Origin of the sequence: Sulfurospirillum halorespirans DSM 13726, from assembly GCF_001723605.1 — a bacterium.
Lineage (GTDB): Bacteria > Campylobacterota > Campylobacteria > Campylobacterales > Sulfurospirillaceae > Sulfurospirillum > Sulfurospirillum halorespirans.
In genome coordinates, this window is record NZ_CP017111.1 from 115,343 (window position 1) to 171,570 (window position 56,228).

At 40.7% G+C, this 56,228-nt stretch carries 62 protein-coding genes and 1 tRNA gene (2 of these 63 running past the window's edge); 38 read left to right on the top strand and 25 right to left on the bottom strand.

The window, feature by feature from the left end:
• The 6 genes in view from SHALO_RS00545 to SHALO_RS00570 are tightly spaced (at most 48 nt apart) and all read left to right on the top strand, a layout consistent with a single transcriptional unit that may run on beyond the window.
• Positions 1-1,132, top strand: partial view of a ribonuclease J gene (locus tag SHALO_RS00545; RefSeq protein ID WP_174543310.1) — the 3' portion only. It extends 869 nt beyond the left edge of the window; 1,132 of the gene's 2,001 nt are visible here — the last part of the coding sequence; its start codon lies off the left edge, out of view; the stop codon is at positions 1,130-1,132.
• An 8-nt stretch (positions 1,133-1,140) separates the two neighbouring features.
• Complete coding sequence (locus tag SHALO_RS00550) at positions 1,141-2,106, top strand: KpsF/GutQ family sugar-phosphate isomerase (RefSeq protein WP_069476909.1); 966 nt, start codon at positions 1,141-1,143, stop codon at positions 2,104-2,106.
• 10 nt (positions 2,107-2,116) lie between these two features.
• On the top strand, positions 2,117-2,917 hold the full coding sequence (locus SHALO_RS00555; protein ID WP_420801893.1) for a pseudouridine synthase: 801 nt from the start codon (positions 2,117-2,119) through the stop codon (positions 2,915-2,917).
• Positions 2,907-4,103, top strand: a complete 1,197-nt coding sequence (locus SHALO_RS00560) for a replication-associated recombination protein A (RefSeq protein WP_069476911.1) — start codon at positions 2,907-2,909, stop codon at positions 4,101-4,103. Before SHALO_RS00555 ends, SHALO_RS00560 begins: the two co-directional genes overlap by 11 nt.
• A 48-nt stretch (positions 4,104-4,151) precedes the next feature.
• Entirely contained in the window at positions 4,152-5,885 is a 1,734-nt protein-coding gene (locus tag SHALO_RS00565; RefSeq protein ID WP_069476912.1) for a flagellar hook-length control protein FliK, read from the top strand.
• Positions 5,882-6,160, top strand: a complete 279-nt coding sequence (locus SHALO_RS00570; protein ID WP_069476913.1) for an EscU/YscU/HrcU family type III secretion system export apparatus switch protein — start codon at positions 5,882-5,884, stop codon at positions 6,158-6,160. The genes SHALO_RS00565 and SHALO_RS00570 overlap by 4 nt, the downstream gene beginning before the upstream one ends.
• A 15-nt stretch (positions 6,161-6,175) precedes the next feature.
• Here the strand turns inward: SHALO_RS00570 and SHALO_RS00575 are convergent, their stop codons facing one another.
• Both SHALO_RS00575 and purM read right to left on the bottom strand, forming a co-directional pair.
• Positions 6,176-6,961 (bottom strand): YdcF family protein, encoded by a 786-nt coding sequence (locus SHALO_RS00575; RefSeq protein WP_069476914.1) that lies wholly within the window; start codon positions 6,959-6,961, stop codon positions 6,176-6,178.
• Entirely contained in the window at positions 6,961-7,956 is a 996-nt protein-coding gene (gene purM / locus SHALO_RS00580) for a phosphoribosylformylglycinamidine cyclo-ligase (RefSeq protein ID WP_069476915.1), read from the bottom strand. The genes SHALO_RS00575 and purM overlap by 1 nt, the downstream gene beginning before the upstream one ends.
• 94 nt (positions 7,957-8,050) lie before the next feature.
• On the opposite strand from purM, the gene coaE reads away from it, so the two are divergent.
• The 3 genes from coaE to SHALO_RS00595 are packed head-to-tail and all read left to right on the top strand — an operon-like array spanning position 8,051 to position 10,104.
• Complete coding sequence (gene coaE, locus SHALO_RS00585) at positions 8,051-8,656, top strand: dephospho-CoA kinase (protein WP_025343332.1); 606 nt, start codon at positions 8,051-8,053, stop codon at positions 8,654-8,656.
• A complete protein-coding gene (gene dapF, locus SHALO_RS00590) occupies positions 8,637-9,380 on the top strand; it encodes a diaminopimelate epimerase (protein ID WP_069476916.1) in 744 nt (247 codons plus the stop codon). Before coaE ends, dapF begins: the two co-directional genes overlap by 20 nt.
• Positions 9,381-9,384: 4 nt before the next feature.
• Positions 9,385-10,104, top strand: a complete 720-nt coding sequence (locus SHALO_RS00595) for a glucosaminidase domain-containing protein (RefSeq protein WP_069476917.1) — start codon at positions 9,385-9,387, stop codon at positions 10,102-10,104.
• A gap of 3 nt (positions 10,105-10,107) precedes the next feature.
• Here the strand turns inward: SHALO_RS00595 and prfA are convergent, their stop codons facing one another.
• From prfA to SHALO_RS00615, 4 genes are all read right to left on the bottom strand, one after another.
• Entirely contained in the window at positions 10,108-11,175 is a 1,068-nt protein-coding gene (prfA, locus tag SHALO_RS00600) for a peptide chain release factor 1 (RefSeq protein ID WP_025343335.1), read from the bottom strand.
• Positions 11,176-11,211: 36 nt separating this feature from the next.
• Entirely contained in the window at positions 11,212-11,487 is a 276-nt protein-coding gene (rpsT, locus tag SHALO_RS00605) for a 30S ribosomal protein S20 (RefSeq protein ID WP_025343336.1), read from the bottom strand.
• Between the two features lie 101 nt (positions 11,488-11,588).
• The gene (locus SHALO_RS00610; protein ID WP_069476918.1) at positions 11,589-13,313 is read right to left on the bottom strand and encodes a potassium channel family protein; all 1,725 of its coding nucleotides are present in this window, start codon (positions 13,311-13,313) and stop codon (positions 11,589-11,591) included.
• A gap of 9 nt (positions 13,314-13,322) precedes the next feature.
• Positions 13,323-13,700 (bottom strand): DUF6394 family protein, encoded by a 378-nt coding sequence (locus SHALO_RS00615; protein WP_025343338.1) that lies wholly within the window; start codon positions 13,698-13,700, stop codon positions 13,323-13,325.
• A 120-nt stretch (positions 13,701-13,820) separates the two neighbouring features.
• Here SHALO_RS00615 and glmM point away from each other — a divergent pair, with 120 nt between their 5' ends.
• The 7 genes from glmM (at position 13,821) to rplT (ending at position 18,931) form a co-directional block, all read left to right on the top strand.
• On the top strand, positions 13,821-15,161 hold the full coding sequence (gene glmM, locus SHALO_RS00620) for a phosphoglucosamine mutase (RefSeq protein ID WP_069476919.1): 1,341 nt from the start codon (positions 13,821-13,823) through the stop codon (positions 15,159-15,161).
• Complete coding sequence (gene lspA / locus SHALO_RS00625; RefSeq protein ID WP_069476920.1) at positions 15,154-15,603, top strand: signal peptidase II; 450 nt, start codon at positions 15,154-15,156, stop codon at positions 15,601-15,603. Before glmM ends, lspA begins: the two co-directional genes overlap by 8 nt.
• Before the next feature lie 79 nt (positions 15,604-15,682).
• Positions 15,683-15,758, top strand: a tRNA-Val gene (locus SHALO_RS00630).
• A 52-nt stretch (positions 15,759-15,810) separates the two neighbouring features.
• Positions 15,811-17,628, top strand: a complete 1,818-nt coding sequence (thrS, locus tag SHALO_RS00635) for a threonine--tRNA ligase (RefSeq protein WP_069476921.1) — start codon at positions 15,811-15,813, stop codon at positions 17,626-17,628.
• Complete coding sequence (gene infC / locus SHALO_RS00640) at positions 17,625-18,140, top strand: translation initiation factor IF-3 (protein ID WP_069476922.1); 516 nt, start codon at positions 17,625-17,627, stop codon at positions 18,138-18,140. Before thrS ends, infC begins: the two co-directional genes overlap by 4 nt.
• A gap of 127 nt (positions 18,141-18,267) precedes the next feature.
• Positions 18,268-18,462, top strand: coding sequence for a 50S ribosomal protein L35 (gene rpmI / locus SHALO_RS00645; RefSeq protein ID WP_025343343.1), 195 nt, complete (start codon positions 18,268-18,270; stop codon positions 18,460-18,462).
• Positions 18,463-18,577: 115 nt separating this feature from the next.
• On the top strand, positions 18,578-18,931 hold the full coding sequence (rplT, locus tag SHALO_RS00650) for a 50S ribosomal protein L20 (RefSeq protein WP_069476923.1): 354 nt from the start codon (positions 18,578-18,580) through the stop codon (positions 18,929-18,931).
• A 185-nt stretch (positions 18,932-19,116) separates the two neighbouring features.
• On the opposite strand, the gene ccoG is transcribed toward rplT, so the two are convergent.
• The gene (gene ccoG / locus SHALO_RS00655) at positions 19,117-20,484 is read right to left on the bottom strand and encodes a cytochrome c oxidase accessory protein CcoG (protein ID WP_069476924.1); all 1,368 of its coding nucleotides are present in this window, start codon (positions 20,482-20,484) and stop codon (positions 19,117-19,119) included.
• Entirely contained in the window at positions 20,474-21,172 is a 699-nt protein-coding gene (locus SHALO_RS00660) for a recombinase family protein (protein ID WP_069476925.1), read from the bottom strand. Before SHALO_RS00660 ends, ccoG begins: the two co-directional genes overlap by 11 nt.
• 202 nt (positions 21,173-21,374) lie before the next feature.
• Between SHALO_RS00660 and rpsU the strand changes: the two genes are divergently transcribed.
• From rpsU to SHALO_RS00700, 8 genes are all read left to right on the top strand, one after another.
• Positions 21,375-21,587 (top strand): 30S ribosomal protein S21, encoded by a 213-nt coding sequence (gene rpsU, locus SHALO_RS00665; protein WP_025343347.1) that lies wholly within the window; start codon positions 21,375-21,377, stop codon positions 21,585-21,587.
• 132 nt (positions 21,588-21,719) lie between these two features.
• A complete protein-coding gene (locus SHALO_RS00670; protein WP_069476926.1) occupies positions 21,720-22,439 on the top strand; it encodes a helix-turn-helix domain-containing protein in 720 nt (239 codons plus the stop codon).
• Between the two features lie 4 nt (positions 22,440-22,443).
• Complete coding sequence (locus SHALO_RS00675; RefSeq protein WP_069476927.1) at positions 22,444-23,070, top strand: UPF0323 family lipoprotein; 627 nt, start codon at positions 22,444-22,446, stop codon at positions 23,068-23,070.
• A gap of 2 nt (positions 23,071-23,072) precedes the next feature.
• Positions 23,073-24,251, top strand: coding sequence for a glutathionylspermidine synthase family protein (locus tag SHALO_RS00680; RefSeq protein WP_069476928.1), 1,179 nt, complete (start codon positions 23,073-23,075; stop codon positions 24,249-24,251).
• Between the two features lie 28 nt (positions 24,252-24,279).
• Positions 24,280-24,777, top strand: a complete 498-nt coding sequence (locus tag SHALO_RS00685; protein ID WP_025343351.1) for a YajQ family cyclic di-GMP-binding protein — start codon at positions 24,280-24,282, stop codon at positions 24,775-24,777.
• Between the two features lie 68 nt (positions 24,778-24,845).
• Positions 24,846-25,082, top strand: coding sequence for a hypothetical protein (locus SHALO_RS00690; protein WP_238585263.1), 237 nt, complete (start codon positions 24,846-24,848; stop codon positions 25,080-25,082).
• A gap of 38 nt (positions 25,083-25,120) precedes the next feature.
• Complete coding sequence (locus tag SHALO_RS00695) at positions 25,121-25,486, top strand: diacylglycerol kinase (protein ID WP_069476930.1); 366 nt, start codon at positions 25,121-25,123, stop codon at positions 25,484-25,486.
• 108 nt (positions 25,487-25,594) lie between these two features.
• Positions 25,595-27,763 (top strand): malate synthase G, encoded by a 2,169-nt coding sequence (locus SHALO_RS00700; RefSeq protein WP_069476931.1) that lies wholly within the window; start codon positions 25,595-25,597, stop codon positions 27,761-27,763.
• Between the two features lie 116 nt (positions 27,764-27,879).
• Here SHALO_RS00700 and SHALO_RS00705 read toward each other — a convergent pair whose 3' ends face one another.
• From SHALO_RS00705 to SHALO_RS00755, 11 genes are all read right to left on the bottom strand, one after another.
• Entirely contained in the window at positions 27,880-29,070 is a 1,191-nt protein-coding gene (locus tag SHALO_RS00705) for a hypothetical protein (protein WP_069476932.1), read from the bottom strand.
• A gap of 9 nt (positions 29,071-29,079) precedes the next feature.
• Positions 29,080-30,417: a cytochrome ubiquinol oxidase subunit I gene (locus tag SHALO_RS00710; RefSeq protein WP_069476933.1), complete on the bottom strand. Its 1,338-nt coding sequence runs from the start codon at positions 30,415-30,417 to the stop codon at positions 29,080-29,082.
• Between the two features lie 497 nt (positions 30,418-30,914).
• Positions 30,915-31,211 carry a c-type cytochrome gene (locus SHALO_RS00715; protein ID WP_069476934.1) on the bottom strand — a complete coding sequence of 99 codons (297 nt, stop codon included), beginning with the start codon at positions 31,209-31,211 and terminating at the stop codon, positions 30,915-30,917.
• A 72-nt stretch (positions 31,212-31,283) separates the two neighbouring features.
• Positions 31,284-31,619 carry a hypothetical protein gene (locus tag SHALO_RS00720; RefSeq protein WP_069476935.1) on the bottom strand — a complete coding sequence of 112 codons (336 nt, stop codon included), beginning with the start codon at positions 31,617-31,619 and terminating at the stop codon, positions 31,284-31,286.
• Positions 31,613-32,800, bottom strand: coding sequence for a sensor histidine kinase (locus SHALO_RS00725; protein WP_069476936.1), 1,188 nt, complete (start codon positions 32,798-32,800; stop codon positions 31,613-31,615). The genes SHALO_RS00720 and SHALO_RS00725 overlap by 7 nt, the downstream gene beginning before the upstream one ends.
• Positions 32,757-33,431: a response regulator transcription factor gene (locus tag SHALO_RS00730; protein ID WP_069476937.1), complete on the bottom strand. Its 675-nt coding sequence runs from the start codon at positions 33,429-33,431 to the stop codon at positions 32,757-32,759. The genes SHALO_RS00725 and SHALO_RS00730 overlap by 44 nt, the downstream gene beginning before the upstream one ends.
• Positions 33,418-33,645: a DUF1104 domain-containing protein gene (locus tag SHALO_RS00735; protein WP_069476938.1), complete on the bottom strand. Its 228-nt coding sequence runs from the start codon at positions 33,643-33,645 to the stop codon at positions 33,418-33,420. The genes SHALO_RS00730 and SHALO_RS00735 overlap by 14 nt, the downstream gene beginning before the upstream one ends.
• A 2-nt stretch (positions 33,646-33,647) precedes the next feature.
• The gene (locus tag SHALO_RS00740) at positions 33,648-34,244 is read right to left on the bottom strand and encodes an ABC-type transport auxiliary lipoprotein family protein (RefSeq protein ID WP_069476939.1); all 597 of its coding nucleotides are present in this window, start codon (positions 34,242-34,244) and stop codon (positions 33,648-33,650) included.
• 10 nt (positions 34,245-34,254) lie between these two features.
• A complete protein-coding gene (locus tag SHALO_RS00745; protein WP_069476940.1) occupies positions 34,255-35,208 on the bottom strand; it encodes an MlaD family protein in 954 nt (317 codons plus the stop codon).
• A 7-nt stretch (positions 35,209-35,215) separates the two neighbouring features.
• Complete coding sequence (locus SHALO_RS00750; RefSeq protein ID WP_025343364.1) at positions 35,216-35,950, bottom strand: ABC transporter ATP-binding protein; 735 nt, start codon at positions 35,948-35,950, stop codon at positions 35,216-35,218.
• Positions 35,947-37,077 (bottom strand): ABC transporter permease, encoded by a 1,131-nt coding sequence (locus SHALO_RS00755; RefSeq protein ID WP_069476941.1) that lies wholly within the window; start codon positions 37,075-37,077, stop codon positions 35,947-35,949. Before SHALO_RS00755 ends, SHALO_RS00750 begins: the two co-directional genes overlap by 4 nt.
• A gap of 184 nt (positions 37,078-37,261) precedes the next feature.
• Between SHALO_RS00755 and msrA the strand changes: the two genes are divergently transcribed.
• A complete protein-coding gene (msrA, locus tag SHALO_RS00760) occupies positions 37,262-37,789 on the top strand; it encodes a peptide-methionine (S)-S-oxide reductase MsrA (protein WP_084011001.1) in 528 nt (175 codons plus the stop codon).
• A 21-nt stretch (positions 37,790-37,810) separates the two neighbouring features.
• Here the strand turns inward: msrA and SHALO_RS00765 are convergent, their stop codons facing one another.
• Both SHALO_RS00765 and SHALO_RS00770 read right to left on the bottom strand, forming a co-directional pair.
• Entirely contained in the window at positions 37,811-38,416 is a 606-nt protein-coding gene (locus tag SHALO_RS00765; protein ID WP_069476942.1) for a MarC family protein, read from the bottom strand.
• Positions 38,417-38,429: 13 nt separating this feature from the next.
• Positions 38,430-40,121, bottom strand: a complete 1,692-nt coding sequence (locus SHALO_RS00770) for a methyl-accepting chemotaxis protein (protein WP_069476943.1) — start codon at positions 40,119-40,121, stop codon at positions 38,430-38,432.
• A gap of 143 nt (positions 40,122-40,264) precedes the next feature.
• Between SHALO_RS00770 and SHALO_RS00775 the strand changes: the two genes are divergently transcribed.
• From SHALO_RS00775 to SHALO_RS00785, 3 genes are all read left to right on the top strand, one after another.
• The gene (locus SHALO_RS00775) at positions 40,265-41,455 is read left to right on the top strand and encodes an MFS transporter (RefSeq protein ID WP_069476944.1); all 1,191 of its coding nucleotides are present in this window, start codon (positions 40,265-40,267) and stop codon (positions 41,453-41,455) included.
• Between the two features lie 22 nt (positions 41,456-41,477).
• Positions 41,478-43,070 carry an HD domain-containing phosphohydrolase gene (locus SHALO_RS00780; RefSeq protein WP_069476945.1) on the top strand — a complete coding sequence of 531 codons (1,593 nt, stop codon included), beginning with the start codon at positions 41,478-41,480 and terminating at the stop codon, positions 43,068-43,070.
• 76 nt (positions 43,071-43,146) lie between these two features.
• Positions 43,147-43,455, top strand: coding sequence for a hypothetical protein (locus SHALO_RS00785; protein WP_238585264.1), 309 nt, complete (start codon positions 43,147-43,149; stop codon positions 43,453-43,455).
• Positions 43,456-43,493: 38 nt separating this feature from the next.
• Here the strand turns inward: SHALO_RS00785 and SHALO_RS00790 are convergent, their stop codons facing one another.
• Positions 43,494-44,132: a class I SAM-dependent methyltransferase gene (locus SHALO_RS00790; RefSeq protein ID WP_069476947.1), complete on the bottom strand. Its 639-nt coding sequence runs from the start codon at positions 44,130-44,132 to the stop codon at positions 43,494-43,496.
• Between the two features lie 123 nt (positions 44,133-44,255).
• Between SHALO_RS00790 and SHALO_RS00795 the strand changes: the two genes are divergently transcribed.
• The 6 genes from SHALO_RS00795 (at position 44,256) to SHALO_RS00820 (ending at position 49,865) form a co-directional block, all read left to right on the top strand.
• Positions 44,256-45,419 (top strand): ABC transporter substrate-binding protein, encoded by a 1,164-nt coding sequence (locus tag SHALO_RS00795; RefSeq protein ID WP_069476948.1) that lies wholly within the window; start codon positions 44,256-44,258, stop codon positions 45,417-45,419.
• A complete protein-coding gene (locus SHALO_RS00800; protein WP_069476949.1) occupies positions 45,409-47,022 on the top strand; it encodes a sensor histidine kinase in 1,614 nt (537 codons plus the stop codon). The genes SHALO_RS00795 and SHALO_RS00800 overlap by 11 nt, the downstream gene beginning before the upstream one ends.
• A 1-nt stretch (position 47,023) precedes the next feature.
• A complete protein-coding gene (locus tag SHALO_RS00805; RefSeq protein ID WP_069476950.1) occupies positions 47,024-47,683 on the top strand; it encodes a response regulator in 660 nt (219 codons plus the stop codon).
• Complete coding sequence (locus SHALO_RS00810; protein ID WP_069476951.1) at positions 47,684-48,202, top strand: peptidylprolyl isomerase; 519 nt, start codon at positions 47,684-47,686, stop codon at positions 48,200-48,202.
• 46 nt (positions 48,203-48,248) lie between these two features.
• On the top strand, positions 48,249-48,587 hold the full coding sequence (locus SHALO_RS00815) for a P-II family nitrogen regulator (RefSeq protein WP_069476952.1): 339 nt from the start codon (positions 48,249-48,251) through the stop codon (positions 48,585-48,587).
• Between the two features lie 96 nt (positions 48,588-48,683).
• On the top strand, positions 48,684-49,865 hold the full coding sequence (locus tag SHALO_RS00820) for an ammonium transporter family protein (RefSeq protein ID WP_069476953.1): 1,182 nt from the start codon (positions 48,684-48,686) through the stop codon (positions 49,863-49,865).
• Positions 49,866-49,904: 39 nt separating this feature from the next.
• Here the strand turns inward: SHALO_RS00820 and SHALO_RS00825 are convergent, their stop codons facing one another.
• Positions 49,905-50,924 carry an aldo/keto reductase gene (locus tag SHALO_RS00825; RefSeq protein WP_069476954.1) on the bottom strand — a complete coding sequence of 340 codons (1,020 nt, stop codon included), beginning with the start codon at positions 50,922-50,924 and terminating at the stop codon, positions 49,905-49,907.
• A gap of 80 nt (positions 50,925-51,004) precedes the next feature.
• Here SHALO_RS00825 and pyrC point away from each other — a divergent pair, with 80 nt between their 5' ends.
• The 4 genes from pyrC to SHALO_RS00845 are packed head-to-tail and all read left to right on the top strand — an operon-like array spanning position 51,005 to position 54,696.
• The gene (pyrC, locus tag SHALO_RS00830; RefSeq protein WP_069476955.1) at positions 51,005-52,012 is read left to right on the top strand and encodes a dihydroorotase; all 1,008 of its coding nucleotides are present in this window, start codon (positions 51,005-51,007) and stop codon (positions 52,010-52,012) included.
• Positions 52,002-52,667, top strand: a complete 666-nt coding sequence (locus SHALO_RS00835) for a response regulator transcription factor (protein ID WP_069476956.1) — start codon at positions 52,002-52,004, stop codon at positions 52,665-52,667. The genes pyrC and SHALO_RS00835 overlap by 11 nt, the downstream gene beginning before the upstream one ends.
• Positions 52,645-53,505, top strand: coding sequence for a sensor histidine kinase (locus SHALO_RS00840; protein ID WP_238585265.1), 861 nt, complete (start codon positions 52,645-52,647; stop codon positions 53,503-53,505). The genes SHALO_RS00835 and SHALO_RS00840 overlap by 23 nt, the downstream gene beginning before the upstream one ends.
• A gap of 39 nt (positions 53,506-53,544) precedes the next feature.
• On the top strand, positions 53,545-54,696 hold the full coding sequence (locus SHALO_RS00845; RefSeq protein ID WP_069476958.1) for a PilZ domain-containing protein: 1,152 nt from the start codon (positions 53,545-53,547) through the stop codon (positions 54,694-54,696).
• Positions 54,697-54,716: 20 nt separating this feature from the next.
• Here the strand turns inward: SHALO_RS00845 and SHALO_RS00850 are convergent, their stop codons facing one another.
• Together SHALO_RS00850 and SHALO_RS00855 are read right to left on the bottom strand one after the other, a co-directional pair.
• Positions 54,717-55,682 (bottom strand): amino acid ABC transporter permease, encoded by a 966-nt coding sequence (locus SHALO_RS00850; protein WP_069476959.1) that lies wholly within the window; start codon positions 55,680-55,682, stop codon positions 54,717-54,719.
• A gap of 3 nt (positions 55,683-55,685) precedes the next feature.
• On the bottom strand, positions 55,686-56,228 hold the 3' portion of the coding sequence (locus SHALO_RS00855) for a transporter substrate-binding domain-containing protein (protein ID WP_025343385.1). It continues 258 nt past the right edge of the window; 543 of the gene's 801 nt are visible here — the last part of the coding sequence; its start codon lies off the right edge, out of view — the gene reads right to left on this strand; the stop codon is at positions 55,686-55,688.

Genomic DNA, 56,228 nt, shown 5'->3' on the forward strand with positions numbered 1-56,228 from the left:
CCGCTTTGCCTCTTACGGTGAAAAAGGGGTTCTTTGTTTGATGAGTGATAGTACCAACTCTTATAAAGAAGGCATTACGCGTAGCGAAAGTACCGTTGGAAAAACATTTGATTCTATTTTTTCCAAGGCAAAGGGTCGTGTTATTATGTCTACTTTTTCGTCAAATATTCATAGGGTTTATCAAGCGATTGATTACGGTTTAAAATACGGCAGAAAAGTCTCAGTTATTGGTCGTTCAATGGAGCGAAATCTCTTTACGGCGATTGATCTTGGGTATATAGAGCTGGATAAAAGTATCTTTATTGATCCACATGAGGTCAATAAATACCCTGATAAAGATGTTTTGATTGTGACCACAGGAAGCCAAGGTGAGACGATGAGTGCACTGTACCGAATGGCTACGGATGAACACCGTCATGTTAAAATTAAGCCAACCGATCAGATCATCATCTCTGCAAAAGCGATCCCTGGAAATGAAGGGAGTGTCTCTAAGGTACTCAACTTTTTACTTAAAAGCGGTGCTAATGTAGCGTATCAAGATTTTAGTGAAATTCACGTGAGTGGCCATGCCGCACAAGAAGAGCAAAAGCTCATTTTACGGTTGGTTAAGCCACGCTTTTTTCTCCCCGTTCACGGTGAATATAATCACATCACCAAACACAAAGAGACTGCAATGCAATGTGGTATTTCTGAGCGAAATATCGTGTTAATGAGCGATGGTGATCAAGTCGAAGTCTGTGCAAAATACATCAAAAAGATTAAAACCGTCAAAACAGGCAAAGTGTTTATTGATAACCAAATCAATGAGCAGATTGCGGATGACGTTGTGATTGATCGTCAAAAATTAGCTGATTCTGGTTTGGTTATGTTAGTGATTCAGCTCGATAAGAGTGATCATAAACTTATTTCTAAGCCAAAAATCATTAGTTATGGTTTGGTGCCTGATCGTGACGATAAAGCATTCTCCGTTGAGATGGAAGGTGTTATTGATCAATTTATTGCGAATGCCAAAAAAGAGCTTCTTGAGAATGCACGAGCCCTTGAAAATGAAGTACGCCAAGTGGTGCGTAAACATATTTACAGACAGATGAAAAAATATCCAACGATCGTTCCAACGATCTTTATGATGTAGGAACGTGTATGCAAGATTTTAAAGCAATAGCGAAAGAAGTATTAGAACTTGAAGCCAAAGAGCTTCTCAGTGCCGCTCAAATGATTGGCACTGAGATGAGTGAAGCAACAAATTTAATTGCTAACATCAAAGGCAAACTGATTGTCACAGGTGTGGGTAAAAGTGGACTTATTGGGGCAAAAATTGCCGCAACGCTTGCCAGTACAGGAACCAGTAGCTTTTTCCTTCATCCTACCGAAGCCATGCACGGTGATCTTGGCATGGTTGGTAAAGACGATGCGGTGCTTGCTATTAGTTACAGTGGTGAGAGTGAAGAGCTGATCAAGATATTGCCTCACATTAAGCGCTTTGAGATTCCTCTCATTGGAATGGCACGTTCATGTGACTCTTCTCTTGGGCGTTACAGCGACATTTTTATCCCGTTACATATAGAAAAAGAGGCATGTCCATTGGATGCGGCACCAACGTGTTCAACGACACTCACCCTCGCACTGGGTGACGCGTTAGCAGTTTGCTTGATGAAGAAGAAAAACTTTCAAAAAGAGGATTTTGCATCCTTTCATCCAGGTGGAAGTTTAGGTAAGCGCCTGTTTGTTAAAGTAAAAGACTTGATGCTAAGCGACGAACTTCCGATCGCACATGAGACAACAAGGCTTAAAGATGCCATCATCACGATGAGTGAAGGCAGACTTGGCAATGTTCTTATAACCGATAAAGATAACAAATTGTTAGCCATTTTAAGCGACGGGGATTTACGTAGAGCACTGATGCGAGATGATTTTAGTATGGACGCAACCGCCTACGAGTATGCTTCTAAAAATCCAAAAAAACTAGACGACGAGACGCTTTTAGCCAGTGACGCATTAGCTTTCATCGAAAAACATAAAATACAACTTTTAGCCATTACCGATAAAATTGGAACGCTTAGAGGTGTTTTACATATCCACCATTTAGTGGAAGCAGGAATAAAATAATATGGAATTAATGAGACTCAATAAAATGATTTCGCACAACACGCACTTTTCTAGGCGTGAGGCAGATGAACTCATCAAAGCAGGGCAGGTCAAAGTCGATGGTGCCGTTGTGCAAGACCTCTCAACGCAGGTGAGTTTTAAAAATAAGATCGAACTCAATGGTAGAGCCCTTTTTGAAAAACACGGTTATTCTGTAATTGCGTATCACAAACAAAAAGGCGAGTTAGTGAGTAAAAAAGATGATCGTGGTCGAAAGACCATATACGACACGCTTCCTGCTCAATTTGGACATTATCTCAGTGTAGGAAGACTCGATTTTGCGAGTGAAGGGTTGCTCCTTTTGTGCGATTCTCCCTCCGTTGTTTCGGCGTTGATGCATGGCGATTTAGAGCGTGTCTATTATGTGAAAATCAATGGTATGATTACACCTGCAATGGAAAAAGCGATGCAAGAAGGGCTTTACCTCGAAGATGCCCGCAAAGGTGGTCATTCGCACAGTGAAATTCATTCTATGGATTTTGCACCGTTTCTCTCGTACCGCATTATTAAAAACAGCCCAAAATTCTCAACGATTAAAGTGATGATTAACGAAGGTAAGAACAGAGAGCTTAGACGCTTTTTTGGCTATTTTGATGTTGATGTCGTGGATCTCAAACGCGTGAGTTATGGCAAAATCGATTTAGGCATGCTCAAACCTGGGAAACATCGCTATTTCACGGGTAGTGAATACTCAGCGCTGAGAGACTATCTTGAGTATATGAAAAAAGGTAAAGATAAGGTTAACGAGATTGAAGAGGATGATGATCAATAACTTCGCCCTCTTCTTTCGTCCTCAAGCGATTGAAGATTTAGCTGGGCAAAAACATCTTAGTGGTGAGCGTAGCCCTTTTCGTAAACTTCTGAAGTCTGGCTCAATGAGCCATTCGCTTTTCTTTGGTCCTGCCGGTGTTGGGAAAACAACGTTAGCCCGTATTGTGGCTAACGAGTTAGGACTTCCTTTTTACGAATTAGATGCGACGAGTGTTAAAGTCGAAGAGATTCGCAAGATTCTTTCACAACACCGTGGCGCTCTTCAAAAACCGCTGATTTTTATCGATGAGATTCACCGTCTCTCTAAAACTCAACAAGAAGTACTTTTGCTTCCCATGGAAAATCATGAAGCGATTGTCATTGGTGCTTCAACCGAAAACCCCTACTTCGTTCTTAGTTCTGGCATACGTTCACGTATGATGCTCTTTGAATTTTATCCTCTCGAAGAGGATGATCTCAAAGCCATTATTGAACATGTTCGCGAGAAAGTTACGTTTGAGATTGATGATGACGCTATTGCCTATTTGATCAGTTCAAGTGCAGGAGACAGCAGGGCACTTTTGAATTTACTTGAATTTGCGCTCAAAGTGGATTTACATGTAACGCTGGGTACCCTTAAAATGTTGCGACCTAGTGCGCTCAAAGATGGCGTGAGTTCCGATAACACACACTATAACTTGATTAGCGCGATGATTAAAAGCGTGAGAGGCTCTGACGTGGATGCGGCGCTGTATTATCTTGCGCGTCTCATTGATGGTGGAGAAAGCCCTGATTTCATCGCTAGACGGCTTGTAATCCTCTCGAGCGAAGATATTGGCAATGCAAACCCTAACGCGCTTAATTTGGCTTCTAGCACGCTTGCAAGCGTGAGTAAGATTGGTTATCCTGAAGCGCGTATCATTTTAGCGCAATGTCTGATCTATTTGGCGTGCAGTCCCAAGTCTAACAGTGCTTATATGGCAATCAACAATGCGTTAGCTTACGTTAAAAACGAAAAAGCACTGAAAGTTCCAGCTCATCTTAAAAGCCCTTCGCCTAAAGGGTATCTCTATCCACATGATTTCGGCGGTTGGGTGGAGCAAAACTATTTGGAAAAGCCCCTTCATTTTTACGATAATTTGCCGATAGGGTATGAGAAAACACTCTCGGAGTGGCTTGTGAAAATTAAGACAAAAGATACTAAATAATCGTAAAAAGGCACGGACTATGATAGTGTGTGGCACAAAGGTTTTTTAATGGATATTTCAACGACATCACTGCTTGCAAATCAGCTCCAAACGCTTGATCCAAAAGCGACAGCCAAAGAGAATGCCACAAAGATTATCCAAAACAGTGCCGATATTCCGTTATCGCTTACCGCTCAAAAAAGCACAACAACCCCCAATAATGCCCAAGAGGTCATTGGTCAACTGCTGGGATCTGCTGTGAGTGAAGCCAAATCGAAAAGTACCATTTTTGAGATTTTACAAAACAATCAACTTTTTAAGAATATGGGAAATTTTGCCGAAGATATTAAAAATCTAAGCTCTATCGTTAAGACGGATTCAACCATTGCGCAGCCTTTAGCCCTTTTGCAGATTTTTTCCAAGAGCATTGATCAGATTGATACGAAGATGCTCCAAACACAAGTGCAAAACTCGGGTGTTTTTTTTGAATCAAAGTTAGCGAATATTGTGACGCAAAAAGGGGTGCAGGAGAGTATTCAAACACTCCTGTCCGAGCTTCAAACTCATCTTGAGGGAACCAACAAAGCCATTGCGCCCCTTGCAAAAGAGATAACGGCGATTATGGATCGTCTGAATGAGTCGCAAGATCTCTCCTCTAAAGAAGCGCAAACAAGCCTAAAAAGTCTGTTAGATCTTTTCCGACAAAGTGTGAAACAAGAGATCGCAAGTGAGGGAGTGGCTGATTTTAAAGGTGTTTATCAAAACGTTCAAAAACTTAATTATGCGATTGCTCAGATGGATTTGATCCATTCTAAAGTAGAGAATTATGCTACCAATATGAAAGTGGAAGAGCATTTTACAACACAAGTGAAAGTTCTTTTAGAGATGCTAAAAGAGAACCTCAGTGCATTGCAACTGGATGAGTTGCAACCTCAAATCGATCAGCTACTCAAAAAAGAGACCCTCTTAAAAGAGCCTTCCACTGTGGCAGCCACTTTACCTTTAACTGAAGGATTAGAAGAGGTCGTTTTAGCCACGAAAACAGTGCAAGAGAGCTCTTTAGCAACTGCAATGAGTAAAAGCGCTTCAATGCCCCCTGAAACAGTAGAAGAAGCCCTTCAGATGGTGGTGAACCGTATTAAACAACAGATTGAAATTTTAGACAGTAAAACGATTCAGCAAGCAGACTTCCTTGATAAGAGTAGTACGTTAGAGCAAAAGATTCACAGCCTGATTAAACCTGAACTTTTTGTGGGCAAAGCCATTGCGCAAAAACTCTCACTTGACCCTACGGATGTGGAGTTGCTCAGCGATATGAAAGGCGTTTTAACCAAACTGAGTGATCATCTTCAAGCATCGGGGCAAAACAAAGAAGCTTTAGAAATTACGAATCGTCTGCTAACACAAATCGAGTACCATCAGTTAGTCTCCTATGTGAGTAGTTCGACACATCTGTATGTTCCTTTTAGTTGGGATGGACTCAAAGGCGGTTCCATGATGATGAAGCAAAGTAGCGATGATAAATTCCATTGCCAAATAGACCTTGATCTTGAAGCCTATGGAAAGCTTAATATGATGCTGGTGTTATCGGGCGAGAAGTATATTGACATTACGATTGCATCGCAGAAAAAAGAGTTGGGAGAGAAGATTACGCAGCAACTTGCAAAACTCAAACGTGCTCTCAACGAGGTGGGTCTTATTACAGGAACGGTGAAAATGTTGGAGTATAAAGATGTCAGTGTTGTCAAAAATGACTATTTTAGCGGTGAAAAACTTCAATTTGGGATTAATATAACAATATGAATACACCCTCCCCTAAACCTCAAAAAGCGGTTGCGCTCAAATATGACCGAGAGAAAAAAGGCGCCCCTCGGGTTGTTGCTTCGGGTAAAGGCGAAGTGGCAAATAACATCATTAAACTAGCGCAAGAGCATGACATCTTTATCAAAAAAGATGCCGATTTGGTCGAGCTGCTCTCAAAAATTGAACTCAATAAAGAGATCCCGCCTATGCTGTATAAAGCCGTGGCAGAAGTTTTTAGCTTTGTCTATAAAATTACGGGGGATAAACGCAAATAATCTTTACATGTAAGCCTAAATCCCTCGAAGTTTTAAACTCAACAACCCAACATACTCATGCAATGCAATGTAGCTTTTGTAAAACGAGTGCGCATTAGGTAGGTAATCCCAGGTATCTTTGACCCTGTGGTTGATTTTAAAGTTCGTCGCAGCAGGAATGACGTTGAAGCCAAAGTGCTCATAAAGACGGATGGATCGTCGCATGTGATACGCAGAGGTTACAAGATAAATGGTAGGCGTAGCCAGTCCTGCTTTTTCAAACGCAACTTTGCAAAACTGTGCATTTTGGTAGGTATCAAGACTTTTATCTTCTACATGTAAAGAGAACTCTTTGGATCCTAAGCTTTTAGACGTGGGTGTTGGGATTTCGAGGTAGAGTTTTAACTCTTTAAGGCTATCCAAAAAGGCATCGCTTTCCAAATACTCTTTTTGCATACCGCCACCGCTAAATAAAAGTGGCACATTGTTCGATTTCGCAACCATCAATCCCCACATCATACGCTTATACGCATCGCTGCTCAGTGGTAAATTGGCAACCCCTTGCGTATGCCCTCCTCCAAGGACGATCACCGCATCAACAGGTGCTTTTGTGATGCTTTGGTTAAAAGGCTCTTCAAGAGGTTTTAAAAGCCAATCAGCGACGTAAGCGTTGCTCAAAAGATAAAAAATGACAGCATTAGCTAAAAAGAAAAGACGAAAACGTTTGGCATAGAATGAGGCAACTAAAAAGAGGATAATAAAAATACCTGGTGGTAAAACCAGGTATGTAAAAAGCTTTGAGAAGAGGTAAACGTTACTCATTAGAGCATAATGGCACTACGTTCGCCAGTTTTAAGCTCCCCGATGACATAGCCATCACTGTGTGCAAGGACATCATCGACATTCTCAGGACTGACCACGAGGATCATTCCTACGCCCATATTGAACGTGCGGTGCATTTCGCTCTCTTCGACGTATTGGCTCATAAAGTCAAAAACGGGGAGGGTTTTGATTTTTGATTTATACACCTGTGCTTGTAAGCCTTCAGGAAGAACACGCGGAAGGTTCTCAACGATGCCTCCACCTGTGATATGCGCTAAAGCGTTGATCTTGGGTTTAAGCGCTTTAAAGAGTTTCACGTAGATGCGTGTGGGGGTTAAAAGCGTCTCGATAAGTGGTTTGCCATCAAACTCTGTCTCAAAGGTGTAGCCTAGTTTGTCAAAGAAGAGTTTGCGAACGAGTGAAAAACCATTAGAGTGAACACCTGAACTTGGAAGTGCTATAAGAACATCACCAGCTTTAACGTGTGGAAGACGGTTCATTTCATCTTTTTCAGCGATTCCAACTGCAAAACCTGCAAGATCAAAATCTTTACCGTGATACATGCCTGGCATTTCAGCCGTTTCGCCACCAATAAGAGAACATTCGGCTTGAATACACCCCTCTGCAATACCTTTGACAATGTTCACAGCAGCATCGATCTCAAGTTTGCTCATTGCATAGTAATCCAAAAAGAAAAGTGGCGTTCCAAAGTTACAGATAAGATCGTTCGCACACATGGCAACTAAGTCGATACCAACGGTGTCATAAATCCCTGAATCGATTGCCAGTTTGAGTTTGGTTCCAACGCCATCGGTTGCACCTAAAATAACAGGTTTTTGATACCCTGAAGGTAGTTCATAAGCACCTGCAAAAGAGCCAATGCCTCCGATAACATTTTTATCAAAAGTGGACTTGACCAGGGGTTTAATATTTTCGACAAATTGGTTTCCCGCGTCTATATCGACACCAGCGTCTTTGTAGCTGACAGTGCTCATGGATATGCCTTTAGTGAGGTTATTTATTGTTTAATAGATTTTAACAAAAGTATGTTAAAATCGTTATAAAAATAGCAAAAGGTGTTAGGATTCTATGGCGTATGAACATGCAATTGTTTTAACGGGTGGGATTGCCACTGGCAAAAGTACGGTCTCGTCAATGCTAAAATCACATGGTTTTGATGTGATTGACGCGGACGTCATCGCAAAAGAGGTTTTGCCTTTACATGTAAAAGAGGTGGAAGCACTTTTTGGAGATCGTGTCATTAAAGAGGGTACGATTGATCGTAAAGCACTTGGCGCATTGATTTTTAATGATAAAAAAGAGCGCGAAAAGCTCAATGCCTTTTTACATCCGTTGATTCGGCAAGAGATTTTCAGACGTTGTGACTTGTTAGAAGCGAAGCAAAAGCCCTATATCATCGATATTCCACTCTATTTTGAGAGTGATGGCTACGCGTGTAAGCTCGTTGCGGTTGTCTATGCACCTGTAGAGGTGCAGCGCAAACGGTTAATGGTGCGGGAAAACTTTACCAAAGAAGAGGCGCAAAAGCGCATTGATGCGCAAATTAGCATTGAAGAGAAGAAAATCTTAGCCGATTTTCTGATTAACAACTCCTTTGATATGAAATTCTTAGAGAGTGAAATCGAAAAATTTATCAAATTTGTACGAGGTATCTATGCACATTGCAAAATATAATGCGAATGGAAATGATTTTATTATTTTTCATACCTTTGTTGAAGTGGATCGAAGCACACTCGCCCAACAGCTCTGCGATCGACAAAAAGGTGTGGGGGCTGATGGGTTGATTGTGTTGCTACCGCATGCAGAATATGACTTTAAATGGCAATTTTACAATAACGATGGAAGCATCGCTTCGATGTGTGGCAATGGTACGCGTGCGTGTGCACATTATGCGTTTACGAACCAGCTTGCAAACGCTTCGATGCGCTTTTTAACAGGAGCGGGTGTCATCACTTCCGTGGTCGAGAATGATCTGGTTGAAACAGAGTTGACAACACCTAAAGTGCTCAGTGAATCTTTTGAAGAAAATGGCTTAACGTGGCATTTTTGCGATACAGGAGTGCCTCATTTGGTGACATTTGTTGAAGATATTGGCTGTTTTGACAAAGTTATTGCACGCCAAATGCGCTACAAATACAATGCCAATGTTAATTACGCGAGACTTGAAAAAAATGCTTTACATGTAAGAACGTATGAGCGTGGGGTCGAAGATGAGACTTTGGCGTGTGGTACGGGAATGGCGGCATGTTTTTACAGTGCGTACCGTCAAAAACTCGTAGGGACGAGCGCAACGATTTACCCTATCAGTGGTGATGAGTTAAGTTTGCGTATTGTGGATCAAAAACTTTTTTTCAAAGGTAGCGTTCAAAAAGTCTTTGAAACGGTGTTGGACCTCTAATTTCGTGAAAGTATTTTCTACTTTTTTGATCGCCTCGTGTCTGCTTTTGCAAAGCGTACTTCATGCAGGAGGCTTATCTTCAGAGTATTATCAGATTGAAGACAATGCTAAACAAAAAGAGGAATTTATTCGCCAGATGAAAATTCTTGTGGATAAAAGCAACGAAGAGATTCGTAAAGATCGCGAGTTTATTACCAATTTTTTTGCCAAAGCAATGCCCGATGCGTTTCGGGGGCTTAATCAGCAAAATGTAGGTTATTTGATCTCATTACGCAATAAATATGGCATAGAATCGCTCTTTGACAGGGATGAATACTTCAAACGTATTGACGTTATTCCAACTTCATTAGCCCTCGCACAAGCCTCTCTTGAGAGTGGATGGGGAAAGAGTCGTTTTGCCAGAGAAGCGAACAACCTTTTTGGTCACTGGACTTACTCTGGTGTTGGTTTGATGCCTCAAAATCGAATGATTGGTAAAACGCATATGATTCGTATTTTTGGTTCGCTTCAAAAATCCGTTAACGCCTATATGCTCAATCTCAATACCAATGACGCGTACAGCCTTTTTCGTGAAAGAAGACTCATCGCACGTAACAGTGGGAAAGCATATACGGGAATGGATGCGGCTAAGACGATGGTCAATTATTCAGAACTAAAAGAAGAGTATAACAAAATGATTAAGGAGATGATTGAGCAAAACAATCTCCTGATCTACGATAAATAGACGTTAGAGATTTGCTTCTTTCATAAGCTCAGTTTGATAGTGTGTGATAATCGGGTCAATAATCTCATCGTACAAGCCACCTTCCATAATCGCATCCAAACGGTACAACGTTAGCCCTACTCTGTGGTCCGTAATGCGGTTTTGTGGATAGTTATAGGTGCGAATTCTGGCACTTCTATCGCCTGAACCGACTTGAGTTTTTCGCGCTTCACTCTCTTTGGCATTGCGTTCTTGCATCTGCATGTCGTAAAGCTTTGCCTTAAGAACTTTCATTGCAGCATCTTTGTTTTTATGCTGAGATTTACCATCTTGATTGACAACAACAAGTCCTGTGGGTAAGTGAGTGATTCTTACGGCACTATCGGTCGTATTAACCGATTGACCGCCATTTCCAGAAGATCTCATAACATCAATTTTGAGGTCTTTTTCCAATATCTCAATTTCAACATCATCCACTTCGGGCATAACCGCAACCGTAACTGCTGAAGTATGCACCCTACCCTGAGATTCCGTTAATGGAACCCTTTGGACCCTGTGAACACCGCCTTCGTATTTGAGGCGTGAAAAAGCACCCTGCCCTTTAATAAGCGCGATAACCTCTTTATAGCCGTTAAGTACACCTTCACTTAAAGAGACCACTTCGACTTTCCAACCACGATTTTCAGCGTAACGAAGATACGATTTGAAAAGATCTGCCGAAAAAATAGCAGCTTCATCGCCACCTGTTCCTGCGCGAATTTCCAAAAAGATATTGCGATCATCATTGGGATCGGTTGGGAGTAAAAGAAGTTTAATCTCTTCTTCAATCTCCTCTTTGCGAGGTTCAAGAATTCGAAGTTCATCTTTAGCAAGTTCACCGAGTTCTTCATCATCAAAAAGAAGTTTGTTCTCCTCAATTTGCTCTAGTGTTGAAAGGTATTCCAGTGTTTTATCTTTGATTTTCTCTAATCCTGACTGCTCTTTGGAAAGTGCGGTCATTTTTTTAATATCAGTAGCGATATTAGGATCACTTAAAAGTGTAGAGAGCTCGTTGTAACGTTCAAGAAATGGGAGTAATTTATCTTTCAGCATGAGAGGAGACTAAAATAAAGAGGGAGTTGCCGCACGTTATGCAGCAACACTACCTAGCGTATTAACAAGTTGTGACAATCTGCTTACACGACGCGCAGCTGTATTTTTAGTTAAAATACCTTTGCCTGCATAAGAGTGAAAGTTTTTATTCACATTTTTCAACGCAACTTCAGCTGCCGCTTGATCACCTGCCTCAACAGCTTCTCTTACAGCACGGGTTAGATTTTTGATTCTAGTTTTATAAAATCTATTTCTTTCAGTGCGTTTTTTTGTTTGTCTAATACGCTTTTCTGCTGACTTGTGGTTTGCCATAGATAAGCCTTTCGTTTTTAAATTTAGGCGTAGATTATATAAAAATAAATATTAAATAGAACTTATTTTAAGGACATTTTAAAATAGAAAGAGCAATCTTTTCATCCATTTGAGAGGTTTTTCGCCGAAATAGGCTTTTTTCGCCAGAGTTTGTTTAAAAAACTCTTCTCTTCTCCATAATAAGCATAGTGAAATTCATAAAAATTATTGGCAATGTACTCTAAATGATCTTGTGCATTGGCATCACCTGCAAATAAGAAGAGGTCATTTCGCTCCAAAGAACTTTCCCAATCAGGCAGTATCTCAATCTCTTTATGTCGCACCCGCATAAGAGGAATGAGATTGTTATTAAAATTTCTATCTTTGAGCGATCGTTTAAGCAATGAGAGCTTGAATGGCACTGTTTGAATGTTTTGAACGAGCATTGGCGCTTGCGCCTCATCAATTTTCAGGGTAAAAAGAAGCGGGTGCAAATTGATCTCTAAAAGTTTTTTGGTTAAGCTCATCACTTCATCTTCTGCTAAACGGTGAACATGTTTAATGAAAAGATCCAAAGTAGGATTTAAAATAGCATTCACCGTTTTGTTAATCAGCACTTTGGCGGGAATAAAGATCGTATCAATATTGGAGCTTTCAAAAATGGAGAAATCTTCGAGCTCATTTTCGCGCGCGATGGTAATGATATGAGGATTCAACTTTTTGGCGGTTGCTAAGATCGAAAGGTTATTGGTATCATCGTCCGTTCCTGCAATAATGGCTACACAGCTATCAATGCCCAGTTGTTTGAGGATCTCTTTATCATCACCATCGCCAATCAGAATCTTAGGGTGGTCGTGAATAGCAGCATTAGGATAAGACATCTTTTGAGGATCAATTTCGGCAAAAGCAATCTCAAAATTATTTTGCTTGAGGACTTCATAAATACTTTTCCCCATTCGCCCGTATCCACAAACAATGTATTTGCCATGCGGAAGGCTTAATAGAGGATCAAAAAGAGTGCCAAGACCATAAATCCAGCGCACCAGTCGTAGTCTATGCGGCGTATTGATTGCCATATTGATATGCTCTGCAATAATCTCAAAAGGATTTTCAATGATTTGAACTCCCACATCCATCAGATTTTCTGTTTGATTTTTAGTGGTTGATTTGATTGCCATAAAAATAGTGGGGTTGAGAACTTTGGAGGTTAATGCGATGCGAAGATTGAGGGCATCGTTTTCAAAAAGACTCACAATCGCACGGCAATAGGGTGACTTGATTCCTGCACGCTCAAGCGCTTCTGGGTTGTACGCATCGGCATTGAGGCAAAAAACAGGCGGTGTAAAGTTTTCCAAAAGCAGATGATCTCTCTTTTGCTCCTCTTTTTCAATCACAACCGAACGAAGACCATACTCATTGGCTTTCTTAATAATTTCACTTGTAATGCTGTTATAGCCTAAGATAATAATATATTTCTCTTTGAGATAAGCCACTTTACGTGTAAATTTGGCTTTTTCAAACTCTTCTAAAAAAAGTTTATTTTGCAGGAGCGCAATGAGTGTTCCCACACTGTAAAACCATCCTGTTACGGTGAAGAAGATCGACATCGAGACCCAAATGCGTTGAGGATAGGTAAACACAAAAGGTGTCTCCCCAAAGCCAATGGTTGTAGCGGTGTAACTGATAAAATAAAACGCATCAAAAATAGTGAGATGATACACATTCCCCTCATTATCAACCCCATCAATCAGTAAAAGACCAATAATGGAGAGTGTGTATGTGAAAATTATCACCAAAAAAGGGGTGCGCATCCGCTGTAAAATGAGCCATAGTGAGCTGTGTTTCACGTAGCTTCTCTAACGCTTGGATTTGAGCGTATCACCGATGTAGAGCAAAACGCTGGTAATATTGGCAAGCAGTGCGCCTCCACTGAGGCTGATAATCATAGAGGTCACTTCACGATCAATGCTGTAAGCATACGCTGCAACCGTCCAAATCGTTGCCGAAGCAATGAGTTGAATATCGGCGACTAAACTGGTGGCTAAGAGTACTGAGCCTAATTGCGTTTTATCACCAATTTTAAGTGTTGTAGCGATGATGTTTACAACCAATGCGGCAAAAAGTTCATATTTACTGTGTAATTCAAGATCGCCCAAATCGCCGTAAAAAAATCCAAAGTTGAGCGTCATGGCTAAAATAATAAAGAATCCAGAAATTACTTTGTCTAAATTCATTCATTTCTCCTCGTGGTGTTAGGGTGTAAAGTACTATTATACCCTTTACATGTAAAGATTAAAAAAGTTTTGTTACAATTTGCGTATCATTTTACATGTAAAGAGAAAACAGGAAAAACAATGAAACTTTTTGGAACCGATGGTGTACGAGGCAAAGCAGGTAAAAAACTGAGTGCTTTTATGGCAATGCGTTTGGCTATGGCAGCAGGGATCTATTTTCGTAAAAACTCCATTACCAATAAAATCTTAGTGGGAAAAGATACCAGACGCAGTGGTTATATGATAGAAAACGCGATTGTCTCAGGCTTAACAGCTGTGGGATACGATGTCAGACAAATTGGACCTATGCCAACACCTGCCATCGCATTTTTAACCGAAGACATGCGTTGTGACGCGGGTATTATGATCAGTGCATCGCACAATCCTTATTTTGATAATGGCATCAAATTTTTTGACTCTTTGGGCAATAAACTTGGAGAGGTGGAAGAAGCGGCGATTGAGAAGATCTATTTTGATGATGAGCTTATTGAAGCCAATCAAAAAATCGAATTTGACATCGGACGATCTAAACGAGTCGATGATGTGATTGGACGTTATATCGTTCAGATCAAAAATTCTTTTCCAAAAAATTTAACCCTTAAAGGTTTGCGCATTGTGCTTGATACCGCCAATGGCGCAGCGTATAAAGTCGCACCGACGATTTTCAATGAACTGGGTGCGGATGTGATTATGATCCACGATGATCCTAATGGAAGTAATATCAATCTTAATTGCGGTGCTTTGCATCCTGAAGAGTTAGGCGAAGAGGTGAGACGCTTGCGAGCAGATGTGGGATTTGCCTTTGATGGTGATGCCGATAGACTGGTTGTTGTGGATGAAAATGGAAATCCCATTCACGGCGATAAGCTTTTAGGAAAGATTGCAACCTTTTTGCAAAGCCAAAACCGACTGGCTAACAAAGGCGTGTGTGTTACGGTTATGAGTAACCAAGCGTTAGAAGATTATCTGAAAAAAGCAGGGATTAAAACGTACCGATGTGATGTGGGCGATAAAAATGTTCTAGAGACCTTGTACAGGGAAAAAATTAACTTCGGAGGCGAGCAAAGTGGGCATATCATTCTCTCCGATTTTGCCAAAACGGGGGATGCGTTAGTTGCCGCACTTTCTGTTATGCACTGTATGCTCACAGAAAAGAAAAAAGTGAGCCAACTGCTCAATCCTTTTGAGCTTTATCCGCAGTTACAACAAAATATTAAAATTGACAATAAAATTCCTCTGAGCGAACTTAAAGGCTACACCTCTCTTGTCTCAGAATTGGAAAGTAAAAAAATCAGAGTGCTGATTCGCTACTCGGGAACTGAAAATTTACTGCGCATTTTACTGGAAGGTCAAGATGAAAAAACGCTCGAAGAGCAGATGGAAAAAACCGTTAAATTTTTCAAAAGTGCCTTAAATGAATAGAGCATGGATTGTTGTTTTGGGAGTAGGGTGTTTCATTTTTTTCGCGGATCAATGGATAAAAATGTTTTTTTTAGAAGGCTTTCGCTGGCAGGGAGAGTTCTTTTCTTTAATTCTAACCTATAATAAAGGCGTTGCTTTCTCGATGTTTGCCTTTTTGGAAGAGTACCTTAAATACATACAGTTATTGTTAGTGGGTGGCTTGGGGATTTACCTGTTTTTTCATAAAGAGATACTTTGTATGTACGCGCTTCCTATTGGAATTATTGCAGGAGCTGCGCTTAGCAACATTTTTGATCGGTTTATTCATGGCGGAGTGGTTGATTATTTCTTTTGGCATTATGGCTTTGAATTTGCCGTTTTTAATTTTGCCGATGTCATGATCGACTTGGGAGTGGTTTTGATTTTATACCGTTCATGGAGAGTGCCTAAAAAGGTGTTTTAAGCTTACATGTAAAGATTTTTTCACAAAAAACGTTGCATTTTCGTTTTTTTTTGGTATAATCTCAGCTCTTAAATTGTGTGGCCGCGTAGCTCAGTTGGTAGAGCACTACCTCGACAAGGTAGTGGTCGGAGGTTCGAATCCTCTCGCGACCACCATTTTTTTGTTCTCCCGTCTGTTTGGGAGTTCATACAAGTAAAAGGATTTATTATGATGAATGATGTTATAGCCTATAAAGATGGCGCCCTTATCATCGACACCCAAACCGCTGCTGTTTCCTCAAAGACTTACGAAGACAAAATCTTATTTGACAACTCTAAAGAGGCTCTTGAAGTGATTCGTCACTCCTGTGCACACTTAATGGCTCAAGCCATCAAAGCGTTGTACAAAGATACACAATTTTTTGTTGGACCGGTCATTGAAGACGGTTTTTACTACGATTTTCGTGTGAATGAAAAGATCGGTGATGCTGATCTTAAAGAGATCGAGAAAAAGATGGCAGAACTTGCTAATGCCAAGTTACCCATTGAAAAAAGTTATACGACAAAAACGGCTGTTATTAAACATTTTGAACACGATGATCTTAAGCAAGAAGTGTTGCTTCGCATCCCTGATGGTGAAGTTTCCATCTATAAGCAAGGTGATTTTGAAGATTTATGCCGTGGCCCTCACGTTCCCAATACCAAATATCTTAGATTTTTTAAACTGATTAAAGTCGCAGGGGCTTACCTTGGCGGTGATGAAAAACGTGAGATGTTGACGCGTATCTACGGTATAGCGTTTGCAGATAAAGAGAGTCTCAAAGATTATGTCACCATGATTGAAGAGGCAAAAAAACGTGATCACCGTAAAATCGGTAATGAACTTAAGCTCTTTACCTTTGATGATGAAGTGGGTGCGGGTCTTCCTATTTGGTTGCCCAATGGTGGAAAATTAAGAAGTAAGCTAGAGCAACTTCTTTTTAAAGCACATCGTAAGCGTGGTTATTTGCCTGTACGTGGTCCTGAGATTTTAAAATCCGATGCTTGGAAAATTAGCGGACACTACCAAAATTACGGCGAAAATATGTATTTTACTGTGATTGACGAAACCGAATATGGCATTAAGCCGATGAACTGCTTAGGGCATATTAAAGTGTTCCAGAGCGAAGTGCGCAGTTACCGTGATTTACCCCTTAAGTTCTTTGAGTACGGGGTTGTTCATCGTCATGAAAAAAGTGGCGTACTCCATGGGTTATTTCGTGTACGCGAATTTACCCAAGATGATGCACATATTTTCTGTACACCTGATCAAATTAAAGAGAATGTTCTAGAAATTTTGAGTTTTGTCGATTCTATTATGAAAACATTTGGGTTTAAGTATGAGATGGAAATCTCAACACGCCCTGAAAAATCAATCGGCGATGAAAAATACTGGATAGCCGCAACCGAAGGGCTTAAACAAGCACTCGATGAAAATGGAATCCATTATGGCATTGATGAGGGTGGTGGAGCGTTCTACGGCCCTAAAATTGACATTAAAATTACCGATGCGCTTAAACGTAAATGGCAATGTGGTACCATTCAAGTTGACTTTAACTTGCCTGAGCGTTTTGATATTTCTTATGTGGATGCCAATAATGAACATGCGCGTCCTGTCATGTTACACCGCGCAATTTTAGGCTCATTTGAGCGTTTTATTGGTATTTTAATTGAGCATACATCAGGAGAATTTCCATTTTTCTTGGCGCCAACACAAGCGGTGATTATCCCTATTTCTGATGCACATTTGGATTATGCGAAAACATTAGCCAATGCGTTGATGGCTGAAGGAATTGACGTTGAGGTCTCTTCTAAAAATGAGAGTCTAAATAAACGTATTCGTAACGCTGAAACCATGCGTGTACCGATGATTTTGGTGATTGGCGATGCGGAAGTTGAAGGACAGAGCGTTGCGGTGAGAGATAGACGCGAAAGAATACAGTATAATTTAACAAAAGAAGCATTAATATCAAATATGAAGGATAAACTTAGTGAGGTACACTTTTGAGTAAAGACAAAGACGTTATGCTAAACGACGAAATCAGGGCAGCTGAGGTAAGATGTGTTGGCGATGATGGCACACAATATGGCATCATTACCAGAAATGAAGCTCTTGCGAAAGCAGACGAGCTAGGATTAGATCTCGTTTTAATTGCACCTGATGCAAAGCCACCGGTTTGTAAAATTATGAACTATGGTAAGTTTAAGTATCAACAAGAAAAGAAGTTAAAAGAAGCACGCAAAAATCAGAAAATTATTGAGATCAAAGAGATCAAACTTTCTGTGAAAATTGCGGCGAATGATGTTAACTATAAAGTCAAACATGCTAGAGAGTTTTTGGAGGAGGGCAAACATGTGCGTTTTAGGGTTTTCCTAAAAGGTCGTGAGATGTCTAACCCAGAGATTGGTGAGCAGGTTTTAGAGAGTCTTTGGCCACTGATAGAAGATATTGCTGAGCGCGAGAAAACTCCAAAGCTTGAAGGACGTTATATTAATATGCTGGTGACTCCTAAAAAGTAACTCCAGTTTATCGCAATCTTTCCACTCTTTTAATCCCCTCTAAGGAAAATTAAGCTATTATAGCCGTTTTCTAACGCTAGAGGGGATATTTCCTCATTAGATTTTAGAATAATCACAAGGAGTAAGCATGCCGAAAATGAAAACGGTACGCGGTGCAGCCAAGCGTTTTAGAGCAGGTAAGAACAGGATCAAAAGAGGCGCAGCCTTTAGAAGTCATATTCTTACTAAAAAACCATCGAAAAGAATGCGTGGTTTGAAAGTTGCTAAAACAGTTGATGCACGCGATGAGAAGTCCGTTAAATTAATGCTTTGTAAAGCGTAATTTAAAAAGAGTTTTTGACAAGAGTCATTCACCCAACATGTAATGTTCCCCTCGTAATGAGGGTAAGTTCCCGAGACGGGACACCGACATTGATTTATTTGGTCAAGGAGACACCATGGCAAGAGTAAAAACAGGTATCGTCAGAAGAAGACGTCACAAGAAAATTTTAAAGATGGCAAGAGGCTTCTTTAGTGGAAGAAGAAAACACTTTAGAAAAGCGAAAGAGCAAATTGAGAGAAGTTTAGTTTATGCATTCCGTGATCGAAGACAAAAGAAAAGAGATTTTAGAAGACTTTGGATCACACGTATCAATGCAGCATGTAGACTTAACGACATTAGCTACTCACGCTTCATTAATGCCCTAAACAAAGCAAATATTGATTTAGACAGAAAGATTCTTGCAGATATGGCGATGAATGACCCTGAAGCCTTTGCAACCGTTGTAAAACAAGCAAAAGTAGCGCTTTAATACTTTACACACTAGATGGTGGTTTATCCATCATCTAGCCCCCCATTTTTTTACCTTCACTTTCTAGACTTTTTTTGTAAATACGATTATCTATAAAATTAAGAAGTAATGAAGATATAAAAAATAGCTATTGCAGTATTGAAAAAGTGTGTAAGGAAAAAATTTCCTTACACACGGTACTCTTTCTAAGGTTGGACATCACTCTTTTTAGGATAGATGAAAATCGTATGTCGTTCTACAATGATGGTCTCTTTTGCATCAACAGCAAAGGCTTTCACCGTAATAGGAAGATCCTCACCTTCGACTTTAAGCTCTTTAGGAACAGAAACAAGAATCACAACTTTTTTGACTTTTTCACCCGCTTTGAGTAAAAAAGGCTCGCTCGGTTTCTCGATTTTTATATCATTATTGGAAATGTCAAAATAGTAAAGATGGTCTTTTGAATCCGTATTTTGAAACAAGAAGGTATAGACATTTTCAACAGTTTTACCATCGTCTGCCATTTTGTAAAGTTGGCTGGTACGGTTGATATTTAAGAGCATATACTCTTTTTGAGTTCCCATAGCAAAAAGCCCGATAAGCGCAATACTTAGCGCCACCATATAGGCAATGGTTCTGAAGCGGAAATATTGTGTTTTCACACCTTTTTCTGCCGCATTATAGCTTGTCCATGTGATCAGAGACGTTTTACCTAATTTTTCCATCACTGGAGTACACGCATCCGCACACTCTAAACAGTTGATACACTCTAATTGCATACCTTTACGAATATCAATATGCGTTGGACAGACGCGAACACATGCTTCGCACCCTGTACAGTCATCGGTTGCCAAAGGAGGTTTACTTCCGAGTTTGTGACCTTTCTCATCGTAAATCTTTCCACCACGTTTTTCATCATAAATAGTTTGAATGGTGTTTTCATCAAAGAGTGCGGATTGAATACGTGCATAAGGGCAAATATAGACACAAAAATTTTCTTTAAGCGTAACAACATCGTACACTAGAAAAGCAGTGATACCTATCAAAAAGCCATACATAATACTATTATCAAGAGGGTTTTGCAGGTAAACAAAAAAGTCTTCTGGTGGAATAAAATACCACAAGAAGTTTGATGCTGCAAGCAGTGCTAAACAGGCCCAAATGACTACCGCTACAAAGCGTTTTACTATTTGCCCCTCAGGCTCTTTTTGTTTATTATGAATATTTTTTCGGATTCCTAGGAGTTGTGTTTGAATAAGATCGCGAAAAATAACCCTAAAAATAGTTTGGGGACATGACCATCCACACCAAACTCTACCACCAAGTGTAGTGATAAAAAAGATGCCTAAGAAAAAGAGCATGATAACAAAGGGCATTAAGTAAAGTTCTTGCATATCAAAAGCAGTAAAAAAAAGATTTAACTGTTTTTTGTCAAAGCTCAGTAAAAAAAAGTGTTTTCCCTCTACGGTAATAAATGGCAAAATCAATGCAATCAGTGTAATGATGCCAAAAACACTATAACGTTTTATCCTATAATAGATTGGTTGTGTCGAACAATCGCTATTACAATTCATGGTGTGATCCTTCTGGTTGGTCTATGATTTGCGTAATGAGTGAACACTCTTTCGCGGTTTGAGTTTTTGTAAGTGCCAGTGGTTGCTTACGAGAAGATTGAAGTAGGGTTGCTTTTGCTTTAACAAGTTCTTTTAAGCCTCTTGAATTGACATAATCTTTTAAAGACGTACGGCTTACATGTAAGATTTTTGCAATCTCACTAATGGACGTGCGATTTTCAAGCAGTTCAATCACTTGAGGACGATACGCATCAAATTTGGATTTGGACATACGCCCTTTTGGTCTTCCTTGCGCTTTTTCTTTGTCCAATTTTTTATTGAACTCACGTTGTTTCACCAGAAGATCCAGTAAGACTAAGGGTTTTGAGTCAACATGAATACAGGCATTTGCATCGGCAATGTGTATCGAAATGGAACGTGTTAGCAAGCACTCAAATACTTTGACTAATTCTTCCACATTGTTGGAAAAGGTTGATAGATCAAAAATGATAATATGATCATTTTTGGAAAGTGATCGTAAAAAACCTTTAAACTCTTTACGCTCTTCTAACTCCAACGTAGAATCGGAGTTCTCAATCTCTGTTGTATCGATTTTGAGATCGTGATGATGAGCGTATTTCATGATCTGTTTTTGCTGAACGATGATGGGAGCATCATCGCTTCTGTTTTTTAAAAGGACAATATTCATAAAAATGTCACCTTTTTATCATTTGTATAAGCGAAAGTATACAGATATTGACGTAGAAAGTCAATATAAAATTGAATTTCTACGTCAATATTCATAATAATCTAGTATTAGTATAAAAGTAATAAGTAGTTTTAAGCTTACATGTAAAAAGAGTTGGCTAGAATGCGTTCCTAAATTCATCCAGAAAGGTGGTGGATAGAGTATGCCAGGAATTAAAGTACATCCTAACGATTCGTTTGACGAAGCGTATAGAAAGTTTAAAAAACAAGTTGATCGTAACCTAGTTGTAACCGAAGTGCGTGCAAGACGTTTCTATGAAACAGCAACCGAAAAACGCAAAAAAGATAAAATTAGTGCGCGCAAAAAACAGTTGAAAAGACTTTATATGCTTCGCCGTTACGAGTCGAGACTCTAACACACACAGCCAAGAAGTTAGCTTCTTGGCTTCTTCTCTTCACTCTCAAAAAACTTTCTCAAAATAAACTAAACAAACCTATGATAACATGAATGCAAATATATTTCTCTTTGTTAGCAAAAGGGTCACAAGATGGATAAAAAACTAACCGTTATCGAGGCGGCAAAGCTTTTAGGCGTGAGTAAAGAGGCTATCTATAATCGTTTGCGAAGAGGGTCGTTACAAAGCGTTGTTGAAAATGGAGTAAAGTACATTTTACTAACAAAAAATAGTCTCAAAGAAGGTACGCCTGCGCGTAAAATACCAAGTTCTACCGAGAGTGCTTATGTAGAGCTTCTTAAACTTCAGCTTGAAGAGATGAAGCTTAAAAATGAGAAGTTAGAAGGGGATAAAGAGCGACTGATTGCCGATAAAGAGCGTTTGTTAATCGAATCCAAAGAAAAAATCGAGATGATCTATAAAGAGAGAGATGAACAGCTCAAAGCCATTCTTACGTTAGCCAATCGCCAAATCACACATGCTCCCGTAAACGAGACTGTCACAGCGGCTAACACATCTGCGACAGATGCTTCTATACCAAAAAGTCCTATTGAAGACGCTTTTTCTTTCGAGGAGGCGGATGTCTTAGATGAAGAGGAAGAGGGCGGTGTTGTGGAAGATAGGTTTGAGTCGTACAGTGACTGGCGAGATTTGCGCAGCTATCTTAAGGAAAAAGGATTTTCTAAAAAAGAGAAACAGTACATTAGCGATAAAGTAGGTCAAAAAGTGGGTCAATTGAATGATGTCATGGATAAAAATGGCAAACTTTTTATCAAAAAAGGAAAAAAGCTTAAAGAGATATTGGGAGAATAAAAAGATGAAGTATATTCGTAAAATTTCAGATTATATGATTGCCGGAGGCATGGGCGTGCTTGTGATTGCTAGCATGCAAGGATGTGATCAAAAAGATGAGAATAAAAATGTTCTCGCAGATGCTGCAAAAACGCAAGGTGCATTGGTGATTGTCGACGAAAGTGCCACCGGTGAGTATAAAATCGCAGAAGAGTACCCAAGCTCAACAACGAGGGTCATTGTGCGAAAGCCTGATGGAAGCGAGCGGATTTTATCGCAAACTGAAATTGATGCGCTCGTCAAAGAAGAAGCTGCTAAAATTGATAACAATACGTCTGCACTGACAAATCCAAGTATGGGTTCTGGTCAAATGGGATTGGGTGGTGTTTTACTCTCCAGTATTGCAGGTGCGATGATTGGTAGTTGGATAGGCAATAAACTTTTTAACAACCAAAATTACCAAAATCAGCGCGCAACCACCTATAAATCTCCACAAGCTTACTCCCGAAGTACCAGCAGTTTTAACAAACCGATGTCGACATCAGGGAGTAGCAGTGCTACTAAAAGCAGTGGCTTCTTTGGTTCTTCAGGCTCCAGCAGTGGCTCATCATCCAGTGGTACCTCAAGTGTACCTAGTAGTTCAGGAAGTTAATCATGTTACATGTAGAAAAAATTAAACCGTTAAGCAGAGAGTTTTTAGAGTCGATCGGCTTTTATTGGCACACGGATGCCGATCAAACATCGTATGTTGCAGATGAGCTTGTTCTTGTCAGTAATGATGAGGTGGAAGCGTATTATGAAGCGGCTAACACGCTGTACGATATGTTTGCACAGGCAGGTCAGCATGTGATTGATAATAACCTTTTTCATGAGCTAAACATTCCTTTTAATTTAGTGGAATTGATCAAAAACTCATGGGCAAATGATGTGCATTGGCATCTGTATGGTCGTTTTGATTTTGCAGGCGGTGTGGATGGTAAGCCGATTAAACTCATCGAATTTAATGCCGATACGCCAACTTCACTTTATGAGACAGCCATTATTCAATGGGCAATGCTCAAAGCCAATGGTATGGATGAAGCCAAACAATTCAATACCGTTTTTGAAGCACTGAAAGAGAATTTTAAACGTCTTGTTGTGTTGGGTGGCAATACAGAAGATTTTGCTGAGTATTACGATGGATGGAAGATTTTGTTCTCTTCGATTCGCGGAAATATTGAAGATGAAAATACCACACGGTTACTTCAAACAGCCGCAAACGAGGCGGGATTTCATACCGATTTTGCGTATGTGGATGAGGTAGGATTTAATGCCGAAGGGATTTTTAAAGAAGATGAAAATTTTGAATTTTGGTTTAAATTGATTCCTTGGGAAAACATCGCCATTGAAGAGGGTGATTTAGCCCTTATTTTGGATGAAATTGTGCGAGAGCAAAAAGCGATCATTCTCAATCCTGCCTATACGCTTCTGTTCCAAAGCAAGGCATTTATGAAGATTCTATGGGATCTTTTTCCTAACCATCCGCTATTGTTAGAGACATCGTATGAGCCACTAAAAGGCAAAAAACAGGTTGAAAAACGGGCGTTTGGACGGGAAGGTGCTAACACAGTTATTTACGATACCGATATGTCTGTTATAGCAAAAGTTGAGGGTGATTATGGCAATTTTAAACCCATTTACCAAGAATATGTGGAACTTCCCAAAGACAATGAAGGTAAATCCTACCAAGCAGGGGTCTTCTTTGCTTATGAAGGGTGTGGTCTTGGTTTTAGAAGAGGAGGGCTCATTATGGAGAATTTCTCCAAATTTGTGGGTCACCGCATTAAAGATTAAAGTATTGATAAGATTATAAGGAGAAAAAATGGCAAAAGAGCATAGTTTTGACATTACTGCAGAAATTGACAAGCAAAAATTTAAAGACGCGTATGAGCAAGCTAAAAAAGTCATCACCAATCGATGGGATTTTAAAGGCATTACGTGTGAATTTGAACACAATGAAAAAGCCAAAACGGTGACGTTGTTGACGACAAGCGATACAAAAGCGGATGCTATGGTGGAGTCATTGATTTCCGAAGCGATTAAACGTGACATCTCTTCAAAAGCACTCAAAGAGACCAAGCGAGAAGTCGCAGGTGGCAATAAAACCAAAGTCACCGTCAGCATTGTTGATGCGATTTCCGGTGAAGATGCGAAAAAAATTGTCAAAGAGATTAAAGAACTTAAACTCAAAGTGCAAGCTTCCATTCGAGGCGATGTGGTACGTGTGGAGGGCAAAGCGATCGATGATCTGCAAGAGGCGATCAAAGCGATTCGCGGATGCGATTTTGACTTTCCTGTCAATTTTACCAATCTTAAGTAGCCATGGAGCAGATACCTCCTATTCTTGAGCTCGTTCCCAAGATCAAAGGATTTTGGTGTAGGATTTTAATGTTTAGCCTTTATGGTGCGTTAACCTTCATCCCTTTGATTGTGGGACTGTGGATAGGCTATGTGTACAATATCTGGATAGGCATCGCTTTTTTTCTGTTTTTGACGCTTGTAAGCGGCGTCATAAGCTCGAAAATGCGTGTCTGTTCCATTCCTTTTGACCAACGCGAAATGAACTATTCGACGATGGCGATTGTGAAGTGGTATTTGGCGCGAAATATCTGTTTCAAATCGTAATCAATCCTTACATGTAAAATTTTGATATAAGGCTTAATGTGCGAAATCAACCTAAATACCATTTTTTTAAAAATACAACCTACGCTCTTAAAGGGCTTAGGGATATTATTGTCAATGAGACCTCTTTTCGCTTGGAATTGATCATTGTTCTGTGTTTATTGCCTGTGAATTTTTTAGTACCTTTGGAGCTTTCGTATAAATTATTGATGTTTATTGCTTTGATGGGAATGCCTTTGACGGAGGCAATCAACAGTGCCATTGAGCGAGTGACGGATTTGGTCACGCTTGAGTACCATGAAATGGCAGGGCGCGCGAAAGATGCAGGAAGTGCGGTTGTGTTTTTAAGCATCGTGATTGTTGTGGTTGTCTGGGGCGCTTGTTTTATTAAAATTATTTTTGGGTAATTTTTACACGACCGTTGTGTTGTATATGAAAGTTTGAGTCAAACATCGCAAGATTGTCATGCGGTTGTGTTAGCCTTTACGAAAAGAGAGATTCGTAGGAGGCAAAACGTGTCAGATAAAATTTTGGTAGGTCATTTAGCCATTGATAGAGTCTTGTATGATTTTATGATCAATGAAGCACTTCCTCAAACAGGTATTTCGCTAGAGCGATTTTGGAATGGGTTTGAACAAACCGTGCAAAGCCTTGCACCGTTGAATAAAGCCCTTTTAGACAAACGAGATGCGTTTCAAGCAACGCTTGATGCGTGGTATAAAGCACGTCGTGGCACTTCGTTGTCATTTGAGGAACATCACGCTTTTTTGCGCTCGATTGATTACCTCCTCATTCCACCATCACCTTCTTCTATCACACCTTTACATGTAGATCCTGAAATCGCTCATTGTGCCGCACCTCAGTTAGTCGTTCCTGCGGACAATGCTCGCTATGCGCTCAATGCCGCCAATGCACGATGGGGCAGTTTACTGGACGTTTTGTACGGAACCGATATGATAGAAGAAACGGTGGGTTATGAAAAGCACGGTACGTATAATCCTAAACGAGGTGAAAAAGTCTTTGAACTGACGTATGATTTTTTAGATGCCATTATCCCTTTAATACAAGGTTCTTACCGTGATGTCAAATCTTTTGCAGTGAGAGATAAAACTGTGGTAATGACGCTTTTATCAGGCGCTGAGACAACGCTTAATGTTCCAGAACAGTGGGTGGCTTACCTTGAAAAAGAGGGCGTGTTGAGCGCTTTGGTGTTTAAGCATCATGGTTTACATGTAGAGATTCAATTCGATGCAAAGAGTCTGATAGGGCAGAGCAATGTCGCTGGTATCAAGGATGTTATTTTAGAATCGGCGCTTAGCGCTATTCAAGATTGTGAAGACTCGGTTGCGGCGGTGGACAGTGCGGATAAGGTGAATATTTATCGTAATTGGAATGGACTAATGAAAGGTGATTTATCTGTTGATTTTGAAAACAGAGGCAAAAACATTCATCGTACCCTCAATCCCGATAAGCACTTTGTAACTCCCGATGGACAAACACTCACGCTCAAAGGTAGGGTGTTGTTATTGATTCGTAATGTGGGAATGCACATGTACACCGATGCCATCACCTACCGAGGCGAAGCCATTCCCGAGGGTTTTTTAGATGCGTTTGTCACCACGTTGTGTGCGATTCATGATTTGCGCAAACATGAAGGCATTTGCAACAGCGTGGAAGGAAGTGTCTATATTGTAAAACCTAAATGCCATGGAGCGGAAGAGATAGCTTTTGTAAGCACTCTTTTTGCGCAGGTTGAAGGGGTTTTGGGGCTTCCAGCATACACCATTAAAATGGGCATTATGGATGAGGAGAGGCGTACCAGTGTCAATCTCCAAGCGTGCATTGAAGCGGCAAAAGAGCGCGTCTTTTTTATCAATACAGGATTTCTTGATCGAACGGGCGATGAAATTCATTCGTGCATGGAATTGGGCGTCGTTGTTCCCAAAGAAGAGATGAAAAAAGAGGTCTGGTTGAAGGCATACGAAGACCAAAATGTCGATATTGGGCTTCTTTTAGGCTTTAAAGGAAAGGCTCAAATTGGAAAAGGTATGTGGACGATGCCTGATGCCATGAAAAAGATGGTAGAGGTCAAAATCGCTCACCCCCAAGCAGGCGCTACCACCGCATGGGTACCTTCTCCTACGGCGGCGACATTGCATGCGTTGCATTATCACTATGTCGATGTGATGGCAAAACAAGATGAACTGATGACACGGCAAAAAGCTTCACTCGAAGCGTTGCTGACACCGCCTCTTTTGAAACGAGCATTAAGCGCAGAGGAAAAAACCAAAGAGATTGAAAATAACATACAGAGCATTTTAGGGTATGTTGTGAGATGGGTCGATCAAGGTATTGGGTGCTCTAAAGTTCCCGATATTAACAATATTGAACTGATGGAAGATAGGGCGACGTTACGCATTTCAAGCCAACATCTTGCGAACTGGTTGCACCATGGATTGGTGAGCGAAACAGAGGTGAGAGAGGCGTTTAAAAAGATGGCGATAATCGTCGATCGTCAAAACAGTCATGATCAACAGTATAAACCAATGGCACCCCATTTTGAAAAAAGTGTTGCGTTTCAAGCTGCATGTGATTTGGTTTTTAAAGGAAGAGTTCAACCCAATGGCTATACGGAATTTATTTTACATGTAAAGAGAAAAGAGGCTAAAAAAGAGAGAACGTGAAACGATCTTAACTCTTCGGACGCAGCTCGTTTTGTGAGAATTTTATTGGATGAATGGTTACATGTAAAGTATCGCAAGGCTCATTGAGCCTTGCGATACTTCAATAGAAGACGCGCTTAGAGTGTATTTTTAAAGACGACAACAAGTCCCCATGCAATAAAGACTAATGCCCAAATAATCGTAATGCCAACCGTAGCATTGGCCAGTTTAGTAACGGTACCATCTGCCGTATAAAGACCTTTGGTTCGTCCTGCCCTCCATGCTAATGTCAGCATAAATCCAACGCCTGTAAAGCCGACACAGACAAATGTTGATAAGAACATAATCACAGTTGGCCAGTCAATATTCATTGGATAATCATAGATACTGTAGCCATATTTGCTCATGATATTCATGCGAATGACTTCGCGCAGTGTTGAAATGAGAAGTGCCGTTACCACTAAAACAAGGGTTGTAATGTAACTATTACTCTCTTTAATCACCATGAAAAGCAAGATAAGCACAAAAACTACAATAGCAAGCACCAATGGATGAAATAACATATGAAGTGTAAGAACCCATGCTGCAAAAAGAACGGCACTGATCAGTAAGCCTACAATAGCTATTTTCTTACCAAGGCTCTTCACAAATGCGAGATATTCAGCCGTATAGCCATCGCATTTTGATGTGTAATCTGTATAGTTGAGCAAAAAGATACCCACAACAGGTGCGCTAAGGCTCACCATAAAGGCTAAGCGCAGAATATCAATATGCAAAACAGTACCAGATGTGTCTATGACGCCATTTGGTGCGTACCAGTTCATCCACTGATCGGGTTGAATGGATTCGTTGGCAAAAGCATGCATCAAAACCCCTGCTGCGATAAAAGCAACAAAAGAGACACTGCCGATAAGCCATGTAAACGAAGAGTTGCCTTTATTGGCATAATAGAACCAATACCAAAGTGAGTACGCTAAAATCAGGATATAGATAAAAGCAACAACCCAAAGTCCTGATAATGTATTGGTGACGTACCAATTTGCATCATAAATGACTTGCGTAAATAAAAGAGGAGCGACCCCTAAAACAATGAGCATAGAGACACTAATTTTGGCAACCTGTGTCATATGCGCACCTAGTTTTTTCCAGTTTTCATCAATGGATTTTTTAGCATTACCAATCAAGGCAAGGGGTATTCCACCAAGCGCTAAAAGCACAAAAGCGATATGCAATGCCCATGTTAGAATATAAAGTGCTTGAAATACAATGGGATAAAAGGGTACGCCCGCAGGATCACGAAGCGTATTTAAAACAAGACCAATATCCATGTCGTCCTCCTATTTATTTTGCGTAGCAAGCCAAGCTGCTAGCGCTTTAGTTTCATCTGCAGGTAGTTTAATCGGTGGTATATAGCTACGAACTCCCGCTGCAATAACATCTGTTAGCACCATTTCAATCGTATCTGCATCCATTTCTGGAAACTTATCGGGTAATGGTCTAAATTTAGCTCCTTTTTCCAAGGAGTGGCAATTGGAACAAGCGATTTTGGCGAGCAACTGCCCTGCTTCCAATTGGTTTTCAGGCGTAATGGTTCGCAGACGATCAGGAATAAAAGGGGCTAGCTTTAACAAGCCTTTTTCTGCCACAAGTGCCATCTCGGACTTGACATGTTTACCAGGAACATCTCTTGAAATCAATTGATTACTGTAAATATATCGACCTGCAACATAAGGTTTACGCATACTCTCTCGCATTTTTTCACCCGGCCAAACGCCGATAACACCAATAACGAGCATCATCACGACGGCTAAGACTGTATTAATAGAGCGAGGAAGTGCAAATGCTAACAGTAGATAGAGCGCAATAATACTTACGACAACAATTCGCGTCATTCCATCGCGTTCCCAGAGGACATCATGGAAAAGATCCCATGCACTTTGTGGTAATGTTTGCACATACCATAAGAACGACATCATGACCGTAAGCCCACCAATCATTCCAACAACCGCAAGTTTACGTGTTAGCTCAGTTCTAAGATCTTTTTCTTTTAAACTACTACTGATAATAAAGCCAATAATGGCGGACATAACAATCATAAAACCAATGCGTAAGAACATATGTGGGAATGTATTGATACCAAAAAACGCGTCACTCGCTGAACCAGTTTGATACCACGCTTCAGTTCCAGGCCACATCATAAAGCTGATGATGCCGATAATGAGGAAAAGGGTAGAAATCGAAGCCAAAGCAAACATATAGGTAAGTTTTAGATGTGTTTTACGATCAATCTTCCCAATTGTATAAATGAGCGTAAAGACACCAATCACTTCAACAATAAAGAAGACCCATTCGGTTGCCCACACCCAAACGAAGTTATGAATCAACGCGCTAATACCACGAGGACTCGCCGCTGTGGCGGTATACCAAATACCAGGTCCCGTAATAGAACCGATGACATAAGAGAAGATCACCAAAAACATACCATACTTTTTCATATAGTCATAAAGTTCTGGTCGGTCTTCGTGGTATGCTTTGTGTGCTAAAAAAGCAAACAATAAAGCCGCGCCAACAGACGTATGCGACGCCATAATATGTATGCTGCCCGTAATTCCCATCAGCCAAGCTGAGCCAATTTCTGGAAAATAGAATAGAGGATATAATCCAATGTATTCCACCTAACACCTCCTTAAGATTTTAAAATGGTTTGCAAAAGCAGAGCCTCTTAATACGGACTATTTTGTGACATAATGTTGTACCAAGAGGGGAGGTATCTCTGCCTTTGCGAACCATTTTGATATTACATGTAAAAGGTGCGCTTGTGGTTAATGCAGAAAAAAGCTTAATATTTAAGCCATAATTGAGTAAAATCATACTGCGTTGCAACAAGCACGTTGTGTTTACCCGATGTAGGTTTGGCGATCACTTCGGGTAAACGGCACTTTAAAACTAAAAATTTTCTTATGTAAAAGAATGACATATAAGTGTTAATTTAATGTTAAATTTAATTAAAAGCAAAATGAATAATTATAATAAAATAAATTTATAATTTAAAAGTAACTATAGAGCAGAGTTATTGAATATAAAATTAAAAAATATAATTAATTTTAGCGAAAGTAAAAAACGAAATTGAATGTTGAAAAAGAAGAAAGAGACACGCTCTTTCTCAGTAGAATTATTTTAGCTTTGAGATATATTCAGCTAAAGCTTTAATAGAAGTATCATCAAGGTTTTTTACTTGTGGTGTCATGGTGCCCTTTAGTGGACCACCGTAAGTACCTTCTTTATAACCGTTAAGTGCAGCGGTGATTTTTGCAGCATCCCAACCCGCGATAATTTGTGATTTATTGAGGGCTGCTTTTTCTGCTTTTGCCCCGTGACAGGTCGCGCAGACTTTAAAAAGTGTTGCTCCATCTGCTGCAAAAATAGAAGTAGCACACATAAGACCTGCCAAGAATACTGTTTTTTTCATCGAATCTCCTTATATAAATAATAGAATAATTATATAGATTAAAAGTGAATCTATTGTGAAATAAAAAAGTAATTATTTTAATTTATTAAAAACTTGGTATTGGTTCCAATAGGTATCGAGTGCTTCTTGGAGTTCTGTGTCGCTGAGCGTTGTTCTTTTCTTGACGCCAAAACGGTTAATCAATCCATCAACCAAGATAGAGTTCTCCGCTTTTGGGTTTTTAAGATACTTTGTCATTGCATTTTTCACTTCCATCTCACTGCTGTATTTCAGCAAGTAACGGTAGAAAAATTTATCGATTTTAACCGCCATATCTTCATGACACGGGAGGCAATTTTTCTCATAAACGCCTGTTTTTGCATCAAGGAAAGAGATGACAAGCGTCAAAATAAGTGCTTTTCTTACCATGAAATCCTCACTATAGTTCCTTCATCAAGTACCGAATCTAGCTTTACATGTAAAGCATACTCTTTCGCAATGCTCGCCACGATACTCAGTCCAATACCAAAGCCCCCCACGCTGCGATCAAAGCGTGAATAGCGCTCAAAGACTTGGTTGATTTGACTCTTCTCAATGCCTCTACCACTGTCTTTAATCGCAATGCCTTGCTTGCTGAGAATGACATCAATGACACCACCAATTTTATTGTATTTTATCGCGTTGGAGAGAATGTTGTCGATGAGTTTTGTCATCTTTTTACGATCAATAGTGAGGTAAATGCCCTCTTCAAGCGTATGGCTAAGTTGGATTTTTTTAGATTCAAAGAGCAGGGAAAAATACTCCAATCTCTCTTCGAGAAGCACTTTAAGATCAATCGTTTCATCTTGGGAGAGAATTTTGTGGGAAAGCACCAAATAGGTCAGATCGTCGTAAAGGTTGGAAATCGTTTTCGATGCGATCGTAATACGTTTGATCTTCTTAATCATGCTCTCATCAAGGCCTTGAAGATCCATCATCTCGATGTTGGAGAGAATGGCATTGACAGGTGTATTGAGTTCATGCGTCGTATCTTTGATAAAACGATCTAAAAGGGCTATCGTGTCTTTCATGGGGCGCAAGAGAAGACCGAGCAGAAAATAGCCAATCACCACCAAAATAAAAAAGATAAGCGCACCATACCCTAAGAGTTTACGAAAAACTTTTTCGCTCCATGCTGGAGGTGCAGGTACTTCCAAAACGATGTAACGCGCTCCCAAATAGTAAGACTCAAGCTCTTTAATAAAATAGATATAATCATTTTTAAGGTAAATATCTTCATAAAGATTGACTTTGTGTGTGCCAAGCGTTGAGAAGATTTGCTTAAGACTGCTGTCATAAATGGCAGAGTTGAAACGCTCATCTCTAGGATATATTTTCTCTTTTTCAAAGTTTACATGTAAAGATTTTAAACGCACGATCTGTTCGTTTGTCAGGTTTGAAAGTGCCTCTCTTTGGTTTTGAAGCATCAAATCACGCTCTAACCCATAGTATAAAAATGCGACAAAGGCTAAGATCAGCAGTGTTAAAAAGGCGTAAAGAAATAAAAACGATCGAAGCGTCTTTTTTTCACGCGAGCGTAAATTTATATCCCAGTTTTTTAATACTAACAATGCGGTCCTTCCCCATAATTTTACGAAGGTTTTTGATGTAAGTGCGAAGGGTTTCGTCACTGCCTTGTTCGTCGTATTCCCATAAATGCGTCATAAGCATCTCATGACTGATAATCTCATTTTTCTTTTGCAAAAAGAGTTTAAGCAGTTTTGCCTCTTTGTTTTGAAGTTGTACTGCCGTTTGATTGATGAAGAGTTGGTTACTCATCGAATCATACGCGATGCGCTCATCTATCTGTATTTTAGGATTTGTTGTGTGAAAAAACTCCCGTTTTAAAATGGTCTCAATGCGAAAAAGCAACTCTTTAAGGGCAAAAGGTTTGCGCAAATAGTCATCACATCCACTCTCATAGCCCTGTTCTAAATCTTCAATCGCATTGAGGGATGTGAGAAAAATGGCAGGCGTTGTATTGCCCTCTTTTCTCACGTTTTTCAGAAGCTCAAAACCATTTAATAAAGGAACATTGACATCGAGTAAAAAAAGATCAAAATGATGCTCATAGATGAGCGTTTCGGCGGCTTCTCCATCGTAAATGGGCGTTATTTCATACCCTTTAGACTCCAAAAACTCACACACGGTTTCACTAAGATTGGTATCATCTTCCAAAAGGAGAAGCTTAGTTTTGGGCATGGTCTCTTCTTCGTTTATCTTCCTCGTAAAGCGCTTTTTGTGCTTCACTCATCTGCTGGGTTCGACGCTCTAGCTCTTCATAAAAGCGCTCCTCTTTTGTCTTATCCACATAGCCCATCAAGGCGACAAGCTCTTCGGTACTCATTTCACTAAAATCCGTTTTAGCAAAGAGTAATGAGAGCGTGCATAAGACTAAAAAGAGAATTTTTTTCATCGTTACTTGCGAACCTCATTGATCCAGGTGGCGAGGCTTTGGATGACATCGGCAGTTGCTAAATTAAACGCTTCAACCGTTCCTGACGCACCGTTGGTGTTGGTAACCTCTTCTTTGGAAGAGAGTTTTATACTGCCTAGCACGTTACCATTTTTGATTTCGACGACACGAAAACGTAGACTTACATGCACATAGGATGTTCCATCTTCTCTAAAAACCTCTTCAAAATTTTGAAGGACAGGCTCCAATACAAGGTTATTGGCTGCCATGGACGTTCCTGAAATAACCGAACTAAAATGGTGTTGATCCATCAAGGCTTCGGTGATGAGGTGCTGGAGTTTTAAAGGAGGCGTTTCGCTCCATGTTCCGTATTTGTAAGGTTGCATCGCACCATCTTTTTTGTACAAGATCGCTCGGCTATTGAGCCCACTAGGTGCATCGATGTAGGCAACTTTGAGCACATCTTGGTTTTGGACGCTAACGTGTTTTAGCTTTAACATGGGCTCTAGAGTATAGTTGTAGGGTTTCAAAGAGGCCTCTTTGACGCTACATCCACTGAGTATGAAGAGTGTGAAAATTGCAAGCAGTATCGGTTTCATTCTTTTTCCTTTATCGTTCATTTGGAGCAGGTTTGATGGTCTCTTCTTTGAAGAGAAGGTCACTTGGACTATCTTTGAGGTTACTGACAAGACCTTGTGTTTCATTCAGCAGTACATGTAACTCTTGAAGCGTTTGGTGTAAAGGCATCAGGTTCTCTTTCAGTAAAATATCGACATCGAAGGAGCCTTTCTCAAGTTTTTGATTGAGTCCTCCCATAACATTCGTAATGCTTTGAGAGGCTTTACTCACGTCACGCATCATTGTAACGCCCGTGGTATCAACGGCGGTTGAGAACGAATGCGACATATCTTTAACCCCTTTGACAGCAGCAGTAGCTTCTTGTAAGAGTTGATTGATCTCTTTGTTGTGTGCTTCGATGTTTGCCATGGTTTTGCTGGTAGATTCAGCTATCTTGGCACTATTTTCAATGATAATCTCCAAGTTTTTGACATTTTTCTCACTCATAATGCGCTCAGCCCGCTCAAAAATCATCTCTGCTTTGGTGCTTAACGAGGTGATTGTTTTATCGAGCCTTGAAAAGGTTGAAGGTTTAGAGTAGATAATACCATACTCTTCGACTTTACCACTGGTTTTAAGCTCTTTGGCTTCGTTGGTTCCGCCTTGAAGCTGAATAAAACTAAGCCCCGTAATCCCTTGTGCTTCGATAACAGCATACGTATCTTCTTTAATAGGCGCATCATCTTGAACACGAATGGTGACTAAGACTTCTTCGGCATTTTTGGGGTTAATGGTGATGGCGCGTACTTCACCGATTTGAACACCTCGAAGTTTGACAGGTGCTTTTTCATTGAGTCCTGAAACAGACTCTTTGGTCGCCACCCTGTAAAATTTAAAGGCTCCTTCATCGGAATAGTTTCCCAACCAAAAGATCGCCAAAACACCTCCGATGAGCAATACAAAAATAAATGCGCCTACTAAAATATAACTGAGTCTATTTTCCATGTTTGCCTCAACTTAAAAATTTTTTCAATTCGTCGTTCGTTGTCTGTTTTAACTGTTCCATATTGCCTTCAAAGAGCACTTTTTTATTGCCTAAAATGACAAAGCGATCAAGGACATTTGCCATCGTGTCTTTATCGTGCGTGACCATCACCACGGTGATGCCTAGGGTGTCTCGAAGCGTGAGGATGAGTTCATCAAAGGCTCTTGCACTTTGAGGATCAAGCCCCGAGGTTGGTTCATCTAAAAAAAGTAGTTTTGGATCAAGTGCAAGAGCCCTCGCAAGTCCTGCTCTTTTTTTCATACCACCGCTGAGTTCTGAGGGAAACATCGTGGCTACTTTGGGAGGAAGTCCTACCATGGAGAGTTTCATCAAAGCAGATTCTTCGATAATCCAAGCAGGAAGATCTGTGTATTCACGCATCGCGATGGTTATGTTTTCTAAAATGGTTAACGAGGTGAACAAAGCGCCAAACTGAAACAGCACACCCCATTTTTGCCTTAACTTTTGAGCCATTTTGGATGAGGCTTTCATCACATCGGTGCCTAAAACAAGCATCTGCCCCTCGGTTGTTCTTTGGAGCATGATCATCTCTCGAAGCAGTGTTGTTTTACCGCTACCGCTACCACCCAAGAGTCCAAAAATCTCCCCTTTTTGGATTTTAAAGCTGATGCCATCGTGAATGACATTTTTGCCAAACGAGGTCACAATCTCTTTTGCTTCAATAACAACATGATTTTTCATAAGCCGATCTCCGTTAACAGAACAGAGATAATCGCATCAATGGCGATCACCCAAAAAATAGCATTGACGACGCTAATAGTGGTGTATTTACCGACACTCTCGGTGCTACTATCGATCTGAAAGCCACGAAAACAGCCAATGGTCGCGATAACAGCTCCAAAAATAGGCGCTTTAATCAACCCGATGATCAGGTGTTTAAGCGCAACGGTCTCTTTAATGCGGTCAATAAATTCGACAAAACTCACATCCAGTTTGGTTGTAGCGATGACCATACCGCCAAAAATCGAGACAATATCAGCAAAAAAGACTAAAAGAGGCATGGAGAGTATCAAAGCAAAAAGACGAGGTAAGACCAAAAAATTCCATGGCGAAAAGCCCATGGAGCTCATGGCATCGACTTCATCAGTGATTTTCATAACACCAATTTGCGCGGTGTAGGCTGAAGCACTTCGTCCTGCTACGACGATGGCAGTTAAAAGTGGGGCTAACTCACGCACAGCAGAGATCGTGACCATTTCGACAATGAAAATATTGGCACCAAATTTTTCCAGTTGGGCTGCCCCTTGATACGCAATGACAATACCAATCAAAAAAGAGGTGAGTAAAATGATAGGAATAGCCCCAGCACCGCTTTGCTCAATGTGATACAGCGTTGCTTTCAGACGAATGGTAAAAGGTTTTAGAAAAGCAGCCATAACAAAATGGCTCAGCTCTCCTGTAAAAGCGAAGAAAAAAGAGAGGGTTTTGTAGCCTTCAAACATCTGTTTACCGACGTTTTCTAAATACGAGAGTATAAAATTTTCGTGAGGGGGAATGATCTTGTCTGCGGGGTAGTTTTGCTCACAAACTGCGAATAGCTTTTCGAACGATTCACTCGCACCCACTTTTGAGACAGTGCATTTGTGTGCTTCCAGTTTTTTAGCATAGTGCAAAATAAGCATAATACCATGCGTGTCAAATTCACGAATGCCTGAGAGATCAAATGTATAGGCAGTTTCTGGTTTACATGTAAGCGCGTTAAATGCCAGATCAAGCGCTTTAACCGCCTCTTTGACCCATTGACCCTGCAATATCACCGTAAAACCATCGTTTGTTTGTGTTACTTGCAGTGAGGGTTTGCTTTTCATTTTGACATACACCCTATTTTTTTGGTTATTATAACATAATTAGATTACTCGAAACGGCACAGATTAGGTTTTATCAGCAAATGCTATAATCTTTGGTAAAAGGGAGTTATTCATGAAAAAAGTGCTCTTTTTAATGCTGCTTTCACTGAGTGTTATCACTCACGTGAGTGCAAAGGAGGCAGATATGAAATACGAAGTTGCAACATTAGGTGGTGGCTGTTTTTGGTGCTTGGAAGCGGTTTTTGAAGAGACCCGCGGTGTGATAGACGTGGTGAGTGGTTACGCAGGAGGAACACTTCTTAACCCAAGCTATGAACAGGTTAGCAGTGGTACCACAGGACATGCAGAAGTGGTGCAAGTGACGTTTGATCCTAGCATCATTTCGTATGAAGCATTGCTAAAAATCTTTTGGCTCATTCACGACCCCACCACGCTCAATCGCCAAGGAAACGATGTCGGAACTCAGTACCGCTCTGTCATTTTCTATCACGATGAACACCAAAAAAAGCAAGCCGAAGCGTCCATGAAAGCCTTTTCAAGTAAATTTACCAAACCTCTTGTCACCGAAATAAAGCCCTTGGAAACGTTCTACAAAGCCGAAGCTTACCACCAAGACTATTTCAAAAATAACCCAAACCAAGGCTATTGCATGTTTGTCGTTTCGCCTAAAGTAGAGCATTTTAAGCATGAATATAAGGATTTGGTGAAATAGCCAAATCCTTTACATGTAAAGCTAAAAAGTGTGAGTCAGCCCTCGTATGCCGTCTATAAACATCTGCACGGACATCATTAAAAGCAACATTCCCATCAAGCGTTCAAGCGCTGAGAGTCCTTTTTCGTGTAGCAGTTTGTAGAGTAGGGGCGAGAGGTACATGATGAGTGCGGAGGCAAGCCATGCTAGAATGAGCGCGGCAAAGACTCCGCCTAGTTCGTGCGTGTGTGCTTTTCCAAGGACTAAGAGCGTTGCGAGTGTTGAGGGGCCTGCGATGAGTGGCATCGCGATGGGTACCATAAAAGGCTCTTTGGACGAGCCATACAGTCCGCTACTGCCTTCATTTCCTGGGAAAATCATCTTGATGCCAATGACAAAAAAGATCACTGCTCCTGCGATGCGAACCGATTCTGTTTCCAAGTGAAAAATACTTAAAAAGAGCTCTCCACCAAAAAGAAAAAGCATCAAAATAACAAGTCCAAAAAGCATTTCTCGGATAATAATAATCCTTCGGCGCGCGATGTCTACATCTTTGAGGATGGAGAGAATCACTGGAACCGCGCCAAAAGGATCAATCACGAACATCAATAGAATAGCCGTCGAAACAATGGAAAAATCAGCGTTCATTCATGCCCTTCCGTCATGTTCTAAATTCGGAAAGTTTGAGGTTGAGTGTTTCGGTCATACGGCTGAGGTGTTCCGCCGCACTCGCTATCTCTTCAACACTTCTGGCATTTTGAGAGGAGATGTCGTTAATGCGACTGACATCATCAATCATCGATTCGATGTCGGAGCCAGTTTTGAGGTAATTTTCTGCAGTTTTATCGGAAACTTTGGTGGCATTGCCCATGACGTTGAACATATTGTTGATTTTTGTCTCAACGTCGCTTGCCGTAGTGGCAAGGGATTCTACTTTTTTGGAGTTAGAGGTCATTTGATCGCTACTGTCCGCGATGGCTTGAACAATGACATTGATCGTTGCATTGATCTCTTGCAGACTTTTTTGGGTTCGCTCTGCTAGTTTTCGCACCTCATCAGCAACAACGGCAAAGCCTCGTCCATGCTCGCCTGCACGCGCTGCTTCAATGGCGGCATTCAGTGCCAACAGATTGGTCTGATCGGCAATATCGCCAATCACCACCAAGATGTCTTTGGCTTGGCTGGCATCGGAGCTGAGTTGTTGAACACGGTGTGCAAGTTCAATCTCGGTGCTTGCACTGACTTGAATCTCTTTGGTCAGTTCAAGTATGGCATTGTTGGCTTCTGTGAGATAGTTGTTGGCTTTTAGAAGCTCCTCTTTTCCTGCCTTGGCTTCATTCATACCCGCATTCATCTCTTGTTTGAGTGTTGTGGCTTTACTCGTGGTGTTGCCTACAATTTGCATAGATGTCTCAACCGAACGTCCTACTTCAAGGGATGTTGAAGAGAGTTCATGCGAAATGGAAGAGTTTTCATTCGAGAGGTTCTTCGCTTCCCCGATTAAAATGCGCACTTTTTCGATAAAACGGTTAATGCTTGTACTCGCTTCTGCGATCTCATCGCGTCCGACCACTTCAAGTTTGCGCGTCAGGTCGCCATCGCCACTGGAGAGGTTGTCTGCTCGGAGAATCAGTGCGTTCAAAGGGTTTGAAATCGTTCGTTTGATGATAACCATGGTTCCTGCGATGCTGAAAACCACAAGGACTAAAGAGATGAGCAAGAACGAGCGAATCTGAGAAGCAACATTTTCACTGATTTGTGTTTTGATTTTATTTACTTCCGCTTCGACATTATCGACATAAATACCCGTTCCTAGCGTCCATTTGTAGGGTTCAAAGGGTACGGCGTAGGCAAATTTCAAAAACGGCTGTCCATCTTTGATTTTTGGAAAAAAGTATTTCACAAGACCGCCACCTTTTTGTGCCATTGCGATGAGTTCTTTCACAAAAAAGACGCCATTGCTGTCTTTTAAGCCAATGAGACTTTTGCCTTGCAGTGATTTATTGGTAGGGAGAAGAACGTTAGTGCCATCATTTTCATAAATAAAAATATAACCACTTTTGTCATTGAAAAAGCGCAGTTCATCCAATTGTGCCAAAATAGCTTCTTTGATTGTTTCATCGGAACTGCCTTTGGCTTTTTCTGATTTATAGATGGTGTTTGCATTTTGTTGCATCATCTCCATAATTGTTTTGAGTTCATTTTCATAAAAGGTATAGGCACTTTTTTCATAATCACTGACAAAGGTCTCGGCGTTACTTTTGGTATTGCTGTAGGATATACCAATTAAACATCCACCTAAGAGTAGCAGTGATAGAACGAGCGAGATTAAAATCCGCGTTGAAATTTTCATTTTTCCCCCTTATTGCTAGTGTCTTTTATTGTAACACAAAATACGATTTATTGCGATAGTTTTTTAGAGCTAATTAATACCTGTAAAAGCTTAAAAGAGCGTATGAAAAGTTACAATGGCGGTGAAAGAATTTAGGAGAAGAAATGAAACATTATGTTGAGTTGTTACGCAACAACACAACGCTTCGTCGCTTAAGCATTATCCAGCTCATTAGTTATTTTGGCGCATGGTTTAGCCACATGGGAATTTATACCCTTTTGATTCAGTTAGATGCACCTGTTTGGGCACTCAGTGCGGCGGCGGGGTTTACCTTTTTGCCTTCGATGCTTTTAGCCCCTTTTAGTGGCGCGATCATCGATAAAGTTGATACGAAAAAGTTTATGCTTTTTTTAACAGCGATCGAAATCGTAACAGTTTTCTGGCTTATGTTTATCACGTCACTGGACGCTCTGTGGATTTTACTTGGATTAATTTTTATTCGCATGGGAACGGGAAGTATCTATTTTCAAACGGAGATGTCGCTTTTACCCAAACTTTTAAACAATGACGAACTTAAACTTGCCAATGAAATTCACTCGATGATCTGGTCTATTTCGTATGCGTTTGGAATGGCGGTGGCAGGGTTTTACATTCATTATTTTGGAACCACCAGTGCGTTTGTCGCCGATATGGTGCTTTATTGCATCAGTTTTTACCTGCTGTTGGGCTTAGATATTCCCTCTATCGCAAGTAAACATGCTTTACATGTAAAGGCAATGATTTGGAGTGGGTTTGTTTATATCAGGGAAAATCCAAAGATTATGCATCTGATTTTTCTGCACGCGAGTGTGGGACTAACCGCCTATGATGCGCTCATCGCTCTTTTGGCAGATCATCAATACAAACAGTTTTTATCGATTGCGTTGGTGATGGGTTTTATCAATGCTTCACGTGCGCTCTCTCAGGTTTTAGGGCAATTTTTACTCAGTCGTTATATCACGAAAGAGACTCTTTTTTACATTTTTATCGTTCAAGGTATCGGCATTATGGTCTGGGGTGTATTGCAGTATGATTTTTACCTCAGTTTTATCGGGATCTTTGTGTGCGGGCTTTTTACCACAAGTTTATGGTCGTACACCTACACGCTTTTACAATACGAAACCGATGAAGCTTTTTATGGCAGAGTCATCGCCTATAATGATATGGTTTTTATGGGTATGTGTACACTCATCTCTTTTGCCATTGGGATCTTGTTTGAATGGGGGCTTTCGTTGTCACTGATTACGGGTGGATTGGGCCTCTTTTTTATCGTGTTTGGGTTCTATTGGAAGTGGGTTCAAAAAGTGATAAAATAGTTTTTTAACTCAAAGGAGTGTTATGAATATTCGCACAAAAGTCAAACTGAGCTTTGTTGTGGTTATTGCAATGTTGCTTTTTTTAGGGGGCATTAGTGCGATTATTACCTATCAAATTAAAGAAAATAACACGTTTCGAGAAAACATTTCATCAATTTTGCTGATGCAAGAGGGGATGAATGACATTATCCTTGAAAGCACTAAACTGACAGACGCTCTTAAATTAGAGCAGTTGCATACAGAATTTGTGATGTATGAAAAGAATTTTGAAGATTTACGCACCATACTCTCCACGCATGCGCATACGTCTACGCTCAATACATTTATCGTCAATATGCGCGAAGATAAGATGATCCAAAACTATTTGAATGCGTTGTACGCCAATGAGCATCGCATTGAGCTGATGTACAGTGCGCTTTTCAACCTTGAGCGTGAGAAGCTTGATTACGTCACGATTTTTAACGCGCTTTACCCTGAAGAAAATCGCGCGCGTCTTGAAATTCAAGAGCATCTTTTACACAATAATCACCTTGCGCAGATTAAAGCTTTGAGTGATTTGAGGTACTACAGCAAAGAGACGCTTTACCAACATGGTAATGAAGCCACATTGCAAAAATGGCTCGCACCTATTAATGAGCTCCTTGATGCAACCGTGAATGAGACAGAGGGTGATTTGCATGAAAATTTGCTCTATTACAAAGAAGTCGTGGGCATTATCGCTGAGAAAGCCATTAGCATTGAACGAACCAAAGCGATTGAAAATGAGACGATCACCGAAGCGTCTAACGTGTTGGATGAAAACAAAAATGTCAGCCTTGCCTTAGAAAAAACGATCTCACAATTATCGAATGAGTTTATTGACCAAATGCGTCTTATTCAGCTTTTTGTCGGTATTGCAACGATTGTGTTTATCGTGCTGCTCGCCCTTAAAGTTTCACGCAATGTTTCGCTGAGCATGGATGAGGTGGAAGCGAAAATAGAAGAGGGTTTGCAAGAGGTAAATGCGCTCAATCAAGAGATTGAAGACACGCAAAAAGAGGTTATTTTTACGATGGGTGCCATTGGCGAAAGTCGCTCTCGTGAGACAGGAAATCATGTAAAGCGCGTTGCGGAGTACTCTAAAATCCTTGCGTTGCATTACGGGTTGGATGAAGAAGAGGCAGAAATGCTCAAACTGGCGTCTCCAATGCACGACATCGGTAAAATAGGCATCCCCGATCGTGTTTTAAACAAGCCGGGCCGATTTGATGAAGAGGAACGTGCAATCATGGATACCCACGCAATGCTAGGTTATGAGATGCTCAAATATTCCACACGCCCTTTGCTGAAAATTGCAGCAATTGTAGCCAAAGAGCATCATGAAAAGTACGATGGCACAGGCTATCCTGAACAAAAAAGTGGTGAGGAGATTCATGTTTATGGGCGTATTACCGCACTGGCAGATGTTTTTGACGCCCTTGGGAGCGAGCGCGTATATAAATCTGCATGGGATGATGAGAAAATTTTCGCACTTTTCCAGAGCGAAAGAGGGAAGCATTTCGATCCTAAGCTGGTCGATATTTTCTTTGAGCACTTAGATGAATTTTTACATGTAAGAGAGCAAATGCGCGATTGATTTCACAAATACTTCACAATTATCTGTTAGGATTCTACCAAATAAACGAAAGGAGTATCCAATGAAAATGTTAAAAATGAGTTTAGTTTCAATCCTGTTGGTGCTCGGTGTAACTACGAATTCTTATGCGTGGGGCGATAGAGAACAAGGTGTGTTGTTAGGTGCAGGTGCTGCTGTTTTATTGGGAGGCATTATTAATGCGGCTCAACAACCTACACGATACGTTGAAAGCCCCGTTGTCTATTATGAACCAAGACCAACAGTGGTTTACAGAGAGCCTGTTTATGTTCAAGAAAGAGTGATCTATGTTGATCCTCCACGTTACTATTATCCACCACGTCATCATCATGATCGCTACGATCGTTATGATCGTTACTACCGATAAGCACTCAAAGTTCAAATCAGAGGTAGCGCCACCCATCGCTACCTTTTTCTTAAAATCGCGATCCGCTTTCCATCTGTTTTAACAACGTCCAATCCACATTTTTTAGCTAAAACATCAAGCGTATAAGGCGTGTAAAATGTAATATGCGTGGGATCTCTTCGGTACCACCATGTTAAAAAAGAGGCTTCATCATTGGTGTGAAACAGTGTCATCAGTGCGATCACACCCTCTGGTTTAAGATGCTGACTTAAAAGGCTGAGCGTTGCCACGGGATCTTCTAAATGTTCAAAAACCTCGGTGGACGTGATGAAATCATAGGTTTGATTTTCAAAGCATTTGATCGGTTGATAAAACTTATCGTAATAATCAACGCTCACACCTCTTCGATGAAGAAGTTCCGCTAAAACAGGCGTTGGTCCAGATCCAAAGTCGAGCCCTTTTTCTTTACATGTAAGATCATTCCAAAAGAAATCCAAAAAATCCTCAAACATTTTCACATAGCCTTCATTCTCCAACGAGTTGTGATGGTTGTCGTAGAGGCTATTTTCTTTTTCTAATGAGAGCTGGAAGAAAGGATCAAGCATGATGCACTGGCAGTTTGGGCAGCGGTAAAATTGTTTATGAAGGTCTGGATCGTCAAACATTTTTGTATCAAAATCACAAATTTTACAGTTCATTTTTAAACTCTCTTTCATTTTTTTCAAAAACATTATTTAAGTAAATATTTTTTTACTATTTAAGCATTTTTATAAAAAATAGTTGATATTATATCGCTAAAATAAGATGAAAGCTAAAAAAAGATGCGCAAATTAGTAGGAGTTATCCTTGTCGTGTTAACGCTACTGCTTCCCTACTACTTCTCAAACACAAAATTTGAAGGCACTATCATTCGTTTGGGGATGAGTGGACCGTTTAGTGGAGGGCTCAATAGCGTTGGCAATCAATTTCTTTTAGGCGCTGAGATCTATCTGCAAAACCTCAATGACCATGGAGGTGTTTACGGTCGAAAAATAGAGATCGTTGCCAAAGATGACCGCTATGAGCCTAAAATTGCGATTGAAAATGTTCATGAATTGATTGAAAAAGAGAAGGTGTTTGCGCTTTTTGGCATTATTGGAACGCCAGTAACAGAAGAGGTTTTCCCTATTGCCATTGAAAAACGTATTCCTTTTGTGGGTGCTTATTCGGGTGCCGAATTTTTACGCAATCCTCCCAATCCTATTGTCCTCAATGCAAGGGCGGGTGATCTTGATGAGATCGAAAAATTGGTGCAGTATTATGCGGATGACTTGAAATACAAGCGTTTTGCCCTTTTTTATCAAAATGATAGCTTTGGAAGAGCAGGGCTTAAGGGTGTTAAAACCGCCCTCTCCAAACGTAACTTAGTACTTGTTGGCGAGGGAAGTTACAAACGCAATACGCTCTCTGTAGGAAATGCGCTGTATGAGATCGAACTGTGCAATCCTGAAGTGATTTTGATGATAGGCTCAACCAACCCTGTTGCAGAATTTATCAAGCGCGCACGCAAGAGTACAAAAATACGTCAAGAGGTACAATTTGGACTCTTCTCGTTTGTTGAACCCAAACCCTTGATCGACCTTTTGCACGGTCAGGGCAAAGGTATCACGTTTGCGCAAGTGGTACCTTCCCCGTGGACGTCTGAGGTGGAAGAGGTGGAAAATTACCGTGTGTTGATGCGCAAATATTATCCCAAAGAAGCATTGGGGCATGTCTCGTTGGAAGGTTATTTTGCTGCGCGTATGATCACGGAAGTGTTTAAAAGTTTAGGTCAAGATTTTACGAAAGAGGAATTTATCAAAGCGCTGGGAAGCTTTTCTAAAACACTCGATGAGACCGCTGTCTCTAAAAACAGGGATGAACGGTGTAAATGCTTGCACCGCGTGCATTTAAGCGAGTATGTCGATGATGACTTTTACTCGGTAGGAAAAAGTGATGAACAATAACCCTTTAAATGATTTTATGGGTAGCATCGATGAGATGACCATCGCGAAAAAAACGACGCTTCTTTTTCTCATCATGGTGGTCGGAATGCTTTTCATTGGGAGTTTTGCCCATATGAGCATTAACCGCATTAAAGACAATTTCGATATTTTGTATACCAAACGCATGCTCCCAACCATTCGTCTTGAAAACCTGAAAGACATTTATACGGTCAATATTTTAGACACGATTCGAGACATCGAAAAAGGTTCCATCAGTGCCCATGAAGGGCAAGTGGTGATCGCCCTTGCACAAGAACTGATTAAGATAGAGTTGCAAGAGTATAAAAACAGTTTAGGGATTGATGAGAGTGATTGGTTGATCAAATTAGCCCGTTCATGGGGATTGATGAATGCCACGAGCAAATCTTTTTTTAAAACCAATGAAGATGATATTTTAACCTCTAAGATAGAACAAAAGATTCACACCATTGATGGTATTTTGCTTAAGATGTTTAGCTATTTTGAAACCAAACAGGCGCTCAAAGCGATTGATACGCTCCAAAATGAGCTCTATCCCAGTGTTTACGCTATCAATATTGATCTAACAGGGCTGATTAACCTCAATTTGGATGGTGCGAAAGAGGGGTATGCGCGTACGACCAAAGTGTATGACAATACGTTTGAGTGGATCGTTGTAGCAACTCTGGGCACGATTGCTTTTGCCGCACTGTTGGCGATTGTGTTACTACAAAATATTCGCTTACTTCATGCCAGACTGGCAAAAATGGTCGATGCCAAAACCCAAGAGTTGCAACAACTCAACCGCAATCTTGAGCTTAAAGTACAGTATGAAGTGGAGCAGAGCCGCCAAAAAGATCAGATCATGTTTCGCCAATCACGGCTCGCTTCGATGGGGGAGATGATCGGCAATATTGCCCATCAATGGCGCCAGCCGCTCAATGCCATTGTGCTTATTATTCAAAGTTTTCAGATGAAACGCATGGCAGGATTAGCACTGAGTGATGAATTTATCGACAAACAGGTTAATGAAGGCATTCAGCTTGCTTCTTTGATGTCGCATACGATTGATGATTTTCGCAATTTCTTCAAACCCAACCACAGCGAAGAGGAATTTAGCGTTAAAGAGACCGTGTTGTATAGTCTGAAATTGGTGCAAGAGTATTATGCAAAATCGGGGATTAAGATCTTTTTAAATTGCAATCACGATGTGCAGATTTGTGGTTATCCCAATGAATTTTCTCAAGTGGTGATGAATCTTTTCTCCAATGCCAAAGATGCTCTTGAAGAGCGCGCTGTGGAAGAAAAGCTGATTGAAGTTGTAGTAACAAAAGAGGCGAGTAACGCGGTTGTTAGCGTGATTGATAATGGAGGTGGCATCAGCGATGAGGTGCAAGATAGAATGTTTGAGCCCTATTTTACGACCAAACACAAATCCTCAGGCACAGGAATAGGACTTTACATGTCAAAACAGATTATTGAAAAACAGATGCAAGGAAGTATGAGTGGCACGAATATCACGTATATTTTTCAAAACGGCAAACGCTATGAGAAGTGTGCCATTATTACAATTTTAGTACCACTTGAAAAAAAGGAGGAGAAATAAGATGGATTTTAATGGGTTAAAAGACTGCGTCGTATTATACGTCGAAGATGAAAAATCGGTTCAGATGCAGACACAGATGATTTTGAAAGATTTTGTCAAAGAGGTGTATCTTGCCTCAAACGGCGAAGAAGGGCTGAAAATTGCACTTGAAAAAGAGGTTGATATTATCGTGACCGATATTTTAATGCCGGGGATGAATGGCATCGAGATGCTTAAAAAACTCAAAAAAGAGTACAACCGCGACATTCCTGTCATCATTACAACCGCATTTACCGAGACGGAGTATCTTATGGAAGCGATTATGTTGAAGGTAGATGGGTTTATCATGAAGCCGATTAACGTCAAAGATTTGATTAGCAATATTTACACTGCGATGCTTCCGAAACTTCATAGCAAAGAGATTCAAGGGTGCTCGTTTATTATCGAAGGGCTTGCCGCGCTCATTGGTGGTAAAAAAATTGAAATTTTAAAATACATCATCAACCATTTGGATGAAAACAAGATATTTAATGGCTCCTACCAAGATATTATTGACAATATTGGTGTGAGTAAACCAACTGTGGTGCACATGTTTCAACAGCTCATTAAAGTTGGCATATTAGAGAAGGTGAAAAATAAAATGTATCGATTCCGCAATACCAAACTTATTGGAGATCAGTAAATGAAAAAAGTGATTTTTGTTCTATTTTTAGGGCTTTGGAGCGCACTTCTTGCGAAAGAGGTGGTGTTTGAAACAACGCAAGGAACCATTGTTTTTGCTCTTAAACCAGACGTTGCACCTAAAGCGTGCGAGAATTTTGAGGGATTGGTAAAAAAAGGGTACTACGATGGCATTAGCTTTCACCGTATTATCAAAAATTTTATGATTCAAGGTGGAGATCCCACAGAAACGGGGCGTGGTGGCGAGTCTTTGAATGGAGCGCCGTTTGAAGATGAGTTTAAACCCAACGTGACGTTTACCAAAGCAGGTATTTTAGCGATGGCAAATGCAGGTCGAAATACCAATGGAAGCCAGTTTTTTATCACCACGGTTCCAACTCCGCACCTCAATGGCAGACATACTATTTTTGGTGAAGTTGTGGAAGGAATGGATGTGGTTCGCAAGCTTGAAAATGTTGCGACCGATGGTAGAGATAAGCCCATGCAACCACAAAAAATTCTCAAAGCATATTTAAAATAATTTAAGGTAAAATAGACCCAATTTGAAACACTAGAGGAGAAAAATCATGAAAAAAATCGAAGCGATTATTAAACCTTTTAAACTTGAAGAGGTCAAAGATGCCCTTGCAGGTGTTGAGATCACAGGTATGACCGTGCATGAAGTCAAAGGCTATGGCAGACAACAAGGACACTCTGAACTTTACCGTGGTGCGGAGTATGTGGTTGATTTTTTACCAAAAATTAGACTTGACATCGTTGTAGCTGATGAAAATGTAGACAAAGTGATTGCAACCATCACAGAAGCCGCAAAGACCGGTAAAATAGGCGATGGTAAGATATTTGTGAGTAATATTGAGCGTGTTATCCGCATTCGTACCGGTGAAGAAAACGAAGACGCTATCTAGAAACTAACAAAAGGTGATTAAATTTTAATCACCTGTCATCCTCCCTTTTTTGTACAATCCTCCATTACATTTTAGTTCACACAAAGGTTACATGTAATGGATGTATCTTCAATTCAATATGTCATTGACACCTTCTTTCTTCTTTTTACGGCTGTCTTAATTCTTTTGATGGTTCCAGGTTTTGCCATGCTTGAAGCAGGGCTGGTTCGCAGTAAAAATGCCTCAGCCGTTTTGACAGGCAATGTAATGCTCTACGCGATTACGTCGTTTGTTTTTCTGTTGTGGGGTTATAACCTCATGTTTGGTGGGAACGGCTTTTTCTTAAACGGTGTCGCCGTTGAGGGTTACAGTGCGTATGCGTATTTTCTCTTTCAGATGGCATTTGTGAGTAAAACGGTTTCTATTATGAGTGGTGGTGTGAGTGAGCGTATTCGCATTGTTCCTTTTATGATTTTTGCCGTTCTTATGAGTGGATTTATCTACCCCATGGTCGGCAATGCCATTTGGGGCGGAGGCTTTCTCAAAGAGGTGCATGATCTTGCTGGCTGTACGGTGATTCACTCTGTCGGCGGATGGGCACTGTTGGCTGGTATTTTGGTCTTAGGTGCAAGGCGAGGGCGTTATGGTAAAGAGGGACAGGTGCGGGCGATTCCTGCGTCTAATATTCCTTTAGTGACGCTTGGTGCGATGCTCCTTTGGATTGGTTGGTTTGGCTTCAATGGCGGCAGTGCTTTTACGATTTCCAGTGTTGAAAAAGCAGACTTGGTTGGACTCATTATCGTCAATACCAACACTGCTGGGCTTGCAGGTGCGATTAGTGCTGCGTTTATTATCTATTTTCAGTATAAAAAACTGGACATTACGATGATACTCAATGGTGCATTGGGCGGACTTGTCGCTATTACCGCAAGTGCCGATGTCGTTGGACTTTGGGAGCCCATTATCATCGGTGCCATTGGTGGGATATTGGTCGTTTTTGCCGTTCCTCTTTTTGATAAATTCAAAATCGATGATCCTGTAGGTGCGCTTTCCGTTCACTTGGTCAATGGTATTTGGGGTACGCTTGCCGTGGCACTCTTTGCCGATTTTTCACTGCTTACACAACTCAAAGGCATTGCATTAACAGGACTGTTTACCTTCCCAATTTCCTATATTGCGTTTGTTCTGATTAAGAAAATGATTGGTCTGCGAAGTGACGAAGAACACGAATACGTGGGGCTTGATCTCGAAGAGTGTGGCTTGGAAGCGTATCCAGAATTTGCCAAATCCAAAGTCTGAAAATCTTTACATGTAAGGGATTAACCCTTACATGTAAACTCACCCCATTGGGTATAAAATCTCTTTTTGCACCTTCTCGCATTCGTTTAAAATCTCAGGGCTGAGTTTGAGTTCAAGCGCTTTGAAGCTCTCTTCCAGCTGTGTGGCATAGCGCGCGCCGATGATGGTGGAGGCGACAAAATCAAAGTGCATGCTCCACGCAATGGCGAGGGTGACAGGACTCATGCCATATTTTTTGGCAATGTCGAGGTATTTAGCGGTTGCGCCGAGTGATTTTTCATTGACGAAGCGTTTGTACATTGCTTTTTGTCTGGGCTCTCCCGCGTGAAGGTATTCGCCAAAACGGCTTTTGGGGTCGATGAACGCTTGATTGTATTTACCGCTCAAAACGCCTCCAGCCATCGGCGAGTAAGGAAGGAGTGAGACGTTTTCTTTACGGCAGATATTGGAGAGTTCATCCAAAAAGCGAGGATTGAGCAGTGAGAAATTGTTTTGGATCGACTCAAAGCGCGCGAGTTTTTCATACTGCGCAATCGTGTTGGACTTGGTGAGTCCATACGCTGAGTCATTGGATGTACCGAGGTAGCGTACTTTTCCGCTTTTGACCAGTTCATCGAGTGCGCGCATCGACTCTTCTTTGGGAACGAGCTCATCGGGCCAATGCACTTGGTAAAGGTCGATGTAGTCAGTTTTGAGACGTTTCAAACTTCCTTCTATGGCTCGTTGAATGTGAAAACGATCGATCGCAGTGAGTCCATGGCGAATCGGTGGAACAAACCAACCATTGGCTGCACCTGCCATTTTCGTTGCTAAAATAATGCTTTCACGTGGTTTCGTCGCAAGCCACTCAGAAATAATTTTCTCAGTCTCACCCGCATAGTCACCGCGAGGAGGAACGGGATAAAGCTCTGCAGTATCGAAAAAATTGATACCACGATCGTACGCAGTATCGAGGATTTTAAAGGATTCGGCTTTATCGCTCCAGCTACCAAAACTCATCGTTCCCATACAAATAGGGGTTACTCTTAGTCCGCTTTTCCCAATGTAACGATATTCCATAGGTATGCCTTAACATTTTTGATGGAAGTATAACATTTTGGGCTTGCTTTGATATAATTAAAACCAAAAAGGCATGCGTAATGACCCACACTCTGATTTCTCCTCTTGATATGCACCTGCATTTACGTGATGAAGCGATGCTCAAGGTGGTGGCACCTTTGAGTGCGCACAGCTTTGTGGGTGGTATGATTATGCCCAATGTTGTTCCTCCCATTACGACCATTGAAGCAGTCATTGCCTATAAAGAGCGCATTATGAGCGCCATTGGCAACAACGTATTTGAGCCTTTGATGACACTCTTTTTTCGTTCGGATTACACGCGTGAATTTTTAGAAAAAGCGGCGTTACATGTAAAAGCTTTGAAGCTCTATCCTTCGGGCATTACGACCAATTCTGAAGGTGGTGTGGCGAGCATGGACATCGAAGTTTTGCGCTCTGTGTTAGAAGCGATGAGTGATTTGGGACTCATTTTATGCGTGCACGGTGAGACCAATGGATTTGTGATGGATCGGGAAAAAGAGTTTGGCTCCATTTATGAAAGTCTAGCTTCGGCTTTTCCAAAACTGAAAATTGTGATGGAGCACATCACCACTAAAGAGAGTGTGGCGCTTTTAGACCGATATGAAAATCTTTATGCCACGATTACACTCCACCATCTTTTGATTACATTAGATGATGTCGCAGGTGGTATGCTTCAACCGCATCTATTCTGTAAACCGATTGCGAAGCGTTATGAAGACAGAGACGCGCTTTTACATGTAAGCCTTAAGGCTCATCCTAAAGTGATGTTTGGAAGTGATTCGGCGCCGCATCCGATTCATAAGAAAGAGTGCTGTGGCTGTGCGGCGGGTGTTTTCACAGCGCCCATCGCACTGCAGGCGTTGGTTGAACTCTTTGACAAACATAACGCCTTAGCAAACCTGCAAGCGTTTGTGAGTAACACTGCACAAACCATTTATGGCTACAAAGCCCCATATAAAGAGGTTGTTTTAGAAAAAACACCCTTTGTAGTAACACACAGTTATGGTGACGTTGTTCCTATGTTTGCAAACGAAACATTAGCTTGGAGTATCAAATATGTCGTATAAAATTCTTATTCTCGAAGACAACACATTGCTACTTCAAACACTCGAAGATTTTTTGAGCGGAAATGGGTATGAATGTACGTTGGTGAAAAGTGGCAAAGAAGCGTTGAAGCAGTGTTATGAACATAAATTTGATCTCTATCTTTTAGATGTCAAAGTGCCAGATATGAACGGATTTGACTTCTTAAAAGAGCTTCGCGCTGCGGGAGATCGCACGCCTGCTATTTTTGTGACATCACTGAATGACCAAGAGAGCCTTGCGAAAGGTTTTATATTGGGTGGGGATGACTACATCAAAAAGCCGTTTGATTTGGAAGAGGTATTGCTGCGCATTAAAGCGTTGCTAGCGCGCGCGAAAGGGATTGTGGATGATTGGCTAAGCATCGATGAAGCGTATAAACTCAATCTTGCGCGCAAACGTCTTTTTTGCAATAAAGAGGAACTTGATATTAACCTCAAAGATTTTGAACTGCTTTATTTATTGGTCAAAGAGCGCGGAAACGTAGTCACCAAAGAGATGATTCACGAGCGCCTTTGGAGCAGTAGTGAAGAGATTAATGAGGGCTCCATTCGCGTCTATATCAACAATCTTAAAAAGATTTTTGGTAAAGAGGTCATCGTTAATATTCGAGGAATTGGGTATCGCTTTGAGAAGTAGTGATCGAATCTTTTTTATTCGTTCTATCATCGCGTTTAGCTTTGCCATTTGTCTCCTTGTTTCCTTTGGCATCGCTTTATGGGGATACGCAGGCGAGGCTAAAAGCTGGGTGGTGTTCTCAATCTTCATGGCATCGCTTATTGGAGGCTATTTGATTGTCTCTTACACGCTCTCATCGTTGTTTAAAACCAACCGTTTTTTAGATATTTTGCTCAAAGACACACTTCATGAACTCAATATTCCTCTTTCTGTCATCAATGCCAATCTTCAGATGCTTCAAGCCGATGAGCAAGATGAAAAGAAGCTCAAACGTTTAGGGCGCATTGACTTGGCGAGCAAAGATCTGTATGCCCTTTACAAAGAGGTGGATTATTACATCAAAAAAGAGATTCAAGAAGACGTTCGCGAGAAGTTTTACCTTGATGAGCTCATTGTAAGCGTTGTTGAAAAACAAAAAGAGATGGCAGAAGGTGTTGCCATCATTCATACCGTTTTACATGTAGAGATTTTTGCCGATAAACACGGCTTTGCCAAAGTCATTTCAAATCTGGTACATAATGCGTTGAAATACAATAAAGATCATAATGCGATTCGTATTTTCCAAGAAAAAGAGAACCTTATCATTAAAGATCAAGGGTTAGGTATGAGTGAAGCGGAGCTCTTTTTGGCATTTGATCGCTACTATCAAGCTGATACAACCAAAGAGGGATATGGCATAGGATTGAGTCTTGTTAAAGCCTATTGCGATGAGTTTAAGATTACCATGCGGATCAATTCGCAAAAAAATGTGGGTACAGAAGTCGTCTTGGATATTTCACATCTTCTGAATAAAAAATGATATAATCAAGCCAAAATCATCAATCAACGGGACATTACGATGGAAAAAGAAGTTATCTCCTCCAGCGACAAAGAGAAATTTTTAGCTGCTTCTGCGCTTTTTTTGAAAGAGTTTGAGCTCTCTTTTACAGAATATTTTACCTGCTTGTGCGTGAATTACGATAAGGCTGTGAGTAAGGATGAGGCAAAAGAGATCGCCTTAACGATTTATCAAGGGCTTTTTAAGTGCGACTACGACATTGAAGAACTCAGAGAAGATCTTTTTGTCCGTATGAGACACGATGGTGTTATGATTGGTTTTTTGATCAATCGTACTCTCTTTTATTTGATTGAAAGCTATCTCTCGTTTGTGCGTAAACAAGAGATTGCTTCACAAGTGGAACTTTTGATCGGTTGTGTGAGTCATTTTATCAATGTTATTGAAAGTGAAGTGACACCTAAAGTGTGCAACGCCACAGCTGCTTTTGATGTCAGTTTTAGCAGTGATGTGATGTTTACCCCCACCAACAATATTATTGAAGCCTTTCATACGATGAGGGATGATAATCAAAGCGTTACCTTTCTTAACCTCTATAAAGGTGTTCCGATCAGCTCTGAAGCGAGTATTGTCGAGATTGAGGGTGAGCAAGTAACCTTTCGCATCGATAAACTGCAAGAAATTGCGATGAAACTGGATGGACAAGCGTTCATTGTCAAAAATAACTATTTTAATAAACACCTCAAAGCCGATATTATTTACAGTGATTTTCAGAACAATACGGTGGTGTTAAAAAACTTTATCTACCTTTTAAATATGCCTGCACTGCAACGTGAGTTTATTCGCGTTCATCCGGATATTATCGCCAATGTTTACCTGCATCAGTTTGGCAATATGCAAACGATAGGGCGTTTGTATGACCTCTCGATGAACGGTTTGGGTGTTGTGAGCAGTGAGAATAATGGTATTTTTGTAGGTGCAAAAGTCTTAGTTGCGTTTGAGCTCAACAGCGTTTCCACTTCTGTGAATGGTGATAAAAAGATCGAGGTTCAAGGGGAAGTCATTAATGTGATTGAGTATAAAGACTCTTACCGTTACTGTATGCGGATTGTTCCCAATCGTGAGATGAGTGAAAAGATACTGCATTATATTACCAAACGAGAGCATGAAATTTTAGAAGATCTCAATAACGAATTAAACGAATACAGGGTGTGATGGCACGTAAGCTTTGGTGCTTACATACCACCTTGTTTTTTCATTTTCATTTCGATTTTATGTCCGAGTACTGAGAGTAAAAATGTAATTGCAAAATAGACTGCTGCAATAATAAGCCATGTTTCAAAGGGTGAAAAGGTATTTGCAACGATCTCGCGACCTACTTTGGTTAGATCGGTGATAGAGATAACAGAGACGAGTGAAGAGTCCTTAACAAGCGCGATCATCTCTCCTACTAAAGTTGGAAGTGCTCGTTTGAGTGCTTGAGGCATAATAATATAAATCATCGTTTGTGTGTAGTTCATACCCAAAGATTTTGCAGCTTCGTATTGCCCTTTATCGATGGATTGAATCGCACCTCGTAAAACTTCAGCGATATAGGCTCCAAAGAAGAGTCCGAGTGATACGGCACCTGCTAGAAAGCGTTCAAGTTCAAAGATCGTAGCAATAATAAAATAGAAAATAAAAATTTGAACCAGAAGAGGCGTTCCTCTGATGACTGCAATGTAAACGGTTGCAATATCTTTTAAAAATTGGTAATTCGAGATACGCATAAAGGCAAGCAGTGCGCCTATTGAAAAGGCTAAAATCGCAGCAAGACCTGAAATCTCAAGTGTTACAATTAAGCCCTCCAGCAAAGGTCCCATTTGCATGGATGTTTTTTTAGCAAGAGTGTCATTTTCATAAACACTATCACCCTCTTTGACACTCAAAGAGTATCCTGAGTCAATGGTAATCTCTTTGCTATCATCACGTCCTTGAATAACCAGTGCAGATCCTCGCACTTGGATGATACCATCAAGCGGTGCTGTAATGGTCTGCGTTTTTTCATAGGCAAAGTATTGTGGCACGCTCGTCCACTTCCAAATGTAGTTCATGTTAGAAGCTGCCGTAAAGAGCAAGTAGCCAAATGCAACATAAAAAGCAACGGCCATAAAATGACCGAATGCTTTATTGTGCAAAAGATTTTGTTTTGTCTTTGCCACTGGTTACATTACCTTTTTTTGCCAAGCGGTATCTGCAAACCATCTGTCGTAGATTTTTTTGTATGTACCATCGTTTTTAGCTTGATTTAGGAAGTTGTTGAGCCAATTAAGAAAATCTGGATCACCTTTACGAATCGCAAAACCAAGAGGTTCATAGGTAAGTTCATCACTAAGGTGTGCTAATTTATCAGCACCTTTTTCAGCGAAGAAGATAGCATTGTACGGTTTGTCATAAACCATTCCGTCAGCATTGCCATTAAGTACTTCTTGTGCAGCATCTGCTTCTGTTTCAAAGGTTCTGATTTTTGCTTTTTTAAACATTTTACGTGTCGCGATTTCTCCGGTTACACCAATTTTTGTGACGATGGTGTATTCGGGTTTATCCAAATCGCTCCATTTTTTACCTGCATGTTTTTTGGAAGCAAGAATGGTTTGACCTACACTGATGTAAGGATCAGCAAAGTTGATTTTGAGGTTTCTCTCTTGAGTAATCGTCATACCAGACATAATGATGTCATATTTACCTGTCAAAAGTCCTGCAATAAT

Bases quoted from the DNA above. Each gene is read 5' to 3' on its own strand.
- SHALO_RS00550 (WP_069476909.1), top strand. From the start codon at position 1,141: ATGCAAGATTTTAAAGCAATAGCGAAAGAAGTATTAGAACTTGAAGCC.
- SHALO_RS00555 (WP_420801893.1), top strand. From the start codon at position 2,117: ATGAGACTCAATAAAATGATTTCGCACAACACGCACTTTTCTAGGCGT.
- SHALO_RS00560 (WP_069476911.1), top strand. From the start codon at position 2,907: ATGATCAATAACTTCGCCCTCTTCTTTCGTCCTCAAGCGATTGAAGAT.
- SHALO_RS00565 (WP_069476912.1), top strand. From the start codon at position 4,152: ATGGATATTTCAACGACATCACTGCTTGCAAATCAGCTCCAAACGCTT.
- SHALO_RS00570 (WP_069476913.1), top strand. From the start codon at position 5,882: ATGAATACACCCTCCCCTAAACCTCAAAAAGCGGTTGCGCTCAAATAT.
- SHALO_RS00575 (WP_069476914.1), bottom strand. From the start codon at position 6,961: ATGAGTAACGTTTACCTCTTCTCAAAGCTTTTTACATACCTGGTTTTA.
- purM (WP_069476915.1), bottom strand. From the start codon at position 7,956: ATGAGCACTGTCAGCTACAAAGACGCTGGTGTCGATATAGACGCGGGA.
- coaE (WP_025343332.1), top strand. From the start codon at position 8,051: ATGGCGTATGAACATGCAATTGTTTTAACGGGTGGGATTGCCACTGGC.
- dapF (WP_069476916.1), top strand. From the start codon at position 8,637: ATGCACATTGCAAAATATAATGCGAATGGAAATGATTTTATTATTTTT.
- prfA (WP_025343335.1), bottom strand. From the start codon at position 11,175: ATGCTGAAAGATAAATTACTCCCATTTCTTGAACGTTACAACGAGCTC.
- rpsT (WP_025343336.1), bottom strand. From the start codon at position 11,487: ATGGCAAACCACAAGTCAGCAGAAAAGCGTATTAGACAAACAAAAAAA.
- SHALO_RS00615 (WP_025343338.1), bottom strand. From the start codon at position 13,700: ATGAATTTAGACAAAGTAATTTCTGGATTCTTTATTATTTTAGCCATG.
- glmM (WP_069476919.1), top strand. From the start codon at position 13,821: ATGAAACTTTTTGGAACCGATGGTGTACGAGGCAAAGCAGGTAAAAAA.
- lspA (WP_069476920.1), top strand. From the start codon at position 15,154: ATGAATAGAGCATGGATTGTTGTTTTGGGAGTAGGGTGTTTCATTTTT.
- thrS (WP_069476921.1), top strand. From the start codon at position 15,811: ATGATGAATGATGTTATAGCCTATAAAGATGGCGCCCTTATCATCGAC.
- rpmI (WP_025343343.1), top strand. From the start codon at position 18,268: ATGCCGAAAATGAAAACGGTACGCGGTGCAGCCAAGCGTTTTAGAGCA.
- rplT (WP_069476923.1), top strand. From the start codon at position 18,578: ATGGCAAGAGTAAAAACAGGTATCGTCAGAAGAAGACGTCACAAGAAA.
- ccoG (WP_069476924.1), bottom strand. From the start codon at position 20,484: ATGAATTGTAATAGCGATTGTTCGACACAACCAATCTATTATAGGATA.
- SHALO_RS00660 (WP_069476925.1), bottom strand. From the start codon at position 21,172: ATGAATATTGTCCTTTTAAAAAACAGAAGCGATGATGCTCCCATCATC.
- rpsU (WP_025343347.1), top strand. From the start codon at position 21,375: ATGCCAGGAATTAAAGTACATCCTAACGATTCGTTTGACGAAGCGTAT.
- SHALO_RS00670 (WP_069476926.1), top strand. From the start codon at position 21,720: ATGGATAAAAAACTAACCGTTATCGAGGCGGCAAAGCTTTTAGGCGTG.
- SHALO_RS00675 (WP_069476927.1), top strand. From the start codon at position 22,444: ATGAAGTATATTCGTAAAATTTCAGATTATATGATTGCCGGAGGCATG.
- SHALO_RS00680 (WP_069476928.1), top strand. From the start codon at position 23,073: ATGTTACATGTAGAAAAAATTAAACCGTTAAGCAGAGAGTTTTTAGAG.
- SHALO_RS00685 (WP_025343351.1), top strand. From the start codon at position 24,280: ATGGCAAAAGAGCATAGTTTTGACATTACTGCAGAAATTGACAAGCAA.
- SHALO_RS00690 (WP_238585263.1), top strand. From the start codon at position 24,846: ATGTTTAGCCTTTATGGTGCGTTAACCTTCATCCCTTTGATTGTGGGA.
- SHALO_RS00705 (WP_069476932.1), bottom strand. From the start codon at position 29,070: ATGGATATTGGTCTTGTTTTAAATACGCTTCGTGATCCTGCGGGCGTA.
- SHALO_RS00715 (WP_069476934.1), bottom strand. From the start codon at position 31,211: ATGAAAAAAACAGTATTCTTGGCAGGTCTTATGTGTGCTACTTCTATT.
- SHALO_RS00720 (WP_069476935.1), bottom strand. From the start codon at position 31,619: ATGGTAAGAAAAGCACTTATTTTGACGCTTGTCATCTCTTTCCTTGAT.
- SHALO_RS00730 (WP_069476937.1), bottom strand. From the start codon at position 33,431: ATGCCCAAAACTAAGCTTCTCCTTTTGGAAGATGATACCAATCTTAGT.
- SHALO_RS00735 (WP_069476938.1), bottom strand. From the start codon at position 33,645: ATGAAAAAAATTCTCTTTTTAGTCTTATGCACGCTCTCATTACTCTTT.
- SHALO_RS00740 (WP_069476939.1), bottom strand. From the start codon at position 34,244: ATGAAACCGATACTGCTTGCAATTTTCACACTCTTCATACTCAGTGGA.
- SHALO_RS00745 (WP_069476940.1), bottom strand. From the start codon at position 35,208: ATGGAAAATAGACTCAGTTATATTTTAGTAGGCGCATTTATTTTTGTA.
- SHALO_RS00750 (WP_025343364.1), bottom strand. From the start codon at position 35,950: ATGAAAAATCATGTTGTTATTGAAGCAAAAGAGATTGTGACCTCGTTT.
- SHALO_RS00755 (WP_069476941.1), bottom strand. From the start codon at position 37,077: ATGAAAAGCAAACCCTCACTGCAAGTAACACAAACAAACGATGGTTTT.
- msrA (WP_084011001.1), top strand. From the start codon at position 37,262: ATGAAATACGAAGTTGCAACATTAGGTGGTGGCTGTTTTTGGTGCTTG.
- SHALO_RS00765 (WP_069476942.1), bottom strand. From the start codon at position 38,416: ATGAACGCTGATTTTTCCATTGTTTCGACGGCTATTCTATTGATGTTC.
- SHALO_RS00770 (WP_069476943.1), bottom strand. From the start codon at position 40,121: ATGAAAATTTCAACGCGGATTTTAATCTCGCTCGTTCTATCACTGCTA.
- SHALO_RS00775 (WP_069476944.1), top strand. From the start codon at position 40,265: ATGAAACATTATGTTGAGTTGTTACGCAACAACACAACGCTTCGTCGC.
- SHALO_RS00780 (WP_069476945.1), top strand. From the start codon at position 41,478: ATGAATATTCGCACAAAAGTCAAACTGAGCTTTGTTGTGGTTATTGCA.
- SHALO_RS00785 (WP_238585264.1), top strand. From the start codon at position 43,147: ATGAGTTTAGTTTCAATCCTGTTGGTGCTCGGTGTAACTACGAATTCT.
- SHALO_RS00790 (WP_069476947.1), bottom strand. From the start codon at position 44,132: ATGAACTGTAAAATTTGTGATTTTGATACAAAAATGTTTGACGATCCA.
- SHALO_RS00795 (WP_069476948.1), top strand. From the start codon at position 44,256: ATGCGCAAATTAGTAGGAGTTATCCTTGTCGTGTTAACGCTACTGCTT.
- SHALO_RS00800 (WP_069476949.1), top strand. From the start codon at position 45,409: ATGAACAATAACCCTTTAAATGATTTTATGGGTAGCATCGATGAGATG.
- SHALO_RS00805 (WP_069476950.1), top strand. From the start codon at position 47,024: ATGGATTTTAATGGGTTAAAAGACTGCGTCGTATTATACGTCGAAGAT.
- SHALO_RS00810 (WP_069476951.1), top strand. From the start codon at position 47,684: ATGAAAAAAGTGATTTTTGTTCTATTTTTAGGGCTTTGGAGCGCACTT.
- SHALO_RS00815 (WP_069476952.1), top strand. From the start codon at position 48,249: ATGAAAAAAATCGAAGCGATTATTAAACCTTTTAAACTTGAAGAGGTC.
- SHALO_RS00820 (WP_069476953.1), top strand. From the start codon at position 48,684: ATGGATGTATCTTCAATTCAATATGTCATTGACACCTTCTTTCTTCTT.
- SHALO_RS00825 (WP_069476954.1), bottom strand. From the start codon at position 50,924: ATGGAATATCGTTACATTGGGAAAAGCGGACTAAGAGTAACCCCTATT.
- pyrC (WP_069476955.1), top strand. From the start codon at position 51,005: ATGACCCACACTCTGATTTCTCCTCTTGATATGCACCTGCATTTACGT.
- SHALO_RS00835 (WP_069476956.1), top strand. From the start codon at position 52,002: ATGTCGTATAAAATTCTTATTCTCGAAGACAACACATTGCTACTTCAA.
- SHALO_RS00845 (WP_069476958.1), top strand. From the start codon at position 53,545: ATGGAAAAAGAAGTTATCTCCTCCAGCGACAAAGAGAAATTTTTAGCT.